The sequence below is a fragment of the Plantactinospora mayteni genome (assembly GCF_016862935.1).
Taxonomy (GTDB): Bacteria; Actinomycetota; Actinomycetes; order Mycobacteriales; family Micromonosporaceae; genus Plantactinospora; species Plantactinospora mayteni.
The window spans coordinates 173,014-229,633 of record NZ_BONX01000023.1 but is presented as its reverse complement, the minus strand read 5'-3'; the positions used below and the strand labels follow the sequence as shown (position 1 = coordinate 229,633).

Here is a 56,620-nt window from a genome sequence, read left to right as displayed (position 1 = left end):
CTGCTCGGCCCGGGCTCCTGACCGACCGGCACCTCCGGGCCACAGCCCTTCCGTCCGCGCGCCGGCCGGCACCAACCCTGATCCGCCGGCCGGCAACAAGGTGATCCGCTGGCCGGCACCGACGCCGATCCGCCGGCACCGACCGGCCGCCGACGGCGAGGCGACGGTGGCGGCGGATCGGCGGCGAGGCGACGGCGGCGGCGATGGCGACGTCCGGGCGTTCCCGTCCTGGTCGGGGCCTTGGCGACGCGCCGTCCCCGGGGCGATCACCGACCGGGTACGGGCCGCACCGCATCATTGGTTGAGCAGCAACCCGGTCCGACGGCCCATCATGTATGTCGACCGAAGCAACGACGGGAGTGAGGTACCGGTGGACCCGCTCGATCGCATAGACGAGATCATCGGCATTGTGGAGACGGCGCGGTCCGTCCCGATGTCCCGCAACAACGCCATGGTCGACCGTGCCGAGATGATCGGCGCCCTCGAGGAACTGCGCGTCGAGCTGCCTGTCGAACTGCGCCGGGCGGCGGCGCTGCTCGAAGAGCGCGACAAGATCATGGACGCCGGCAAGCGTGAGGCGGACCGGATCATCAGCGAGGGCGAGGCGGAGCATGCCCGGCTGGTCTCGGTCAACGAGATCACCGTCTCCGCCGAGCACGAGGGCGCCCGGATCATCGCGGAGGCCCGGGCCGAGGCCCAGCGGCTCCGCGAGGAGGTCGACGACTACGTCGACACCGCGCTGGCCAACTTCGAGCAGTTCCTGACCCGGGCACTCGCCTCCATCGAGCGCGGGCGGGACAAGATGCACGCGCTGCGGGAGATCGGCACGTTCGGCGGGGAGGAGAACGAGCGCCCGCTGCCGTTCTGACCCGTACTGTCCGGATCGGCGGGCGGGGCGGACGCACCCTTCCAGGCCCGGCCAGCTCGCCCCGGTTCGACGCTAAGCCCGCTGCTCAGGTAACCTGTTTCGTCGGCCTCGCACAGGCCGGAGTCTGACTATGCCCAAACATCTGCCGACCCATCTCAACCCCAGGTCGCCGCTGGTCCTCGACACGAGGGAACTGCCGCGCCGACCTGGAGTGTTGCGTACGGTCAGTCGGACGGTGGCGGCACCGGCGGACCTCGGCGTGGAGCTGATCGGCGTGCCGGAGGGCGCGGACCTGAACCTCGACCTGAGGCTCGAGTCGGTGTCCGAGGGCGTACTCGTCTCGGGGACCGTCACCGGTCCGATCCAGGGCGAGTGCGGCCGTTGCCTGTGCCCGATCACGGACTCGCTGGTCGTCCCGATCCAGGAGCTGTACGCCTACGCGCACAGCACCACGGACGAGACGACCGACGAGGACGAGGTGGGCCGGATGCAGGGCGACCTGATCGACCTGGAACCGGCGCTACGGGACGCGGTGGTGCTCGCACTGCCGACCAACCCGGTGTGCCGGGAGGACTGCCCAGGACTGTGCCCCGAGTGCGGGGTGCATTGGGACGAGCTGCCGGCTGAGCACAGCCACCAGCAGGTCGACCCGCGCTGGGCGGGCCTGTCGCAACTGACCCGTCAAGAGGAGTAGGAAGAACCGTGGCCGTCCCCAAGCGCAAGATGTCGCGCAGCAACACCCGGTCCCGCCGGGCGAACTGGAAGACCACCGCGGTCGCGACCGTCGCCTGCCCGCAGTGCAAGTCGCCGAAGCTGCCGCACGCGGCCTGCGGCGTCTGCGGCACCTACAACGGCCGCCAGGTCATCGAGGTCTGACCTCCTGGAGACCGAGTGACGCCACCGACCTCCGGTCGGACGGCGCACCCGCCCTGGCGACTGCCCGGTGCACCGGCTCCCGCCGACGCCGACCGACCCTGGACGGCCGGCGTTCCCGTGGAGCCGGGCACCGTGCGGATCGCCGTCGACCTCCTCGGCGGGGACGAAGCTCCCGCCGTCGTGGTTGACGGCGCTCTGCGGGCGTTCCGCGCTGATCCCGACCTGCGCCTACTGCTCGTCGGCCCCGCCGAGGTGGCCGACGAGCTGATCGCCGTGCTCGGCCCGGCCGACCGCGACCGGATCGCGGTGCTGCCGGTCCGCGACGTCGTCGCGACGAACGGGGATCCCGCCGCGATCGTCCGCTCCGAGAACACCATCCAGGCCGCGGTGGCGGCGGTGCTCGACGGTACGGCCGACGCGGTGGTCTCGGCCGGCGCGACCGGCGCGACCGTCACCGCCGCCGTACTCGGCTTCGGCCGCTGGCCCGGCGTACGCCGGCCCGCGCTGGTCGCCACCCTGCCCGCGCTGGACGGCCCGGTCGTGCTGCTCGACGTCGGCGGCTCCCTGGAGGCCCGGCCGGCCACCCTGGCCCGGCACGCCGTACTCGGTGCGGCATATGCGGCGGTCACCCACGGGGTGCCGGAGCCCCGGGTCGGGCTGCTGTCGATCGGTACCGAACCGGGCAAGGGCGACCGGATCCGCCGAGCCGCCGACCCGGTCCTGGCCGAGCAGGCGCTGCCGGCCGGTGCCCGCTACGTGGGCCTGGTCGAGGGGTACGACGTGGCGTTGGGCAACCGAGCCGACGTCGTCGTCACCGACGGGTTCACCGGAAACGTCCTGCTCAAGGGGATCGAGGGCGCGTATGCGATGGCCGGCGGCCCGCCCGCCAGCGGTGGTCCGCCCCGGGCCGCCACCCTGCTGGGGGTGGCCGGTGCCGTGGTGGTCTGCCACGGTGCGGCCGGGGACGACGACGTCGCGTCGGGCATCGCGCTCGCCGCACACCTGCACCGCCGCCGGACCATCCCGGCGGTGTCCGCGCTGCTCGCCGAGCCCACCACGACCGGTCGGACCACCGACACCGAGGTGCCGGCATGAGCGAGCGAATCAGCCTGCTCAGGGCCCGGCACGTCCACCCTGGGGCGGGGGAGACGGCATGAGCGGACAGCGGCTCACCACCCTCCCCGGGCGCGAGCGCAACGAGCGAATCAGCCAGCCGAGTCGCCCTGGTCGGGGCGGCGGCGGGCGAAGCGAGGAGACGGCATGACCAAGGACAAGCGGCGGCGACCGCCGATCACGCACCTGGAGGCGGCGTTCGGGATCGCCCTCGACCCGGAACTGCTGGAGCGGGCCCTCACCCACCGGTCCTTCGCGTACGAGAACGGTGGCCTGCCGACCAACGAGCGGCTGGAGTTCCTCGGCGACTCGGTACTGGGAGTGGTGATCACCACGGCGCTCTTCCACAACCATCCGGACCTGCCCGAGGGACAGTTGGCGAAGCTGCGGGCCAGCGTGGTCAACATGCGGGCGCTGGCCGACGTCGCCCGGCGGCTCGGCCCGGCCGGGCTCGGACCCTACCTGCTGCTGGGCAAGGGTGAGGAGAGTACCGGCGGGCGGGACAAGGCGAGCATCCTCGCCGACACCCTGGAGGCGCTGCTCGGCGCGATCTACCTCCAGTACGGCCTGGACACCGTCGCCATCGTCATCCACCGGCTCTTCGACCCGCTGATGGCGGAGTCGGCCGGTCGGGGGGCCGCGCTGGACTGGAAGACCAGCCTCCAGGAGCTGACCGCCGCGCTCGGGCTGGGCGTCCCGGAGTACCGGATCGACGAGGCCGGGCCCGACCACGCCAAGACCTTCACCGCCTGGGTGGTGGTGGCCGGCCGGAAGTACGGCGGTGCCGACGGCCGCAGCAAGAAGGAGGCCGAGCAGCGGGCCGCCGAGGCCGCCTGGCGGACCCTCTCCGAGCAGCAGAACGAGACCGTCGCCGTCGACCAGCCCGGTGACCAGCACGTCGACCAGCCCGTTGAGGCGGCCGTCGAGGCGGCACCCGACGGCGTCGGCCCCGTCGTCGAGACCGACCCGGGCCGGCCGGTCGTCGCGGCCTCCGGCGGGCCGGCCGACGCCGACCACCGCAATCCGGGTACGGCCGCCGACGCCGTGCCGAACTGAACGAAGGTGCCGCATGCCTGAGCTGCCAGAGGTGGAGACGGTCCGGGAGGGGCTGTCCCGCTGGGTGACGAGTCGGCGGATCGCGACCGTCGAGGTACGCCATCCGCGCGCCGTACGCCGGTACCTGCCCGGCGCCGAGCACTTCGCCGCGGTGCTCGCCGGACGGACGATCCTGGACGCCCGGCGGCGCGGCAAATACCTGTGGCTGCCGCTGGACAGCGGTGACGCGATCGTCGGACACCTCGGGATGTCCGGGCAGTTGCTGGTCCGGCCGACCGAGGCGGCCGACGAGACCCACCTGCGGATCCGGTTCACCTTCGACGACGGCGGCACCGACCTGCGCTTCGTCGACCAGCGCACCTTCGGCGGCCTGGCGGTCTCCGAGGGCGGCGCGACCCTGCCGGCCGAGATCGCGCACATCGCCCGGGACCCGATGGATCCGGACTTCTCCGACACCGACTTCGTGGCCGCGACCCGGCGGCGGCGTACCGAGGTGAAGCGGGCGCTGCTCGACCAGACCCTGATCTCCGGGGTCGGCAACATCTACGCCGACGAGGCGCTGTGGCGGGCCCGGCTGCACGGCGCCCGACCGACGGAGGCACTCACCGGTCCGGCGATCACCCGACTGCTCGGCCACGTCCGGGACGTGCTCGGCGAGGCGATCAAAGAGGGCGGCACCAGCTTCGACGCGCTCTACGTCAACGTCAACGGCGAGAGCGGCTACTTCGACCGCGAACTGAACGTGTACGGCCGGGAGGGCCTGCCCTGCCGCCGCTGCGGTACGCCGATCCGCCGCGAGGCGTTCATGAACCGGTCGTCGTTCAGCTGCCCCCGCTGCCAGCCCCGCCCCCGAACGGCGGCGCGGCCGACCCGCTGACGCGCCCGTCCGGCTCGACGTGGTGACCGGCTCGGTCAGGGCGGGCAGACGTCCCGGCGTACCCCGAGGTCGCGGTCCTTGCGGATCGAGGTGAGGCCGTAGCCGACCGAGGTGGTGCAGAATTCGGCGGTCGACCCCTGGTACTCGACGTGGAACACCGGCTTCCCCGCCTGGGTGAACGGCACCAGCCGGGCACACTCGGTACGCCGGACGCACTCCTCGTTGACCGCGAAGTCGAAGTACGGCTCCAGCGCCAGTACCTGGTCGATGTCGTTGGCGAGGCCCGGGGCGAGGTGTGCCTGCCGGGCCAACTCGGCGACGCGCCGGTTGAAGGTGAGCTGGTCGTCGAAGGTCAGCGGAAAGCCCGACCGCTGCTGGTAGCCGTCCATCCCGACCGGCAGTACGGCGACGAACCCCTTGCCCCGGCAGAGCCGGAACCGGTCGGCGATTATCGGTTCGAGGACCGACCACTGCCGGATGTCCAGCCACCGGCCGCGCGGCGTACCCGACGGTTGACCCGGCACCCGGGCCGGCGCACCGAGTACGACTGCCGGAAACCGTCCCGCGTCCTGCCGGGACTCCTGGTGGATCCCGACCTCGACGTGGCAGACCAGCCGTCGCCCGTCCGCCCGCAGCCGTCGGGCGGTCTCCAGCGACGTCCGGAAGCCGTCGAGTACGTACACCTGGGCGTCGACGGTGGGATCGAGCTGACCGCTGACCTGCCACTGCCAGCTCGGCGTCGAGCCACCCGGCCACGGTGGCACCGGAGTGGACCGGTCCGGCAGGAGGCGACACCCCTGGGCCGGCAGCAGCAGCGCGACCGCGAGGACCAGTCCGGCGGCCCGGCGTACCCCGGACACCTCAGCCAGCAGCGCTAAGCACGGCCGCGCACCCCCTCGTACCGGCCAACGAGCCAGCCGGTACGAGGGGCACGGCGGCCGGGGAGGTGCCGCCGGAGCCGCAGCACAGCCAATGGCGTCAGAGCAGGTCAGGCGACCGCGCCGAACATCTGGGTCCAGTAGAGCCGGCCGTCGGCCCCGGTGGCCACCCCGACCCCCATCGCCTTGGCGTCGCAGTTGAGGATGTTGGCCCGGTGTCCGGAGCTGTTCATCCAGCCGTCCATCACGGCGGCGGCGTTCTCGTAGCCCATGGCGACGTTCTCACCGATCGGCCGGTCGTAACCGGCCCGCCGGGCACGTTCCACGAAGTCGCTGCCGTCGCTGCCGGTGTGCGACATGTTGGTGTGCTCGCCCTGGTCCTGGCTGTGCAGCCGGGCCGCCTTGGCCAGGTCGGCGTTCACCACCACCGCACCGCAGCCGTTGGCGGCACGCTCCCGGTTGACGATCGCGAGTACCTGCGCCTCCTGGCTGCTTCCCGTCTCGCCCGCCCCGGACCCCGACCGGGCCGGCGTACGCGGCGCGGCCGGGCTGGTCGTCCGGGGCGGCTTCGGCGCGGTGGTGGTGACCTTGGGCTTGGCGGCCGGCCGGGTGGCGGTCGCGGTCGGCGTCGGGGTGGCGGTCGGCTCGGCGGTCCCGGTCGGCTCCGGGGTCGCCAGATCCGTGGACTCCTCCGGGCCGGCCGCCTCGACCGCCGGCTGGCCCTCGCGGTTGCCGGCCGGCGAGCCGGCGAGGCTCGGCGGCAGCAGGGCCGCACCGACGCCGAAGACGCCGAGCAGCGCGGTCACCGCGACACCCAGGCCGACCGGGCCACGCAACCTGGTCGGTCGACGGTGCCGGCCGGAGCCGCCCCGGTCGGCACGTGCGCCGTCGAGCTGGCGGTCGCCGGAGGGTACCCGACGACCCGAGCCGCCGTCGGCGTCCCGGCCCAGCTCGAACGCGCCGAGGTCCGCGGGCTCGTCCGCCCAGCGGGCCGCGGCATGCTCCCGCCGCTCGGTCGGCTCGTCCACCCGGTCGAGCCCGGCCCGTCGCCAGCGCTCGGCGACCTCGTCCACCCAGCCCTCCTCGTCGGGACCCGGGACCCGAGCCGGCTCGTCGGCCCAGCGGGCATCGCCGTGCTGGTCGGCCCGCTCGTCGGGCCAGCGGCCGTCGCCGTGCGGGTTGTCCGGCGCGTCGGGCCAGCCGGGGTGCCCGCCGGGACGGGAGGGATCATCCGGATGACCGGCGCGGGCGGCCGGGTAGGCAGCACCGTTGTCGGGAAGGCTGTCGCCGCCGTCCTCCCACTCGGTCTGCTCGCTCCACCCCTGCACGCTGCGCCTCCGTTGCTTCCGGATCCCGGTTTTGCCTGGTCGCTGACCGTGCGGACGCTACGCGGGCCCACCAGCCGGGGGCAACGTGGCTAAGGAAGATATAAGGGGGGACCCGCCGGCGGGATTGTGCTGCTGGCCAGGGGTGACGTCGATCCGGACATCGATGGGGGATAGACTTCCGTCGTCCGGACAGTGCCTTGGTTCGTGCCTGCGCGGCAAGCCCTCGGTCAGCGAGTGGTTGACGGCACAGGTGGCCTGTGCCCCGGTGAAACTTGACTCAGCCGGGACATCGGCACACTATGTAAGTGTCGCCAGTCGCGCCCGACCATGCCCGCGTTTGCCTGCGGGCGGGTAGTCGCGTACGAGTTGGGCGCGCGTTGGCCGGCTTTCCGGCAGCGCATTACAAGGAGACGATATGGCGAAGGCCCTCTACGGCCACGTTGGTGCGGCGCCTGACCGGCGCCTCCTCGACGAGGTCACCCGACTGCGTGCCAGGGTTCAGGCACTGGAGTTCGAGACGACGCGGTTGCGTGCCGAGAACGATCGGCTCGCGGCGGCGGCTGCCGAGGCAGACGATCTGCTGCGGCTGGCCGAGCCCGCGCTGACCTGAGCTCCGGGCGTCGGGCAACCGGCGCCCCGCCTGACAACTGAATCGCACCAGAAAAAGCGCGCCGACACATCTGTGGCGGCGCGCAGTTCTGTTTCCCCGGGTACGCCCGTTCCCCGGGTACGCCCGTTCCCCGGGTACGCCTCCCGCCGGTCCCGTCCCCGCCCGGTGGGAGTACGGCGCCCGGTGGGAGTACGGCGGCCGGTCGTGTCCTACCCGGGCTTCGGAGCACCGGATACGCTGGTCGCTGCGTGCCGCGTCGAGCAGGACGACCGCCCCCGGGTTACCCTGCGGGTTGACCAGGCTCCCGCCGCCGGGGGCACAATCTCCGCCGAGTTCGGGCGCGGCCGAGCGGCTGACGAGCGGTCGGGGCGGTACCGGACCGGGAGCGGGACGGACCGGGAAGCGTCGAGTCTGCCCGGCGGTCGCGCCGGACGAGGATCGGGAACGTGTATCTCAAGAGCCTGACGGTGAAGGGCTTCAAGTCCTTCGCCTCCAGCACGACCTTCAAGCTGGAGCCGGGGATCACCTGCGTGGTGGGTCCCAACGGCTCGGGCAAGTCGAACGTCGTCGACGCGATCGCCTGGGTACTCGGCGAGCACAGCGCGAAGGCGCTGCGTGGCGGCAAGATGGAGGACGTGATCTTCGCCGGTACCGCCGGCCGGGCACCGCTGGGTCGGGCCGAGGTCACCCTGACGATCGACAACACCGACGGCGCGCTGCCGATCGACTACACCGAGGTGTCGATCACCCGCCGGATGTTCCGGTCCGGCGAGAGCGAATACGAGATCAACGGCGACTCCTGCCGGCTCCTCGACATCCAGGAACTCCTCTCCGACTCCGGCATCGGCCGGGAGATGCACGTGATCGTCGGGCAGGGCCAGCTCGACGCCGTACTGCACGCGAAGCCGGAGGACCGGCGGGCCTTCATCGAGGAGGCGGCGGGGGTACTCAAGCATCGCAAGCGCAAGGAGAAGGCGCTGCGCAAGCTCGACGCGATGCAGGTCAACCTGAACCGGCTGACCGATCTGACCGCCGAGCTGCGCCGCCAGCTCAAGCCGCTGGGCCGGCAGGCCGAGGTGGCCCGACGGGCCCAGGGGATCCAGGCCGACCTGCGGGACGCCCGGCTGCGGCTGCTCGCCGACGACCTGGCCACGCTCCGCTCGACGCTGGACAAGGAGATCGCCGACGAGGCGGCCCTGCGGCAGCGCCGCGAGCAGGTCGAGGCGGAACACGCCGAGGTGCAGTCCCGGCTCGCCGAGTTGGAGGAGGCGCTCGCCGAGGACGCCCCGCTGCTGGCCCGGGCCCAGGACACCTGGTATCGGCTCTCCGCGCTCACCGAGCGGTTCCGCTCGACAGAGCAACTCGCGCGGGAGCGGCTGCGGCACCTGAGTACCACGCCGGACGACGAGCGGCCGGGACGGGACCCCGAGCGGTTGGAAGCCGAGGCCGAGGAGGTGCGGGCGCACGAGGAGGAGCTGCGCGCCGCGCTCACCGAGGACCAGATCCGGCTGGCCGAGGCGGTGGAGAGCCGCCAGCAGCTCGAACGGCAGCTCGCCGAGGCCGAACGCGCGCTGGTGGCGGCCGCGAAGGCGATTGCCGACCGGCGCGAGGGGCTGGCGAAGCTGACCGGGCAGGTCAACTCGGCGCGGGCGCGTACCGGGTCGGCGGCCGAGGAGATCGAACGGCTCGCCGCCGCGCACGCCGACGCGCAGGTGCGGGCGGAGCAGAGTCAGAACGAGCTGGACGCCGTCGCCGAGCAGTCCTCGGAGGCGGATCGGGACAACGCCGAGCTGGACGCCCGGCACGCCGAGGCGGTCGCCGCGCAGGAGGAGGCGGCGGCGCGGGTGCGTACCCTCTCCGATGCCGAACGGGCGGCGGAGAAGGACGCGGCGACCTGGAAGGCCCGGGAAGAGGCGCTGGCGATGGGGCTGCGCCGCAAGGACGGCGCCGGGGCGCTGCTGGCCCGCGCCGACCAGGTACCGGGACTGCTGGGCAGCCTGGCCGGGATGCTGACCGTCGCGCCCGGGCACGAGGCGGCGCTGGCCGCCGCGCTCGGCTCGCTGGCCGACGCCGTGGCGGTGGCCGGGGTGGACGAGGCGGCCGAGGCGATGCGGTGGCTGAAGATCCAGGACGCCGGCCGGGCCGAGCTGCTGGTCGGCGGCCACGCCGGACCGGGCATGATCGGCTCGCCGGACGCACTCCGCCCCGCCCTGCCGGCCGGGGCGCGCTGGGCGCCGGACCTGGTCGGCTGCCCCGACGAGGTACGCCCGGCGGTGCACCGGGCGCTCCGCGACGTCGTACTCGTCGACACGCTGGAGGCCGCGACCAAGCTGGTGGCCGGCAACCCCGAGCTGCGTGCGGTGACCGCCGACGGTGACGTGGTCGGCGGCTACGCGGCGGCCGGCGGCTCGGCCAAGGCACCGAGCTTCCTGGAGGTGCAGGCCGCCGTCGAGGAGGCCCGGACCAACCGGGTCGCCGCCGAGCAGACCATCGCCGAGCTGCGCGAACAGCTCGGCGAGGCCCGCGAGGAGGTGGCCGAGCGCAAGCAGGAGGTGGCCGCCGCCGCAGCCGTGAAGCGGGACGCGGAGGGGCAGCGCAACGCCGCCGCCCGCCGGCTCGCCGAGCTGGGCGCCGCCGCCCGGTCGGCCAAGGCCGAGATGGACCGGCTGGCCGAGTCGCGGGGCCGCGCCGAGCAGGCCCGGGAGCACGATCTCGCCGGCCTGGCCGAACTGGAGGAGCGGCTCAGCCTGGCCGAGGCGACCCCGATCGACGCCGACCCGTCCACCGAGGAGCGGGACGAGTTGGCCGCGTACCTGCCGCAGGCGCGGCAGAACGAGATGGAGGTCCGGCTCGCGGTGCGTACCGCCGAGGAGCGGGTCGCCTCGATCGCCGGCCGCGCCGACTCGCTGGCCCGGCAGGCCGCCGCCGAGCGGGCCGCCCGGGAGCGGGCCGCCGCCCGGCGGGCCGCCCGGGCCCGGGGCGCCGGTATCGCCCGGGCCGTCGAGTTCGGCGCCCGGGAGGCGCTGACCAGGCTCGCGGTGTCACTGGCCGCAGCCGAGCAGACCCGGGACGCCGTCGCGGCGGCCCGGTCCGCCCGGGAGGCCGAACTCCAGGAGGTACGCGGCGCGGCCAAGCGGCTCGGCGCCGACCTGGAGCGGCTGACCAGCGCGGTACACCGGGACGAGGTGGCCCGGGCCGAGCAGCGGCTGCGGATCGAGCAGTTGGAGGCGAAGGCGGCCGAGGACTTCGGGCTGGACGTGGAGACGCTGATCTCCGAGTACGGTCCGCAGCAGCCGGTCCCGCCCAGCCAGGCCGAGATCGCCGCCGCCGAGAAGGACGACCGGTCGGCCCCCGAACCGGTGCCGTTCGAGCGGCCGGTGCAGGAGAAGCGGGCCGCCAAGGCGGAACGCGAACTGGCCCTGCTCGGCAAGGTCAACCCGCTGGCCCTGGAGGAGTTCGCCGCCCTGGAGGAGCGCTACAAGTTCCTCTCCGAGCAGCTCGAAGACCTGAAGGCGACCCGCCGGGACCTGCTCACCGTGGTCAAGGACGTGGACGACCGGATCCTGGAGGTCTTCGCCAGCGCCTACCACGACACCGCCCGGGAGTTCGAGCAGGTCTTCACCGTGCTCTTCCCCGGCGGCGAGGGGCGGTTGGTGCTCACCGACCCGGAGGACCTGCTCACCACCGGCGTCGAGGTCGAGGCCCGCCCGCCGGGCAAGAAGATCAAGCGGCTGTCGCTGCTCTCCGGCGGCGAGCGGTCGCTGACCGCCGTCGCGATGCTGGTGGCGATCTTCCGGGCCCGACCCAGTCCGTTCTACATCATGGACGAGGTCGAGGCGGCGCTCGACGACGTCAACCTGGGCCGGCTGATCACCCTGATGGCCCAGTTGCGGGAGAAGAGCCAGCTCATCGTCGTCACCCACCAGAAGCGCACGATGGAGGTCGCCGACGCCCTGTACGGCGTGACCATGCGCAGCGGCGTGACCCAGGTGATCAGCCAACGGCTCAGCAACGAGGAGGACTGAATGGCCCGGCGGGAACGCCCGACCGCCCTGCTGGTGGATCTGGACGGGGTGTTGCGGCGGTGGGACCCGGAGAGCACCGCCGCCGTCGAGCGCCGGTACGGGCTGCCGGCCGGCGCGCTCTACGACACCGCGATGCAGTCGTCGCTGCTGCAACCGGCGGTCACCGGGCAACTCAGTCACGCCGACTGGCTGGCCGGGATCGCCGACGCGCTCGCCGAGCCGGCCGGTGGGCCGGACCGGGCCCGGGCGGCGGTGCAGGAGTGGCAGGCCGACCGGGGCACCGTGGACCCGGAGGTACTCGGCTTCGTCCGCGAGGTGCGGGCGGCCGGGATCCGGGTCGGACTGGCCACCAACGCCACCGACCTGCTCGACGCCGACCTGGCGCTGCTCGGGCTGACCGACGAGGTGGACGTGGTGGTCAACTCGTCCGAGCTGGGCGTCTCCAAGCCGTCGAAGGAATACTTCCAGCGGGCCTGTCTGGCCGTCGGCGTCCCGCCGGCCCAGGTGCTCTTCGTCGACGACTCGGACCGGTCGGTTCGGGGGGCCCGGGTGGCCGGGCTGTCGGCGTACCGGTGGAGCGGGGCGGAGGACCTGCGCTACCTGCGCGCCGCGCTGGCCCGGTGAGCGGCCCCGTTCGGCGGGTACCCAGGCGGTGGCGGCTGCCCGGTATCGTCGTCCGCTGTGGCCTCGCCTAAGCGTCTCGTGCTCGTCGGCGCCGCCCTCGCCCTGGTGCTGGTGGTCGGCCTGACCACGGTCGTCGGGCTGACGATCCGGCGCAACGCCCGGTACGGGACCGTCCTGGACCGGCAGGCGACTTCGGCCACAGTGGAGTCGGGAGACCGCTTCTCGGTCCGGGTCTCGGACCGGGGCGCCTCGGTCGGCGACAACTGGAGCGCCACCGCCGAGCCGGCTAACCTGGTGACGCTGGTCGAGGACGAGCTGATCTCCGACAGCCTGAGGGACCGGATTTTCGGGCCGGCGGCCGGGGGCGGCGGCGGCAACCGCTACTTCCTGTTCGACGCCCGGCGTTCCGGACAGGTCGCGATCACCCTGACGAACTGCTTCCAGGGCTGCGGGAACGAGGCGGCCAGGGCGGCGTCGGAGACGGTCACCTGGACGGTGACCGTCTCCTGAGCGCCCCGGCGATGACGGTCTGCTGAGCGCTTCGGCGGTGGCGGTCTGCTGAGCGCCTCGACGGTGACGGTTTCCTGAGCGCTTCGGCGGTGAGGGTCTGCTGAGCGCTTCGGCGGTGAGGGTCTGGTGAGCGCGCCGGCGCCTCAGTCTGCGGCGGCTGCGCCGGCTCGGCGGCGGGCCGCCACCAGCAGGGCCACGTTCTCCAGCCAGCGGGCCACCGTCTCGTCGTGATTGGGCCCACGGTCCGACACCTCGACGCTGTTCGCGGCGGCCAGCCAGGTCGCGGCGAGCGCCGCCTGCTCCGGGGTCGGCAGCGGCTCCGGCAGGGTACCGGCGAAACCGGTGCCACCCCGCCGGACCACCTCGGCGAGGAAGGTCAGCGACCGGGGCTGGGTGCCGAGCCGGTCCGCGGCCAGCGCGGCGGCGACGGTCGCGTCCCCGCCCGGCGGCCGGCCGACCCGCAGCCGGGCCACCAGCTCGGCCGGTACGTCGACGCGCCGCAGTTCGTCCTCGTCGGTCCTCGGGTAGGTCATCGCAGCACTCCTCACCCGGGCAGCCGGACGCTGGTGAACTCGGTCGGTACGCCGTTGCCGATGGAGCCGAGCCGACCGTTGACGAAGTCGTCCTCGTCGACCCAGACGGTGTAGCCCCACGGGTTGTAGACCTGGAGCCTGTCGCCCTCGTGGCCGATGATCAGCATCTGGTGCCCGCCGCTGTCGTCGTGGCTGGAGAAGGGCACGGCGTGCCCCTCGTCCACCGCCCGCTCGATCTCCGGCAGCACCGCGCGGCGCTCGTCGCTGTTGTCCACGTCCCGGTTCTCGTAGTCCGCGCCGGTGCGGGCGCCGATCTCCTGGTCGGCGACGGTCGCCGACTGGTCGTTGGTCATCCCGTCGCTGCCCAGCAGCGGTAGCTCCTGGAGCCAGGAGCGCTCGCCGTCGTACACCCGGACCTGCTCGTCGCGGAGCCGCTCGGCGAACGCGGCACCGTTGTCGTACGCCGGGTCGCCCGGGTGGCCGCCGGTGGTGAGCTGCAACGCGTAGAGCGGGTCCACCTGGGCCCGGGCGGTGACCGTGGAGGAGGCGACACAGGTCGGGTGTTGCCCCTGCGTCCACTCCGCGCCGTCGAACGTCGTGGGCTGCTGCCCGGCCGCCAGGCCGCCCGCGCCCAGCGGGTTGAGATGTTCCCGCAGCCAGGCCGGGTCGTCGCCGTACGGGCCGATCAGCCGGTTGAACTCGGTGATCCGGTCGATGTCGTGGCCGGCGGCCAGGGCGCGCATCAGGTAGGCCCGGTGCTCCGGGCTGCCCGCCGAGGCGAGCAGTTGCTCCATCCGGGCCCGGTCCGCCTCGCCCATCCCGGCGAGCCGGTCGGCCGCCCGGTCCGCCATCGCGGCGGAGAGGACGGCCGTGTCGACGCTGTCGCCGGTGCTGCCGGCGTCGGCCAGCAGCAGTTCGTCCAGTGCGGACAGCGGTGAGTCGGCCAACCGCTGCAACCGGGCCTGCGACGCGAGGTCGTGGAAGGTGCTGCTCGCCTCGCGGGACGCCTCCGCGACCGCGGTGTGCGCCCCGACCCGCTCCGCCATCCCGCTCTTGGCCAACTGGTGGGCCCGGTGCATCGTGTCGCCGTCGTAGTTGAGCGGGTCGATGAAGGGGCCGGCCGTGATCTCCTCGGTCAGCTCGTACGCCTCGCGCAGCGGAGCCAGGGCGGCGCTGTCCCGCGACTTTCCGCCCTCGAGGGCGGCGGACAGCCCGCGCAGGCCCTGCGCGACCTTGCCCAGCACCTCGACCCCGCGCTCCAGCCCGCGTTCGGCGGCGGCGAGGGCGTCTCCGGCCGCGACGTGGGTGTCTCCGGCCCAGATCGTTGGCAGCGTCGTGCGCCGCAGCCGGCCGACCGCCATCAGCGCGGCGTCGAGGCGCTGCTCCGCCCGGGTGTAGTCGCCGGCAAGGTTGTCCAGGGTGGACGGTGTACCGGTCGGTCCGGCGACCTGTAGGGCGTCCCGGAGGGAGTAGTGCAGGGCGCCGGCGTTCCAGATGCCGTTCTGCTCCCCGACGTCGCGCTGGAGCTCCTTCAGCCGGGGCAGCGGCGTGTTGTCGTCGGCCATCAGCCTGCCCCACCCATCCGGGTCTTGGCGTTCTCGTCGGACCGGTCGTAGTTGTCGGCCGCCTGCTCCATCGCCTCGGCGAGCTGGCGCAGCGCCTCGGCGAGGCAGCCCAGTTCGGTGCGCCACGCCTTGGCGACGCTCTGATAGCCGTCGTGGCTGCCGTACTGGTCGAAGGCGAAGCCCAGTACTGTCTGGCCCTCGGTGTTCCCGGTGGCCTGGACCGCCTCGCCGACCACCTCCGCCGCCTCGTCGCGGAGTTGTTTCGCCGCCGTCCGCAACGCGGCGGTGTCCACCCGCACCATCTGCCAGCCTTCCCTCGCTTCTGCCCGGCACCTTATTGGCTCAGGGCGAACTTCGGAGCCCGTGTGCCGTGGCTGTGGATAACTCCGGTCCACTCGAGCCACTCGGGCTGGTCGGACTACTCGGGTCTGGTCGGACTACTCGCCGGTCGTACCGTCGAGGCGCTCGCGGATCAGGTCGGCGTGGCCGTTGTGCCGGGCGTACTCCTCGATCATGTGCAGGTAGACCCAGCGCAGGCTGACGTCCTTGCCGCGCGGGCTGACGAAGGTGTCGTCAAGCTCGCGGCCGGCGACGGCCTGCCGGCCGAGTTCGACCTCCTCCCGGAAGATGGCGAAGTCGGCCACCGGATCGGCGTCGGCGACATCCTCCAGGTCGCGGTCCGGCTGCTCCGGGATGGCGTACAGCGACGGTACGTCGAGCCGGGCGAACTGCTGCCGGAACCAGTACCGCTCGTTGTCGGCGCAGTGCCGGACCAGGCCGAGCAGGGTCAGCCCGGAGGGTTCGACGCTGGCGGTGCGGAGCTGTTCGGCGGTCAGCCCGGCGCACTTGGTCAGCAGGGTCTGCCGGTGGAAGTCGAGCCAGCCGTCCAACATGGTGCGCTCGTCGGCGACCACTGGTGCGCGGTGCCGCTCGACATCGGGTGCGGTCCAGGTCATCGCCACATAATCGCATGATCACCCGCCCACCCCGCCCGCTGGCGCCCCCGGCGCAAGGGCGTCAAGATTCTTGGCGAATTGTGGCTCGCTGCGAACCACAATTCGCCAAGAATCTTGGGTCGCACTTTCAGCCGGGTACTGCCGCGACCACCTTGCGGAGGCTGCGTAGGCAGAGGTCCAGGGCGCGGTGCTTGGAGACGCCGTGCTCCCGGGTGTGCTGCCACGCGGCGTAGAGCGTCGACCAGAGCACCTGCTGGACCCAGATCGGGTCGAGGGCCGGGTCGAGGGTGCCCTCGGCGTGACCGCGCTCGACGAGCCGGATCAGCGCCTTGTCCGCCTCGCTGCACTCCTCCCAGGCCGTGGTGTTGACCAGTTCCGGCTGGGAGAAGACGCACATCAGGATGTCGCCGAGTTCGAAGAACTCCTGGCACATCCGCTCCAGGGCGTCCGGCGCCGGGCCCCGGTCGGGTTGGGCGCGCTCGGCGGCGGAGTCGATCCGGGCCAGTACGTCGGTGCTGAGCGCGGTCAGCAGGTCGGCGCGCTCCGGGAAGTAGCGGTGCAGGGTCGTCCGGCCCACCCCGGCCGCGTCCGCGACGTCGCCGAGGGATGCGGTGCTGTGCTGCGACAGGACCGTGATCGCGGCGTCGAGGATCGCCCGCCTGGTCCGGGCCCGGGCCCGGCTCTCGACGTCGATGGTCGACCTGTCCGCCATGACGCAGAGTTTAGACAACATACCTCCCATCTTGAATAGAGGTTGCCTCTAATGGAACAGTCATGCTCCACTAGAGGGCATGCCTGTAGCGGAAGAGACCGGTAGTGATCAACTTTCCTGGGGGAGACTGCGGATCCTCTGGTCGTTCACGCGGCCACACCTCGGCAAACTGCTCCTCGGTCTGCTGCTCGCCCTGATCGGCTCGGCGACCGGGCTGGCCTCGCCGATGGTCACCAAGTGGGTGCTCGACTCGCTCGGGGGCTCGGCGTCGCTGGCCGGGCCGGTGATCGCGCTCGGCGTACTGCTCGTGGTCGGCAGTCTGATCTGGCTGTGGCAGTGGATCCTGCTCGGCACGCTCGGCGAGCGGATCGTGCTGGACGCGCGTGCGTCGATCGTCCGGCGGCTGTTCCGGGCCACCGTGCCGGAGGTGACCCGCCGGCCGATCGGCGAACTGGTCGCCCGGGTCACCTCGGACACCCTACTGCTGCACCAGGCCGCCTCGGCGAGCCTGATCGGCCTGATCAACGGTACGGTCATGCTCGCCGGGACGTTGATCCTGATGGGCGTACTCGACCTGGTGCTGCTTGGCGCCACCGTCGGGGCGGTGATCGTGGTCGCGGTGTTGTTCGGTGCGCTCATGCCGGCGATCGCCAAGGCGCAGGAGCGGTCTCAGGAGCACCTCGGCCGGCTCGGCGGACTGCTGGAGGGCACCCTGCGGGCGATCCGGACCGTGAAGGTGAGCCGGGCCGAGGAGCGGCAGTCCGCGCGGGTACTGGCCGAGGCGGGCGAGGTGGCCCGGTTCAGCGTACGGGCGGCCCGCCGGGAGGCGACGGCCTGGACGGTCGTCTGGTCCGGCGTCCAACTGGCGATCATCCTGATCCTCGGCATCGGGGCGGCGCGGGTCAGCGCGGGCGAGTTGGAGGTCTCCAGCCTGATCGCCTTCCTGCTCTACGCGTTCGGCCTGATGGGGCCGATCACCGAGATCAGTCAGAACGTCACCGCGTTGCAGTCGGGGATCGCCGCGGCCGGTCGGATCCGTCAGATCGACGCGATCGAGCTGGAGAGCCCGGCCGCCGAGGCGGTCCGTCGGCACCCCGGCACCGCCCGGCCGGACGCCGACGGCCCGGTACTCGAACTGCGCGGCGTCTCGGCCCGGTACGGCCCGGACGCCGCCCCGGCGGTGCGCGGCATCGACCTGGCCGTCCCGCGACGCGGGCACACCGCGATCGTCGGGCCCTCCGGTGCCGGGAAGACCACCATCTTCTCGCTGGTACTGCGCTTCCTGGAGCCGCAGGAGGGTGAACTGTCGCTGGACGGCCGGCCGTACCGGGAGTACACGCACGCGGAGATCCGCCAGCGGCTCGCGTACGTCGAGCAGGAGGCGCCGGTGGTGCCGGGGAGCATCCGGGAGAACCTGCTCTTCACCTATCCGGACGCCAGCGAGGAGGAGATCCGCCGGGTACTGGCACAGGTACGGCTCACTGCCAAGATCGACTCACTGCCGGAGGGGCTGGAGACCTCGTTGACCTCGTCGTCGGTCTCCGGTGGCGAGCGGCAGCGGATCGCGCTGGCCCGGGCCATCCTGCGTACCCCTGAGGTGTTGTTGCTGGACGAGGCGACCGCGCAGATCGACGGGCTCACCGAGGTAGCCGTGCACGACGTGATCCAGGCCCGGGCCGCCGAGGCGGCGGTGGTCACCGTCGCGCACCGGCTCTCCACGGTGATCGACGCGGACACCATCGTGGTGATGGAGGAGGGCCGGATCCGGGCCCGGGGCAGCCACGCGGAGCTGTTGGCGAGCGACCAGCTCTATCGGGAACTCGTCGAGGCGCTGCGGATCGCCGCCGACGCGGACCAGACTCCCCGGCCGGCGGTGGCGGCGACGGTCAGCGGGTGAGGGTACGCCGGGCGACCGTGTGCAGGGTGCCGTCCGGCGTGGTGCCCTCGATGGTCACCTCGGCGGTGCGGCCCTGGTGCTGGAGCGTGCTGACCGCGTTGCCGAAGTATGGTCCGTCGAGCTTGCGCCAGCGCACCGGTGGCCGCTTGATCCCGGCCGTCCGGGCCAGCGCCCGGGCCGCCACGGACGGGCCGCGCCACCAGCCGAGCCGGAGCAGCGGGCGCATCGGCCCGGGGATCTGGTTGTGGATCGGCGAGCAGGTCAACTGGTGTACCGGAGTGCTGGTCGGCCCGCCGGGGAACCGGGCCCGGGCGACGTAGGAGTGGTGCACGTCGCCGGAGAGCACGCTGATCGACGCCGGTGTCGGGTACGCCGGCCCGGCCCCGACCCGGTCGCCCGGCTGCCCGGCCGGCCCGCTGCCGAGCCGGGCGAAGACCTGGGCGAGCGCGTCGAACGACCGGCGGAACGCGGCCCAGTGCTCCAGGTCGAGCGCCCGGCGCAGCCGTTCGGCGAACGCCGCCACCCGGGGGCGCTCCGAGTCGGCCAGCTTCTCGTTCCAGGACTCCAGGTGGTGGATGCCGGGGGGCAGCAGCCAGGGCAGCGACGAGCCGACCACCAGGTGGTCGTACTCGCCGTGCACCTGGTCGGTGAACCAGGACCACTCGGTCGGCGGCAGCATCGCCCGGTGCGCCCGGTCGAGTACCCGGCTGCACCGGTTGTCCAGCACGACCAGCCGGGTACGGCCGACGTCGAGGGAGTAGCTCCACTGGTAGCGGCCGGGCGAGGCGGCCTGGGCCGGTGACTCGCCCCGGCCCAGCGCGGCGTCGTAGCCGGTCGCCTCGGCGTCGACCCGCGCGCCGAACTCGCGCAGTACCGAGGTGGCGTCCTCGGCGGCGACCACCTTGGCGTACACCGGGTCGGCGGCGATCTCGTCCGGTTCGAGGTTGCCCAGGTGCTGGTAGACCCAGTACGACGCGAGCCCGCTGGAGATCCGCTCCGGCCACCAGGGCTGGCGGTGCGTCTCGGCCCGCCACGGCCTCGACGTGTTCCAGTCGTCGATGATCTCGTGGTCGTCGAAGATCATTACGCTCGGCACGGTGGAGAGCAGCCAGCGGATCTCCGGATCCCGCCACGACTCCAGATAGAGCTTGGTGTACTCGTCGAAGCTCACCACCTGGTCGGCCGGGGCGCCGGCACTCCGGTCGCGCCGCCGGTGCAGCAGCTTGCGTACCGTCGGAGAGGTCTGGTCGGCGTAGACCTGGTCGCCGAGCAGCACGATCAGGTCCGGCCACCCGTCGGCGCCGCCGCCGCTCCCGGCCGAGGCCATCAACCGCCGGGAGTACGCGTCGAGCGCGTCCGGCGGCAGCTTCCGCGCGGTGGCGTGCTGGGTGGTCTCCCGGCAGGAGCCGAAGATCAGCCGTGCCCCGTGGTCGCCGGCCGGGCGGGTCCGGATCACGCTCGGCGGGAAGGTCGCCCCGGGCTCCGGCCAGACCTGCTCGCCGTCCAGCAAGACCTGGTAGGGCGTGGCCCGGCCCGGCGCCAGCCCGTCCACCACGACCATCGCGTAGTGGTGCCCGAAGGCGCTGAAGGTGGCCGCCTCGCCGGCCGCGCCGTCCGGCGTGTCGACCCGGACCAGGGCCGGCCCGTCGGTCTCCACCCAGACGGTGGCCCTGGAGCCGACGACCCGGCGCAGGACCGGGCCGATCAGTAGCCGGGCGCTGGACATGGCGCGACCTCCGAGCGGACGAGGGGTGGCGAACCGAATCCTCCAACCCCGCCGATCGCGGGCGCCACCGGGGAGCTTCGCGGCGAGCCTACTCGGCTGTAACACCCCGGCACAGGTGCGGAACACCCGGCACGGGTGCGGGACATCCCGGATACAGGTGCGGGACATCCCGGCTACAGGTGCGGCGGCTGCGCCAAGCCGTCCGGCGTCTGACAGGATCGCCCATATGGACAACCTCGTCGTCATGCTGATCGTGGCCGGCGTGCTGGTACTCCTCGCGGTGGGCCTGACGATCGGTCTGGTGGTGAGCCGCCGGGGTGGCCGGGCCGCCCCGCCGTTGCCGCCGATCCCGCCCGCGCCGCCGGTACCGCCGGTGCCGCCGACCCCCACGGCGGTACCGCCGACGGACGTGCTGACCCCGCCCGCCGAGGCGCCGCCGGCACCGGCCGAGGTCGAGACGCCGGTGGTGGTCGAGCGGCCGGAGCCGACCGCCGGGCGGCTGGTCCGGCTGCGGGCCCGGCTCTCCCGGTCGCAGAACGTCTTCGGCAAGGGCCTGCTCAGCCTGCTCTCCCGGGACCATCTCGACGAGGAGGTCTGGGAGGAGATCGAGGACAGCCTGATCGGCGCCGACGTCGGGGTCGAGGCGACCCGGGAGATCGTCGACCGGCTGCGGGAGCGGACCGCCGTACTCGGCACCCGGAGCGCGACCGAGCTGCGGGCGCTGCTCGCCGACGAACTGGTGGGGGTACTCGACCCGACGCTGGACCGGTCGCTGCGGGCGACCCGGGACGGCGGCACCCCGGCGGTACTGCTGGTGGTCGGGGTGAACGGTGCCGGCAAGACGACCACCTGCGGCAAGGTGGCCCGGGTGCTGATCGCGGACGGCCGTACGGTGCTGCTCGGCGCCGCCGACACGTTCCGGGCCGCCGCCGCCGAGCAGCTCACCACCTGGGCCGGCCGGGTCGGCGCCGAGGTGGTCCGGGGCCCGGAGGGGGCGGACCCGGCCAGTGTCGCCTTCGACGCGGTGCAGCGCGGCATCGAGGCGTCCGTCGACACGGTGCTGGTCGACACCGCCGGCCGGTTGCAGAACAAGGTCGGCCTGATGGACGAGCTGGGCAAGATCAAGCGGGTGGTCTCCCGGCACGGTGCGGTGGACGAAACCCTGCTGGTGCTGGACGCCACCACCGGGCAGAACGGCCTGGAGCAGGCCCGGGTCTTCACCGAGGTGGTCGACGTCACCGGCGTGGTGCTGACCAAGCTCGACGGCACCGCCAAGGGCGGCATCGTGATCGCGGTGCAGCGCAAGCTCGGCATCCCGGTCAAGCTGGTGGGGCTGGGCGAGGGTCCGGACGATCTCGCGCCCTTCGATCCGGCGCAGTTCGTCGACGCGCTCCTCGGCACCGAGCCGCTTGGCGTCGACGCGTAATCTCGGGGGACTGTTTCGTAACACCCCGCCCCGTCCCGGGCGCGGGCCTGGTGCCGCTGTTCCAGCGCCGCTCCTTCAGGAGAGACGTACGTGACTTCGCAGGAGATCCCGCTACACGGCGGGAACGTCAGCACCGTCGTGCGGGTGGGCGACACGGTACGGCGCAACGCCGGCCCGTGGACCCCCTCGGTGCACGCCCTGCTCCGGCACCTGGAATACGTCGGCTTCACCGGCTCGCCCCGGGCCCTCGGGATGGACTCGCGCAACCGCGAGGTGCTGTCGTATCTGGAGGGGGAGTGCGGGGAATACCCGCTCGCCCCGCACTGGGTCACCGACGAGGCGCTGGCCACCGTCGCCACCATGCTGCGGATGTTCCACGACGCGCAATATGGTTTCCAGCCGCCGCCGAACGCGGTCTGGCGGTCGTTCGGGCCACCGCCGCCGGACACCGAGGTGATCTGTCACCACGACGCCGCCCCGCACAACGTGATCTGGCGGCCGGACGGCACCCTGGCCCTGATCGACTTCGACCTCGCCTCGCCGGGTGCCCGGATCTACGACGTGGCGTACGCGGCCTGGACCTGGGTGCCGCTCTTCTCCGACCGGGACTCCTACACCCTCGGCTGGCAACGGCCGAACCGGCCGCGCCGACTGCGGCTCTTCGCCGACGCGTACGGGCTGATCCCCCGGGACCGGCATCGGCTGGTCCGGACCATCCGGAAGCGGATCGTGGACCACGTCGAGGGGATCCGCCGGATGGCGGCGGCCGGTGACCCGGCGTTCGTCCGGATCGTGCACAAGGGTCACCTCCGGCGCCCAATGCGCGATCTGCGGCTGCTCGACTACGAACGGCACACCCTGGAGTACGCGCTCCGGTAACCGCCTTACATGCTCCGGTAGCCGCGTGTCGCTTTCCGTGCATCTGCGGTGGGCTATTCGGCTGATATGCCCCTGTCCGTTCCAGCGATAGTGCGGGCTTCTTCACACGTTGGAAACAACCCGTGACGCCACGGAAACCAAGTGGGCACCACGGGTGAAACCTCCAGCCAGGAAGCTTCCGCGCAACCGGCGTACGGGCGATGCTGCCTCGGTGGGCCGGGAAGGAGGGTAACCAAACTTTAGGAGGCCAGCGTGCCTGAAGCACCGACGATCGACTCCGGCAACACCGTATGGCTGCTGGTGTCGACGGCGCTCGTGTTGCTCATGACGCCCGGTCTGGCGCTGTTCTACGGCGGCCTGAACCGGTCCAAGGGCGTGCTCAACATGATGATGATGAGCTTCTCCGCCATCGGGCTCATCTCTGTTCTGTGGTGGTTCTACGGTTTCAGCATCGCGTTCGGCTCGGACGTGAACGGCTTCTGGGGTGACATCTCCCAGTACCTCGGCACCAAGACCTTCCTGGCCGAGACGGACCTGTGGGGCGCGACGGCCGAGAACCCCAGCGGCATCGGCATCCCGCTCTACGTCTTCATGGCGTTCCAGATGGTCTTCGCGGTGATCACCGTCGCGCTGATCAGCGGCGCCATCTCCGACCGGGCCAAGTTCGCCGGCTGGCTGCTCTTCGCCTTCGGCTGGGCGACCCTGGTCTACTTCCCGGTGGCGCACTGGGTCTGGGGCGGCGGCTTCATCGGCGCCGACATCCACGCGCTCGACTTCGCGGGTGGCACGGCGGTGCACATCAACGCCGGTGCCGCCGCGCTCGGTGTCGCGCTGGTACTCGGCAAGCGGCTCGGCTGGCCCAAGGAGGTCATGAAGCCGCACAACATCCCGCTGGTGGCGCTCGGCGCCGGCCTGCTCTGGTTCGGCTGGTTCGGCTTCAACGCCGGTTCGGAGCTGACCGTCGACTCGGTCGCCGGGCTCGCCTTCATCAACACCCAACTCGCCACCGCCGCTGCCGTACTCGGCTGGATCATCATCGAGTGGATCAAGGGCGGCAAACCGACCCTGGTCGGCGCCTCCTCCGGTGCCATCGCCGGCCTGGTCGCCATCACCCCGGCCTGTGGTTTCATCGCCCCGTGGGCGGCGGTGATCCTCGGCCTGGTCGCCGGCGCGGTCTGCGCGCTCGCGGTCAGCCTGAAGTACAAGCTCGGCTACGACGACTCGCTCGACGTGGTCGGCGTGCACTTCGTCGGCGGCTGGATCGGCTCGCTCTGGCTCGGCCTCTTCGCCACCAACAGCGTCAACGGCGCGATCAGCGACGTGGTCGGTGCCTCCGACGGCCTCTTCTACGGCGGCGGCGTGACCCAGCTCGGTCGGCAGGCCCTGGCCGGCCTGGTCGTCACGATCTGGTCCTTCGGCATCGCCTGGCTGCTGGCCTTCGCCATCGAGAAGACCATCGGCTTCCGGGTCTCCCAGGAGGCCGAGGTCGACAGCATCGACATCGCGGAGCACGCGGAGAGCGGGTACGACCTCTCCACGGCCTCCGGCAGCGGCGGCGCGTTCGCCATGGCCGGAATCGGTACGCCGAACAGCAGCACGCCGGCGGAGGAGCCCGCCGCCCCGGTCAGCGAAAAGGTCGCCGGCTAACGTTTCTGCGATGGAGGGGTTGGATATGAAGCTGGTGACTGCGGTCATCAAGCCGTACCAGCTGGACGCGGTCAAGGAGGCGCTGCACGCCCTGGGCGTGGCCGGCCTGACCGTCAGCGAGGTCCAGGGGTACGGACGGCAGAAGGGCCACACCGAGGTATACCGGGGTGCCGAGTACACGGTCGAGTTCCTGCCGAAGATCAGGGTCGAGGTACTCACCGACGAGATCGACGTCGACAAGGTGGTCGACGCGGTGGTCACGGCTGCCCGTACCGGCAAGATCGGTGACGGGAAGGTCTGGGTGACCGGCGTCGAGGACGTCATCCGGGTCCGTACCGGCGAGCGCGGCCTCGACGCGCTCTAGGGGGAGATCGCCACGATGACCAGGGGACCCGTGCCGCTGACCGCCGGTCAGGTCGACCCGAGGCCCCTGGTCATCCCCGGCATCGGCGCCGCCGCCCGCGAGCAGCGAGCGGCGGCGCTCGACGCGTGGCTGACCGGGCTGCTCACGGCCGGGCTGCGGGAGACCGCCGGCAAGCGGGGCGCCGCCGACCCGACCTCGGCCGACGGAGTCGCCCTGGTTGCGGTCGGCGGGCTCGGCCGGCGACAGTGCGCCCCCTGCGGCGACCTGGACCTGGTCCTGCTGCACGCCGGGGTGCCCGGGATGGACGAGCTGGCCGCCGCGCTCTGGTATCCGATCTGGGACGCCCGGCTCGGGCTGGACCACTCGGTACGGACCATCCCCGAGGCGCTCTCCGTCGCACACGACGACGTCAAGGTCGCGCTCGGCCTGCTGGACGCCCGGCACGTCGCCGGGGACCGGGAACTCTCGGCCCGGCTGGTCGGTGCCGCCGCCGACCAGTGGCGGCGGACGGCCGTACGCGCGCTGCCGGCGCTGCGCGAGATCACCGCGACCCGCTGGCAGGCGCACGGCGAGCTGGCGTTCCTGCTGGAAGGCGACCTGAAGGAGGCGGCCGGCGGCCTGCGGGACGTGGCGCTGCTTCGGGCCATCGCCTTCGCCGGGATCAGCGACACGCTCCGCCCGGCCGTCCGGGCCGCGCACCTGCGGATGCTGGACACCCGGGACGCCCTGCACACCTCGGTCGGCCGCCGGGTCGACCGGCTGCTCGCCCAGGAGCGGGCCACCGTCGCCGGCCTGCTCGGGCTGCGTCAACTCCGGCGCGGCACGGTCGACCCCGCCCCCCGACAGCTTCCACCCGACGACCCCGCCCCCCGACAACTCCCGCCGGACGGGGCCGGGCCGGCCAACGGGGTCGCCGAGCTGGGCGACGCACTGCTGCGCCAGGTCGCCGGGGACGCCCGGACGATCAGCCACGCCCTGGACGACGCCTGGCGGGCCGCCGACCGGCTCCGCTCGGGGCGGCGCCGGGGCGCCGACGGCCGGCCGCTGCGCCGTCCCGTCGCCCGGGACGTGGTCGAGCAGGACGGCGAACTGGTGCTCGCCCGGACCGCCATCGGGGCCCGCCCCGACCCGAGCCTGTCGCTGCGGGTCGCCGCCGCCGCGGCCAGCGCCCGGCTGCCGATCGCCCGGGCCACCTGCGAGTGGCTGGCCGCGTACTGTCCGCCGCTGCCGACGCCCTGGCCACCGGCCGCCCGGGCCGCGCTGATCACCCTGCTCGGCGCCGGTACGGGGCTGGTCGGCACCTGGGAGACCTGTGACCGGTACGGCCTGGTCGACGGCTGGCTGCCGGAGTGGCCCCGGATGCGCAGCCTGCCGCAGCACAACCCGGTACACCGCTACACCCTCGACCGGCACCTGGTGCAGGCCGCTGCCGAGGCGACCGGGTACGCCCGCGAGGTGGACCGGCCCGACCTGCTGCTGCTGGCCGCCTTCCTGCACGACGTCGGCAAGGGGTTGGGTGGGGATCACAGCCTGGTCGGGGCGCCGATCGCGGCCCGGATCGCGGCCCGGATCGGGTTGCGCCCGGTCGAGGTGGCGCTGATCGAGAAACTGGTCCGACTGCACCTGCTGCTGCCCGAGGTGGCGACCCGGCGGGACCTCGCCGACCCGGTCACCATCGCCGGGGTGGCCGAGGCGGTGCGGGACACCAGCACGCTGAGCCTGCTGCACGGGCTGGCCCGGGCCGACGCCAAGGCGACCGGGCCGGCCGCCTGGTCGGACTGGAAGGCCCGGCTGATCGCCGAACTGGTCCGCCGGGTGCACACCCGGCTCGACACCGGCCAGCTCCCCGAGCCGCCGACCCCGGATCCGGCGCTGGTGGCGGGGCCGCTGCCGGCCGTACACCTGGAGGGGGACCGGGTGGCGGTGGCCGCGGCGGACCGGCGGGGGCTGCTCGCCGCGGTCGCCGGATGCCTGGCCCTGCACCGGCTGGAGGTGCTGGCCGCCGACGCCAGCATGGTCGAGGAGACCGCCCTGGTCGAGTTCCTGGTGCAGCCCCGCTACGGCACCCCGCCGGATCCGGTCGCGCTCGCCGCCGACCTGCGCCGGGCGGTCACCGGCGACGTCTCGGTGACCCAGCGGCTGCGCGGCCGTGCGCTGGCGGCCCGGGGCGGCGGCTCGCCACCCCGGGTGGTCTGGCACCGGGCCGCCGCCACCGACGCCGTCGTGCTGGAGTTGCGGGCCGCCGACGCGGGCGGGTTGCTCTACCGGGTGACCAGCGCGCTGGACGAGGCCGGCGCCCAGGTGCGGGCAGCCCGGATCTCCACCCTCGGCGGCGACGTGGTCGACGCCTTCTACCTGGTCGGAAGCTGGCCCGACGAGGCCGAGCGGGACCGGGTCGAGGCCGCCGTGCTGGCCGCCGCCGGCTGAACTGGCGGGCCGGCCGGGCCGAGTCGTCGCGGGCTCTGACCGCCGCCGGCTGAACCGCCGCACCCGCCGGGCTGAATCGTCGCACGGGCGCGGGCCGCCGCCGGCTGAACCGGCGTCGCCAGGGTCCGGCCGACTACGTCAGCGGGCGTAGATCGGAGGTCGCTCGCGGGGCGACGCCGCCGGGCCCGGCGGGCGGGATCGTCTAGGGCATGACGGAAACACTTTCCCGCCCGATCGTTCCGGGCGCCGGGCCGCCGCACCCGGTCGAGACCAGCGGCCTGACCAAGCGGTACGGCGACCTCGTCGCCGTCGACTCGCTCGACCTCACCGTACGGACCGGCGAGGTGTACGGGTTCCTCGGCCCGAACGGCGCCGGCAAGACCAGTACGCTGCGGATGCTGCTCGGCCTCGTCCGGCCCAGCGCCGGCGCCGTCCGGCTGTTCGGCCGGCCACCCGGCGCCCCCGGCCAACTGGACCGGGTCGGCGCGCTGATCGAGGGGCCGGCCTGCTATCCCTACCTCTCCGGCTGGGACAACCTGCGGGTGCTGGCCCGGCTCACCGGCACCCCGCCGATCCGGATCCGGACCGTGCTGGAGATGGTCGACCTGGCCGACCGGGCCGGTGACAGGTACGCCAGCTACTCGCTCGGGATGAAGCAGCGGCTCGGCGTCGCCGCCGCCCTGCTGAAGGATCCCCGGCTGTTGATCCTGGACGAGCCGACCAACGGGCTCGACCCGGCCGGGATGGCCGACATGCGGGCCCTGATCCGCCGGCTCGCGGCGGCGGGCTGCACCGTACTGCTCTCCAGCCATCTGCTCGGCGAGGTGCAGCAGATCTGCGACCGGGTCGGGGTGGTCTCCCGGGGCCGGCTGGTCGCCGAGAGCACGGTCGCGGAGCTGCGCGGCACGGCCGGGGTGCGGGTACTGGCCGAACCGCTGGACGGCGCCGAGGAGCGGGTACGCGCACTGCTCGGCCCCGACCGGGTGCGGGTGGTCGACGGCGGGCTGGACCTGTCGGTCGATCCGGACCGGGCCGCCTGGCTCAACACCGAGCTGGTCGGCGCCGGAGTGGCGGTACGCGAACTGCGCCCGCTGGAGCGGGACCTGGAGCAGGTGTTCTTCGAACTCACCGGAGGAGGGGCCGGCCATGTGGGCTAGCTGGCAAGCGGAAGCGATCAAGATGGTCCGTCGACCGGGGACGTGGCTGCTGCTCACCGTCGCGGTCGTACTCAGCCTGGTCTTCACCTATCTGGCCCCGTACGCCGCCTACGCCGACGGCTCCGGCGGGGTGCTCAGCGACCGGGCACTCGACGCGCTGCTGCCGGACCGGCTGGTCGGCAACTCGATCGGCGGACTGCCGGTCTTCATCGGCGCGATCGCCCTGATCCTGGCGGTGCTCACCGTCGGCGCCGAGTACGCCTGGGGCACCTGGAAGACCCTGCTCACCCAGGGACCGTCCCGGCTGGCGGTCTATCTGGGCAAGCTGCTCGTGCTGGCCGCCGCGACCCTGGTGCTGGTGCTGACCCTCTTCGCGGTCGGCGCGCTGGCCAGCCTGCTGATCGCGGTCGCGGAGTCGCAGCCGGTGCACTGGCCGGCCGTCGGTGACCTCGCGCTCGGGATCGGCAGCGGCTGGCTGATCAGCATGGTCTGGGCCGGCTTCGGCGTACTGCTGGCGGTGCTGCTGCGCGGGGTGGCGCTGCCGATCGGGCTCGGCCTGGTCTGGCTGCTCGCCGTGCAGAACCTGCTGGCCGCCGTCGCCGCGCCGATCCTGGACTGGGTGGCGGAACTCCAGAAGGGGCTGCCGGGCCCGAACGCGGGGGCGCTGGCGGCGGCATTCGGCGCCGGGTCGGACACCCCGGGGGTGGCCGCGGTCGTCGGCGGCGGTCAGGCGGCGGTGGTCCTCGCCGGGTACCTGCTCGGCTTCGTCCTGCTGGCCGGGGCGTACCTGCACCGCCGGGACATCCTCTGAGTTCTGCGCGGACGCGGCCTGCTGGGAGGGGCGCCGACATGACATCCTCGGCACAGATGGCGATCCAGGGTCGGGAAGTGGACGGCGGGGTGCGACGGGCCGACAGGCGGTGGAGCAGTCTGCTGGCCGACGCCGTGCTCGCGTTCGTGCTGCTGGTCTTCGGCTACTTCGGCACCCGCGGCGCGGCGGAGAACTTCCCGGACGCCGCGCCGATCGGGACTCCGACGTACGTGCTGGTCGCGGTGGCGGCACTGGCGCTGGTCGTACGCCGGCGCTGGCCGCTGGTCACGTTGGCGCTCTCCACCGTGGCCGTCACGGCGTACCTGGTGGCCGGGTATCCGTACGGGCCGATCCTGGTCTCGTTCTTCGTCGCGGTCTACACGGTCGCCCGGCACCTGCCGATCCGTCGGGCGGTACTCGGCTGCGCCCCGGCCCTGGCGTTACTGCTGGTACACGTCTTCGTGTCCCTGCGCGAACCGGTCGGGTTTCCCGGCCTGCTCCCCGGGGCGGCGTGGGTCGTCGTACCGTTCGCGGTGGGTGCCACGGTGCGGAACAACCGGGAGGCCGCCGCCCGGGACCGGATCGAGCAGGCCCGCCGGTTGGCCGACGACGAGCGGCTCCGGATCGCCCAGGAGGTGCACGACGTGGTCGGGCACGGGCTGGCCGCGATCAACATGCAGGCCGAGATCGCCCTGCACCTGCTGGCGAAGCGTCCGGAGCAGGCGGAGACGGCGCTGACCGCGATCAGCCGGACCAGCCGGGAGGCACTGGACGAGCTGCGGGTCACCCTCTCGGTGGTCCGCCGGGACGCCGCCGTCGACCGCGCTCCGGTGCCCGGGTTGGACCAGGTGGCGGCGCTGACCGCCCGGCTGCGCCAGACCGGGCTGACGGTCACCCTGGAGGTCACCGGGGAGCGCCGGCCGCTGCCGGTGGCGGTCGACCTGGCCGCGTACCGGGTGGTGCAGGAGTCGTTGACCAACGTGCTGCGGCACGCCGGCACCGCCGCCGCGACCGTCCGGATCGGGTACCTGCCGGCCGACGTGACGGTCGAGGTGGTCGACACCGGGCACGGCGGGTCGGGACCGGCCGGTCCGGGGGACGGCCACGGGCTGACCGGGATGCGGGAGCGGATCGACGCGCTCGGCGGCACGCTGGAGGTCGGGCCGCGCCCCGGGGGCGGGTTCCGGGTCTTCGCCCGGCTGCCCGCCGAGGCGCGGGGCTGAGCTGAGGCATGGGGCTGAGCCGAGGCGCGGGGCTGACGGGAGGGGAGATGACCGGGGAGGAGAGCGGGGTGACCGAGCGGAGCACGCCGATCGGGGTACTGATCGCGGACGACCAGGACCTGGTCCGGCTGGGGCTGCGCGCACTGGTCGAGAGCGAGGCCGACCTGCGGGTGGTCGGGGAGGCGGCCGACGGGCTGGGCGCGCTCGCGGTGGCTCGGCGGGAGCGTCCCGACGTGGTGCTGATGGACGTCCGGATGCCCGGGATCGACGGCATCGAGGCGACCCGGCGGATCGTCGCCGACCCGGAGCTGGCCGGTACCCGGGTGGTGGTGCTGACCACCTTCGAACTCGACTCGTACGTCTTCGAGGCGCTCCGGCACGGTGCCAGCGGCTTCCTGACCAAGGACACCAAGCCGGTCGAACTGCTCCGGGCGATCCGGCTGGTGGCCAGCGGCGAGGCGCTGCTCTCCCCGTCGGTGACCCGGCGGGTGGTCAAGGAGTTCGCCACCCGGCCGTCCCGGGTGCTCCGCCCGCATCCTCGGCTGGACACCCTGACCGAGCGGGAGCGGCAGGTGGTGGGGCTGGTCGGCGAGGGGCTGAGCAACGACGAGATCGGCAGTCGCCTGCTGGTCAGTCCGGCCACGGCGCGTACCCACGTCAGCCGGGCCATGGTCAAACTGGGCGCCCGGGACCGCGCCCAGTTGGTGGTGTACGCCTACCAGTCCGGCCTGGTCGAGCCCTGACCGCCCGGGTATGCCCGTGGTCGCCGGTGGTCGCCCCACCTCACCGCCTGGCCCTGCCGGTGCGCCCACCCACCGGCCAGCCCATCGCCCGGGTCGGGCAGGGCGGAGGCGGCGGGGGATGTGGGCGGCTACCCTTGCGGTGGCCGGGCACCCGTGTCTCGGCCATGCCATGCTCGGGTAAATACGACAAACGGGATGCTGCGCCGTGTTTGACACTTTGAGTGACCGCCTGTCCGGGATCTTCACCAAGCTGCGTGGCAAGGGTCGCCTCACCGACGCCGACATCGACGCCACCGCCCGGGAGATCCGGCTGGCGCTGCTGGAGGCGGACGTCGCCCTGCCCGTGGTCAAGTCCTTCATCAACAGCGTGAAGGAGCGGGCCCGGGGCGCCGATGTGTCGCAGGCGCTCAACCCGGCCCAGCAGGTTATCAAGATCGTCCACGAGGAACTCGTCGCCGTACTCGGCGGTGAGGGTCGCCGGTTGCAGTTCGCCAAGCAGCCCCCGACGGTGATCATGCTCGCCGGCCTCCAGGGCTCGGGTAAGACGACCCTGGCCGGCAAGCTGGCCGGCTGGCTGAAGGGGCAGGGGCACCAGCCGCTGCTGGTCGCCGCCGACCTCCAGCGCCCCAACGCGGTCAACCAGTTGCAGGTGCTCGGCGGCAGGGCCGGGGTGGAGGTCTTCGCGCCGGAGCCGGGCAACGGGGTCGGCGACCCGGTCCAGGTCGCCAAGGCGTCGATCGAGCACGCCCGCCGGGCCGCCCGGGACATCGTCATCGTCGACACCGCCGGCCGGCTCGGTATCGACGCCGAGATGATGGCGCAGGCCGCCGCGATCCGGGACGCGGTCGACCCGGACGAGGTCATCTTCGTGATCGACGCGATGGTCGGTCAGGACGCGGTACGCACCGCCGAGGCGTTCCGGGACGGCGTCGGGATCACCGGCGTGGTGCTCTCGAAGCTCGACGGTGACGCGCGTGGCGGCGCCGCGCTCTCCGTACGGCAGGTCACCGGTCAGCCGATCCTCTTCGCCTCCACGGGCGAGAAGCTGACCGACTTCGACGTCTTCCATCCGGACCGGATGGCCAGCCGGATCCTCGGCATGGGTGACGTGCTCACGCTGATCGAGCAGGCCGAGCAGGCCTTCGACGCCGATCAGAAAGAGAAGATGACCGCCAAGCTGATGGGCGGCGAGCAGTTCACCCTGGAGGACTTCCTCGACCAGCTCATCGCGGTACGCCGGATGGGCCCGATCGCCAACGTCCTGGCCATGATGCCCGGGATGGGGCAGATGAAGGACCAGTTGGCCGAGGTCGACGACAAGCACTTCGACAAGGTCACCGCGATCATCCGGTCGATGACCCCCGGCGAGCGGACCAACCCGAAGATCATCAACGGCTCGCGGCGGGCCCGGATCGCGACCGGCTCCGGGGTCACCGTGATGGACGTCAACCAACTGCTCAACCGCTTCGCCGAGGCGCAGAAGATGATGAAGCAGATGGGCGGCATGATGGGCCTGCCCGGCGGCCGGCGCAAGGCGACCAAGTCGCCGAAGAACAAGCGCAAGGGCACCAAGGGCGGCGGTCGGCCCCGGGTCGGCGGTCCGGCCGGCGGCTTCCCGGCCGGCATGCCGCAGCTGCCGCCGGGGCTGGACCCGAACGCGCTCCAGGGCGGCCAGGGCCTGCCGCCCGGCTTCAAGCTGCCGAAGCTCGACTTCAACAAGCTCGGCAAGCGCCCGAACGAGAAGTGATAGTGGCAGAGAGCGTGCGCGTGGGCTGGCCTGCGGGGCCGCGCCGAGGCGTGACGTCGAGCGCGGCCGGGGCGTGACGTCGAGCGCGGCCGGGGCGGTGTCACCGGTGTCCGGGGCGTGATCCTCGGCGGGGCATGCCGGGGTGCGGCGGGCGGGCCGATCCCGATCGGGTAGGAATGTGCCCATGGCGCTGCACGTACGAGGGGTCGTGCTCCCGGACGACGAGGTCCGCGACCTGTGGCTGGTCGGTGACCGGGTCACCTTCACCCCGGTCCCGGGGGCGGTGACGGTGGTCGATCGCGGCTTCGTACTGCCCGGTCTGGTCGACGCGCACTGCCATCCGGGCATCGCCCCCGGGTCGGTGCCGATCACCTCCCTCGACCAGGCCCGCGAACTGGCCCGGATCGACCGGGACGCCGGGGTACTGGCGATCCGGGACGCCGGCTCGCCGTTCCCGTACCCGGAGTTGGAGGACGAGCCGGACCTGCCGCGACTGGCCCGCGCGGGCCGGCACGTCGCGCCGCCCAAGCGTTATCTGCGGGGCCTCGCGGTGGAGGTCGAGCCCGCCGACGTGCCGGCGGCGGTGACCGCGCAGGCCCGGGCCGGCAATGGCTGGGTCAAGCTGGTCGGCGACTGGATCGACCGGAACGTCGGCGACCTGGCGCCGTCCTGGGAGCCGGAGACCGTGGCCGCCGCGGTGGCCGCCGCGCACGCGGCCGGCGCCCGGGCGGCGGTGCACACCTTCTCCGAGGCCGCGGTCGAGGTGATGGTCCGGGCCGGGGTCGACTCGGTCGAGCACGGTACCGGCGTCAGCCTCGAACTCGTCGACGAGATGGCCCGGCGCGGCACCGCGCTGGTGCCGACGATGATCAACATCGCCACCTTCGGCGAGATCGCCGAGCGGGCCGCCGCGAAGTTCCCGGGGTACGCCAAGCACATGCTCGCGCTCCGCGACAACTTCCCGGCGGTGGTCGGCGCGGCGTACGAGGCCGGGGTGCCGATCTACGTCGGCACCGACGCGGGCGGCGGGATCGACCACGGGCTGGCCGCCGAGGAGATGCTGCTGCTGCACGAGCAGGCCGGGATGTCCCCGGTCGACGTGCTGGCCGCCGCCTCTTGGCGGGCCCGGGACTGGCTCGGCTTCCCCGGCCTGGTCGAGGGCGGCCTCGCCGACCTGGTGGTCTACCCCACCGACCCCCGCACCGACCTGCGGGTGGTACGCGCACCGGAGCGCATCGTGCTGCGCGGCCGGGTACTGCGCTGAACCCCGGGGCCGCCCGCGCCGCGTCTCGTCGAGCCCGTCCAGGCCGTGGGGCGTCGGGGACGGCGGGGACGGTGGGCGCGCGGCAGCGGGCCGGGCGCGTCGGCTCCGGTGTCGACGCCTAAGATGTGCCCTCATGGCACGCGTGCTCACTCCCCGTGCGGAGGACTTCCCCCGCTGGTACCAGGACCTGATCGCCAAGGCGCAGCTCGCCGACAACGGGCCGGTGCGGGGGACCATGGTCATCCGACCGGCCGGCTACGCCATCTGGGAGCGCATGCAGGCCGAGATGGACGCCCGGATCAAGCTCGCCGGCGCGGAGAACGCGTACTTCCCGCTCTTCATCCCGGAGAGCTACCTGCGCCGGGAGGCGCAGCACGTCGAGGGCTTCTCGCCCGAGCTGGCGGTGGTCACCCACGGTGGCGGCAAGCAGCTCGCCGAGCCGGTCGTGGTGCGGCCGACCAGCGAGACGGTGATCGGCGAGTTCATGGCGAAGTGGGTCGACTCCTACCGCGACCTGCCGCTGCTGCTCAACCAGTGGGCCAACGTGGTGCGCTGGGAGCTGCGGCCCCGGGTCTTCCTGCGGACCAGCGAGTTCCTCTGGCAGGAGGGGCACACCGCGCACGCCGACGAGGCCGACGCGCGGGCGTACGCCCGGAAGATCCTGCACGAGGTCTACGAGGACTTCATGGTCGGGGTGCTCGGCATCCCGGTGCTGGTCGGGCTGAAGACCGCCCGGGAGCGGTTCGCCGGTGCCACCCGCACCTACACCCTGGAAGGCATGATGGGTGACGGCAAGGCGCTCCAGATGGGCACCTCGCACGAGCTGGGGCAGAACTTCGCCCGCGCCTTCGACATCACCTACACGTCGGCCGAGCGCAGCGTCGAGCACGCCTGGACCACCTCCTGGGGCAGCTCGACCCGGATGCTCGGCGGGTTGATCATGTGTCACGGCGACGACAACGGGCTGCGGGTGCCGCCGAGGCTGGCGCCGGTGCAGGCGTACGTGATGGTGGTCAAGGCCGGCGACGGCGTCGCCGAGGCCGCCGCGAAGCTCTGCGACGCGCTGCGCGACGCCGGGGTCCGGGTCGCCCTCGACGACCGGGTGGACACCCCGTTCGGCCGCCGGGCCGTCGACGCCGAACTCAAGGGCTATCCGGTACGCGTCGAACTCGGTCCCCGCGACCTGGCCGCCGGTAACGCGGTGCTGGTCCGCCGGACCACCGGCGCCAAGACCCCGGTCCCGGTGCCGGACGTGGTCGCCGGGGTACTCGCCGCGCTCGACGCCGACCAGAAGACGCTCTACGACGAGGCGCTGGCCCGGCGCGAGTCGCACACCGTCTCGGTGGAGACGCTGGCCGAGGCGATCGAGGCGGCGGCCACCGGCTGGGCCCGGGTGCCGTGGTCGGCGGTCGGGGCCGAGGGTGAGGCCGAGGCGAACGCCAAGGCCGTGACCGTGCGCTGCCTGCGCCGGGCCGACGGCTCGGTGCCGGACTCGGAGGACGAGCCGGAGCTGACCGCCATCCTCGCACGCTCCTACTGACCGGCCGGACAGCCACATGGCGCAGCGGAGCAGGACGGCGTGACCGGGATGCGCTTCGCACCGGGCCGCGTCATCGTGCACCGCAACGTGCGGCGGGGCCGGATCGGCTGGGTCCGGCCGGCCCGGGTGGTCAGCGACGACGACCGTGGTCTGCTGCTCTGGGTCGCCCGGGGCACCCAGGTGGCCAGCGAGGTCACCGCGGACGGTCGCGGGATGCGGACGATGCCGTTCACCGAGTGGGTCGCCTCGACGTACCGGCTGCGGGTCGCCACCTGGGCCGGGCCGCCGGTGCTGAAGTTCCTGCCGACCGGTGCCAACCACTCGGTCTGGTTCTTCCGGGACGCGGCGGACCAGTTCGCCAACTGGTACGTCAACCTCGAGGAGCACGGCGTCCGCTGGGACGACGGCATACTCGCCGGCGTCGACGTGCTGGACCAGGACCTCGACGTGGTGGTCTGGCCGGACCACACCTGGCAGTGGAAGGACGAGGACGAGTTCGCCGAGCGGCTCGCCCTGCCGGAGCACTACTGGGTGCCGGACCCGGCCGCGGTACGGGCCGAGGGGGAGCGGGTGATCAAGATCGCCGAGGCGGCGCAGTTCCCGTTCGACGGCACCTGGTGCGACTTCGTCCCCGACCCGGCCTGGACCCCGCCGGACCTGCCGCCCGGCTGGGACCGCCCACCCGCACGCTGAACCGGCAGCCCCGGGATCGACCCGGATCGCGAGGTACGACGGCTGAACCGGGAGGTCCGGGATCGACCCGGATCGCGAGCTGCGCCGCGAGTTCAGCCGCCCGTCGGCGCGGCGTCGGCGGCGAGCGGGCCCGGTCGCAGGGGAGGGCCGTAGGTGCGGCAGGACGCCCGGACGACCAGCTCGGTGGGTAGCCGGATGTGCGTGTCGCGCTCCACGCCGCCGATCAGGTCGATGAGCAGGCGCAACGCCTCGGCACCCATCCGCTGCAACGGTTGCATGATCGTCGTCAGCGGCGGGTTGACCAGCGCCGACTCCGGTACGTTGTCGAAGCCGATCACGGAGAGGTCGTCGGGCACCCGGAGTCCCATGTTCCGGGCGACGTCGAGGGTGGAGATCGCGGAGAGGTCGTTTCCGGCGAAGACCGCGGTCGGCCGGTCCGGGAGCGCGAGCAGTTCGGCGGCGGTACCGGCGGCGCTCTCGATCCGGAACCCGCCGACCCGGACCAGTCGCTCGTCCACCGGTACGTCGGCGTCGGCCATCGCCTTGCGGAACCCGGCCTCGCGCAGGCGTGCCGACTCCAGGTCGGAGCGCCCGCTGATGTGCCCGATCCGACGGTGTCCGAGCGACAGCAGGTAGTTGGTCGCGAGTACGGCGCCGGCGAAGTTGTCGGAGTCGACGGTGGGCAGGCCGGACGGGCCCGTGTGCGGGTCGACGGCCACGACGTGGAAGCCCTGGTTGGTCTCGACCACGGTCGGCGTGACGATCACGGCTCCGTCGATGAGCGTTCCGGAGAGCCGGGCCAGCGACCGCCGCTCCCAGCCGATGGCCGTGTGGTCGCCGTCGCCGCCGGAGTACGCCAGCAGTTGGTAGCCGGTGCCGGCGACCTCCCTGGACGCACCCTTGAGCAGTTCGGTCGAGAACGGCTCGAACTCGGCGACCAGGATCCCCAGCACGTTGGTGCGGTGGCTGCGCAGGCTCTGTGCCCCGAGGCTGGCCTCGTACCCGAGCTGGTGGATGACCTGCTGGACGCGCTCCACGGTCGCCTGTGCCACGCCGTACCTGCCATTTACCACCTTGGATACGGTTGCCACCGAGACGCCGGCCGTACGGGCCACGTCCGACATCTTGACACGCTGCGGAAACGCCACGCCGACGATGATAAAGGGCCGGGAGCACCCCGTGACAGGGGAGTCGAAAACGTTATCGACAACGGTTGACACCGAGTTACGTGGCTGTAAAACTCGCCGTTCAGGTGAGTACCGCGACTGACTAGTCGAGGAGACAATCGATGGCGATGAAGGGCCGCGCGGGCACCGCCCTGGCGCTGCTTACGACCAGCGCACTCCTTGCTGCCGGATGTAGCGGCGGCGGCGACGAAGCGCCCGCTGAGGACGAGCTCTACAAGAACCCGGTGACCCTGACCTGGTGGCACAACGCCTCGCAGGACGGACCCGGCAAGACTTACTGGGAGAAGGTCGCCAAGGACTTCTCCGGACTCCACCCGACCGTCACGATCCAGATCGAGGCGATCGAGACCAACCAGCTCCAGCGCACCCGGCTCCCCGCCGCGCTGCTGACCAGCGACCCGCCGGACATCTTCCAGGCGTGGGGCGGCGGCGAGATGCGCGAGCAGGTGGAGGCCGACTACCTCAAGGACGTCACCGACCAGGTCAAGACGGAGGTCGGCAACATCGGCAGCGCGGCCGAGATCTGGGCGGTGGACGGCAAGCAGTACGGCCTGCCGTACCGGATGGGCATCGAAGGCATCTGGTACAACAAGGACATGTTCGCGCGGGCGGGCATCGCCGCCCCACCGACCACGTTCGACGAGCTCAACGACGCGGTCAACAAGCTCAAGGCGATCAACGTCGTCCCGATCGCCCTCGGTGCCGGCGACAAGTGGCCCGCCGCGCACTGGTGGTACAACTTCGCGCTGCGCGCCTGCTCGGTCGACACCCTGAAGAAGGCATCCACCGAGGCCGTCTTCGACGATCCGTGCTTCGTGAAGGCCGGTCAGGACCTGAAGACCTTCATCGGCACCAACCCGTTCCAGCCCAACTTCATCGCCACGCCCGGCCAGAACGACCCCACCAGCGCCAACGGTCTGCTCGCCAACGGCAAGGCCGCGATGGAGCTGATGGGCGACTGGAACAAGGGCACCCTGGATACCGTCGCCGAGGACAAGGCGGCGCTGGCCAAGTTCCTCGGCTGGTTCCCGGTACCGGCGATCACCGGTTCGGCGGGTGACCCGAAGGCGGCCCTCGGCGGTGGTGACGGGTTCGCCTGTGCCAAGAACGCCCCGGCCGAGTGCGTCGAGTTCCTCAAGTACCTCGTCAGCCCCGAGGTGCAGACGGGCTACGCCGCGACCGGCACCGGCCTGCCCGTCGCCAAGGGGGCGGAGAGCGGCGTCGCGGACCCGGCCCTGAAGTCCATCCTGGAGGCCACGTCGAGCGCGACCTACGTACAGCTCTGGTTGGACACGGCCTTCGGCAGCACGGTCGGCAACGCGATGAACGACGCGATCGTCGCCATCTTCGCCGGCAGCGGCAGCCCCGAGAAGGTCGTCGACGCGATGAAGGCAGCCGCACGCAAGTGACCGCCTCCAACCCCACCCTGAACCCCGCCGGTGGCGCATCCGCGCCGCCGGCGGGTGTCCGGCCCGCCCGGAGGCGGTCGTCCTCCCGCGCGGCCGAGACCCGCCGCAAGTGGTACGAGATCATCGGGCTCACCACGCCAGCGGTGATCGTCTACGTGATGTTCGTACTGGTGCCGATGGGCTTCGCGGTCTACTACAGCCTCTTCCGCTGGCGCGGGGTCGGACCGCCCACCGAGTTCGTCGGCCTCGACAACTACGTGCTCGCCTTCCAGGACCCGATCTTCCTCGACGCGCTGCGCAACAACGCCATCATCGTGGTCGGGTCGCTGCTGATCCAGGGTCCGATCGCGCTCGGGATCGCCCTGCTGCTCAACCGTCGCTTCCGCGGGCGCACCGTGTTCCGCCTGCTGGTGTTCGTGCCCTACGTGCTCGCCGAGGTCACCGTCGGCATCATGTGGAAGCTGATCCTGACCGACGGCGGGACGGTCGACGCGCTGCTGCGGTCGCTCGGACTGGGCAGCCTGGTGCAGGCGTGGCTCGCCGACCTCGACGTCGTCATCTGGACGCTGCTCATCGTCCTCACCTGGAAGTACGTCGGCTTCGCCATCATCCTGCTGCTCGCCGGCCTGTCGAACGTGCCGCACGAGCTGACCGAGGCCGCCGAGATCGACGGCGCGAGCTGGTGGCAGATCCAGCGCCACATCACGCTCCCGCTGCTCGGCCCGACGATCCGGATCTGGATGTTCCTGTCGATGATCGGTTCGTTGCAGGTCTTCGACGTGATCTGGGTGACCTCGGTACCCGCCGTGCGGTCGCTCGGCGCGTCGGCCACCATGGCGACGTACATGGTGGACAACGGCTTCTTCGCCCGGCTCTGGGGCTACGGCAACGCGGTGGCCGTGATCCTCTTCGTCATCTCCTTCGTCGCGGCGCTGCTGTTCCAGCGGTTCCTCCTTCGTCGCGACATCCAGGGCGCCATCACCGGAAGGGTGAACTGACCGTGGCCGCGAACGCTGTCCTGCCCCCACCGTCCAAGCGCCGCCCGGTGTCGTGGGGCAGCCCGCTCACCTATGCGCTGGCGCTCGCGGTCGCGGCGGTGTCGATCGCTCCGGTCGTCTACGTGATCGTCGGTGGTTTCCGTACCACCCCGCAGATCGTCGCCGACCCGGCCGGGCTGCCCGACCCCTGGGTCTGGGACAACTACGTCCGGGTGCTGACCCAGAGCGACTTCTGGGGGCAGGCGCTGAACAGCGCGGTGATCGCCCTGGGTACGACGCTCGGCGTCGTGGTGCTCGGGGTCTGCGCGGCGTTCGTGCTGGCCCGGTACACCTTCCGGGGGCGTGAGGCGCTCTACACCTTCTTCACGCTCGGCCTGCTCTTCCCGGCCGGGGCGGCGATCCTGCCGCTCTATCTCATGCTGCGCGACCTGAACCTGATCAACTCCTACTACGCGGTGATCCTCCCGCAGGTCGCCTTCGCGTTGCCGCTCACGATCGTGATCCTGCGTCCCTTCCTGGCAGCCATCCCCCGCGAGCTGGAGGACGCCGCCGCGATCGACGGTACGGGTCGGCTCGGCTTCCTCTGGCTCATCGTGCTGCCGCTGTCCCGGCCCGCGCTCGTCACGGTCGGCATCCTCGCGTTCGTGGCGAGCTGGAACGCGTTCCTCCTGCCGCTGCTCGTGCTCGGCGACGTCAATCTGCACACCCTGCCCCTCGGGGTGCAGAACTTCTCAAGTCAATACACCTCCGACACGGCGGGAATTCTCGCCTTCACCTCGCTGGCGATGCTGCCGGCACTACTTTTCTTCACCTTCGCCGAGAAGCAGATCGTCGGCGGCCTCCAGGGCGCCGTCAAGGGCTGAGCGGCAGCGGCGCTCGCACAGCCGTGATCGGCAGATCGTGGCGTCGTCATGATCACCGGGAGTGGGTCCGGTCGGCGAGTTTGCCGGCCGGTGTGAGGTACCCGGGCCGGATCTGGCACAATGGGTCGCTGGTATCCGGCGCGCGTCCGGCGCCCTCTAACCCGGGCGCGTCGCCAGTCCATCGAGCAGTCCCCGGCTCAACCCCACTGTGCCGGTCGGCTCTCACCCGCGCACCGCCCGTGTCCGGGACGGTGAGAATCGCAACAGGAGCGAACACACTGTGGCCGTAAAGATCCGGCTCCTGCGGATGGGTAAGATCCGCAACCCGCAATACCGCATCGTCGTCGCCGACTCGCGTACCAAGCGCGACGGTCGGGCGATCGAGTTCGTCGGGATCTACCAGCCGAAGGAGCACCCTTCGGTGATCGAGGTCAAGTCGGACCGGGTGCAGTACTGGCTCTCTGTCGGCGCCCAGCCGAGTGAGGCCGTCCAGCGCCTGCTGGAGAAGACCGGCGACTGGCAGAAGTTCAAGGGCCTGCCGGCCCCGCCGCCGCTGCTGGTGGCGCCGGAGCGGGTCGACCGCACGGCGGCCTACGAGGCCGAGGCGAAGGCGGCGGCCGGGCTGACCGAGGCGGCCAAGCCGGCGAGGAAGGCGGCCAAGGCGGCACCCGCTGAGACCCCGAAGACCGAGGCCCCGAAGACCGAGGAGCAGGCCGGTGCGGACTCCGGCGAGCAGGCCTGACGTGGCGCTCCGGCCGGCGCTCGAACACCTGGTCAAGGGCATCGTCGACCACCCGGACGACGTACGGGTCCGGATGGTCGACTCCCGGCGCGGCAAGCGCCTGGAGGTGCGGGTGCACCCCGAGGACCTGGGTACGGTGATCGGCCGCTCCGGCCGTACCGCGAAGGCGCTGCGCCAGGTGATCGGGTCGATCGGCGGCCGTGGGGTACGCGTCGACATCGTCGACTCGTACTGACCCGCGGATCCCGATGCTCCTGATCGTCGGCCGGATCGGCCGTCCGCACGGCATTCGCGGTGAGGTGACCGTGGAGGTGCGGACCGACGATCCCGAGACACGGTTCGCCGCCGGGGCGGTGTTGCGCACCGACCCGGCGGCATCCGGCACCGGCCCGACGGCGCCGCCCCCGGTCACCGGGCACGGCGAGCTGGTCCGGGTGCCCGACCGGCTCACCGTCGAGGCCACCCGGTGGCACCAGGGCAGGCTGCTGGTCACCTTCGACGGTGTCTACGACCGCGACGTGGCCGAGGCGCTCCGCGACACCCTGCTCTGGGTGGACAGCGCGGAGGTGCCGCCGCCGGCCGACCCGGACGAGTTCAACGACCACCAGTTGATCGGGCTCGCGGTGGTCACCCCGGCCGGCGAGTCGCTCGGCGAGGTGGCCCGGATCGACCACGCTCCCGCCTCCGACCTGCTGGTGCTGCGCCGCCCCGAGGGGCGTACCGCGCTGATCCCGTTCGTCAAGGCGATCGTCCCGGAGGTGGACCTGGCCACCGGTCGGGTGGTCGTGGACGCTCCGCCCGGCCTGCTGGACCTGTGAGCCGGGTCCGCATGTCTGTCGTCGTCTGACCTGCCCGGTAACCGGTAACCGGGAACCGTCGAGGGGGCCCTCCGCAGATGCGCGTCGACGTGGTGTCGATCTTCCCCGAGTACCTCGCTCCGCTGGGGCTCTCGCTGATCGGGCGGGCCCGGGCGGCCGGCGTACTCGACGTCGGCGTGCACGACCTGCGGGCCTGGACGCACGACGTGCACCGTACGGTCGACGACACCCCGTACGGTGGCGGGCCCGGCATGGTGATGCGGCCCGAGCCGTGGGGAGAGGCGCTGGACAGCCTGGTACCGCCCGGCGAGGAGTCCGGGGCGCGCCTGGTGGTGCCCACCCCGGCCGGGGTCCGGTTCGACCAGGCGATGGCGCACGAGCTGGCCGCCGAGTCGCACCTCGTCTTCGCCTGCGGCCGGTACGAGGGGATCGACCAGCGGGTCCTCGAGCACGCCGGCACCCGGATGCCGGTGACCGAGGTCTCGCTCGGCGACTACGTGCTCTTCGGCGGCGAGGTGGCGGTACTGGTGATCATGGAGGCGGTGACCCGCCTGCTGCCCGGGGTACTCGGCAACGCCGACTCGCTCGCCGAGGAGTCGCACGCGCACGGGCTGCTGGAGGCGCCGGTCTACACCAAACCGCCGAGCTGGCGCGGACTGGACGTACCCGAGATCCTGCGCTCGGGTGACCACGGCCGGATCGCCCGGTGGCGGCGCGACCAGGCGCTGGTCCGGACGGCCCGGCGCCGGCCCGACATGCTCGCCGTGCTGCCGGCCGAGCGGTTGGACAAACGGGACGTCGCCGCCCTGGCCGGGGCCGGATTTCAGCCTCCGGCCGACGATATGGCAAAGTAGGGGGGTTGCCGCAGTCGCCCGTGCCACGGTCGGCTGCGAGGATCTCCGCCGGGGTTGCCGTGCCGGACCCTGCCGTGGAGATCAGAATTACCCATCCGCGCGCCGACGCCCGGTGCGCCGTGAGCCTTCAAGGATGCAGCGATGAACACCCTGGACGCCCTCGACGCCCAGTCGCAGCGGACCGACGTGCCCGATTTCCGGGCCGGTGACACCGTCAAGGTGCACGCCCGAGTCATCGAGGGCAGCCGGTCCCGGGTCCAGGTCTTCGAGGGTGTCGTCATCCGACGCCACGGGGCGGGCCTGCGGGAGACCTTCACCGTACGGAAGATCAGCTTTGGGGTCGGGGTCGAGCGGACGTACCCGATCAACAGCCCGGGTATCGACCGGATCGAGGTCGTCGTCCGTGGTGACGTACGCCGGGCCAAGCTCTACTACCTCCGTGAGCTGCGCGGCAAGAAGGCCAAGATCAAGGAGAAGCGCGAGAAGCGGGTCGGCTGACCTCCCGGCTGACCGCACCGACGCCGATCGCGGGGTGCCGACCCGGCCAACGCCGACTACGCTGGCCACACGGGCAGACGCGAGACTCGGCGACCCCGGCGACTGCCGGGGTCGCCCGTCACCGCCGCGCTTCCGCTCGCGGTGCCCGTCGTCCAGGCAGTGGGTGATGGCGCTGTATCTCGGGACCGGGGAGTTGCGTGGTGCGTAGGGTGGACGACGAGGACGATGTCGAACCGTGGCGTCGTCGGGCCCGACGATCCCGCCGCACGCGCAAGCAGATGCCACTGTGGCAGGAGCTTCCGCTACTGCTGATCGTGGCGTTCTGCCTCGCGGTCCTGATCCGGACCTTCCTGCTCCAGGCGTTCTTCATCCCCTCGGGGTCCATGGAGGACACCCTGCTGATCGGCGACCGGGTTCTGGTCAACAAGATCGTCTACGACGTGCGCGACCCGACCCGTGGCGAGATCGTGGTGTTCCGCGGTACGGCGGCCTGGGCGCCCGAGGTCCGCGAGGAGGCCGATCCGGGGTTCGTGGCCAAGCTGGGCCGCACCATCGGCGACCTGGTCGGGGTGAGTCGGCCGGGTGAGAAGGACTTCATCAAGCGGGTGGTGGGACTCCCCGGCGACCGGGTGCAGTGCTGTGACGACCAGGGTCGGGTCACCGTCAACGGCGCCCCGATCGACGAGCCGTACGTGCTGGAGAACTCCCCACTGGACGTTCCGCCCAACCGCCAGGAATGCCGGTCGCGGCGGTTCGACGAGGTGGTGGTCCCGGCCGACCAGATCTTCGTGATGGGCGACCACCGGCTGGTGTCGCAGGACGCCCGCTGCCAGGGCCCGGTGCCGATCGAGAACGTCATCGGCCGGGCCTTCGTGGTCGTCTGGCCGTTCGGCCACTGGAGTTCACTGCCGGTGCCCGACACCTTCGACAAACTGCCGAGACCGGCGGCGGCGCCCGCCTCCGGGGAACCGCCCGCCGACAGTCCGCAGAACAGCGCGAACACGGGAGAAACAGCAATTGCGATGCCAATCTTGGGCTCTCTACTCGTTACCGCGCGTTCCCGGCGCTCTCGCGGGACTCGGCATCGTAGGCTCCACCCGTGATTGACGAGCAGACCGACAAGTCCAAGCCCCGCAATTCGTTCTGGCGGGAGCTGCCCATCCTGGTGGGCGTGGCCGTGCTGGTCGCGGTGCTGGTCCGGGCGTTCGTGCTACAGACCTTCTACATCCCGTCGCCGTCGATGGAGCACACCCTCGACATCTACGACCGGGTGCTCGTCAACAAGCTGGTCTACGACTTCCGGTCGCCGCACCGGGGCGAGATCATCGTCTTCAAGGCACCCACCCAGTGGACCGGCAACCCGGAGGGTGAGGACTTCATCAAGCGGGTGATCGGAGTGGGCGGGGACCGGGTGGTCTGCTGCGACCCGGAGGACCGACTGATGATCAACGGGCAGTCGCTGGACGAGCCGTACATCTTCACCGAGAACGGGGTGCGGGATCCGGCCGCCGACGAGGAGTTCGACATCACCGTACCGGCCGGGCGGCTCTGGGTGATGGGGGACCACCGCTCCGCCTCCGGTGACTCGCTGGAGCACTGGCAGCAGAGCCGCAAGGACATCCAGGTGGCCACGATTCCGGAGGGGTCGGTGGTGGGGCGGGCGTTCACCGTCTTCTGGCCGGTCGGCCGGGCCACCTGGCTCTCCGTACCCGATTCCTACGGCGCGATTCCCGATCCGCAGGGCTGACCGCGCCCGCGTCGGCCCGTGGCCGGCGGCGGGTCCGGCACCGGCGCGGCTAGGCTGACCGGGTGACCGTGTTCACCCCACGCCAGGCCGCCCGGGTGCTCCTGGTCGACGCCGACGGCCGGGTGCTGCTGTTCCGCGGCTGGGATCCGGCCCGCCCCGAACGCCGCTACTGGTTCACCCCGGGCGGCGGGCTGGATCCGGACGAGACACCGGCGGCCGGGGCCGCCCGCGAGCTGGCCGAGGAGACCGGGCTGCGGCTGCCCCCGGCCGAGTTCGGCGAGCCGATCCGGCAGGAGGTCACCGAGTTCAGTTTCGGCGGCCAGTGGTACCGGCAGGAACAGCAGTTCTTCCTCGTCCGGGTCACCGCCTTTGCGGTGGACACGGCCGGGTTCGACGCCGAGGAGCGGGACACGATCGACATCCACCACTGGTGGTCGATCGACGAGCTGGAGCGGACCACGGAACGGTTCTATCCGACCGACCTGCCCGAGCTGCTTCGCCGGGCGCTGGAGAGCGAGCAGCGGTGCTGACCCCACCCCGCACGGTGATCCGCCGCGAGGGCGGCATCTACGCCATGGAACGCGCCCTGCGGCGACGCGGCTTCCCGCACGTCGCCGGGGCCGACGAGGCCGGCCGGGGAGCCTGTGCCGGTCCGCTGGTGGCCGCCGCGGCGGTGCTGCCCGACGGCCGGCGCGGCGAGATCGAGGGGCTGACCGACTCGAAGCTGCTCACCCCGGCCGCCCGGGAGCGGATCTACGCCGAGGTGGTGGCCCGGGCGCTGGCGTACGCCGTGGTGGTCGTCCCGGCCGCGGAGGTGGACGCCCGAGGGCTGCACGTGTGCAACCTGGCGGCGATGCGCCGGGCGCTGGCCTCGCTCGCCCTGGTGCCGGACTACGTACTGACCGACGGGTTCGGGGTGGACGGGCTGGGCGTGCCGGGGCTGGCCGTCTGGAAGGGCGACCAGGTCGCCGCCTGCGTGGCGGCGGCGAGCGTGCTGGCCAAGGTCACCCGGGACCGGATCATGGTGGAGCTGGACGACCAGCATCCCGGGTACGGTTTCGCCGAGCACAAGGGATACATCACCGCCGAGCACAGCGCCGCGCTGGAGCGTCACGGCCCGTGCCCGGAACATCGCTTCTCGTACGTCAATGTCGCGACCGTCTCCGGCCGGGTCGGCCGGCCGCCGCGCTCCCGGCGCCCGGCGCACCTCGGTGGGATCGAGTCGATGGCGCACGGGGGCCGGGCAGGGGGTACCGTCGGCGTGGCGTTGGGCGAGCGGCTTCGGCCGTCGACGTTGGTGGGGGAAGATGTGGCCATGGAAGGCGGAGTGGGATGAGCGCGGAAGATCTCGAGAAGTACGAGACCGAGATGGAGCTCCAGCTCTATCGGGAGTACCGCGACATCGTTCGCCAGTTCTCCTACGTCGTGGAGACCGAGCGGCGGTTCTATCTGGCGAACCAGGTTGACCTGCACGTCCGCAACTCCGACGGTGAGGTCTACTTCGAGGTCGAAATGCACGACGCCTGGGTCTGGGATATGTACAGACCGGCGCGCTTCGTGAAAAATGTCCGAGTAATGACCTTCAAGGATGTCAACGTCGAAGAACTCGAAAAGCCGGACATCTCCCTTCCCGCTGATTCTGGATTCGGCGGTTGATCGTCGGCATTCCGGTGGTCCTCGGATCCGGCACCTGGCGGAACTGGCCTACCGCTCTGCGGTGACCACGACCGCCACCCGCTGGACCAGATTGTTCGCGAACCCACCCCGGTTCCACGGCTGCTCGATCGGCTGAGTACGCCCGGACGCGTCGGTGGCCCGCGCGCCGAGCGTGTACCGGCCCGGGGTCGCCGACCACTCGTACCGCCAGCGGCGCCACGCCCAGCGCTCGTCGACGACCGGCCCGTCCGGAGCCGACTCCGGCGACCGCCGCCCCACCGAACCCGCACCCGGACCCGAGTCGTTGCCTAGGTGCCCCGTTGGAGTGGCCGGGTCGAGGGTGGCGGGAGCCCAGCTGACACCCCCGTCCGTGGTCACCTCGACGGCGGTCAGCGGAGCGTACCCGGACCAGGCCCGGCCCTCCACGGTGCACGGTCCGGGGCGTACCACCCGGGTCCGGGACATGAAGTCCGGAAAGCCGGGCGGCTGGACCAGTGCCCGGGGCTCGATCCGGGTCACCGGAACACCCGGGTCGTCGGCGGAGGTACGGAGCCGGTAGGCCACGGCGTTCTGGTAGCCGTCGAACTCCCGGTCGAGCACGGTGATCCGGGTCAGCCACTTGACGTGTGCCATGCCGTACCAGCCGGGCACCACCAGGCGCAGCGGGGCGCCATGCTGGGGGAGCAGCGGGGCGCCGTTCATCTCGTACGCCAGCAGCACCTCCTCGCGCAGCGCCTCGGAGACCGGAAGCCCACGCTGGTAGTCCTGCTCGACGCCGCGCTCCACCCCGTGGTCGGCGCCGGTGAACACCACGTCGACGGCGTCCGCCGCGAGCCCCGCCTCGCGCAGCAGCGGCGCCAGTGGCGTGCCGGTCCATTCGGCGGTGCCGACCGCCTCGGAGAGCCACGGCTGGCTGACCGGCCGGGGCGTCAACAGGGCCCGACCGTTGCCGGCACACTCCAGGGTGACCCGCCGGGTGACCCGGGGCCGCTCCCGCAGGGCGGCGAGATCGAGGGTCAGCGGGCGCTCGACCCGTCCGTCGACGGTCAGCAGGTGCCGACCCGCGTCCAGGTCCGGGATGTCGTAATGGATGAGCAGATAGTGCAGGCCCACCGGGGTGACGTCATAGCGGAGCGCCTCCAGCGGCAGTGCGTGGTTGCGCGCGGCGAGCCCCAGTTCCTCGATGCTGATGCCCTCGTCGGGGTCGGCCAGCCGGGAAGGCCGACTCGCGTCCTCCACTGTGGTCATCGCCGCTCCTCCTCGATCCGGGGGATGTACGGGGTCCCGCCTCCGGCCGTCCAGCCTAGGCGAGCCGGGTGACCGGACCCGGAGCCGGCCCAGGTCACGGCCGGACGGTAAGCCTCGGCGGGTCGCTGGGACCTCAACCGGCGTCCGGGGTTTCGTGCTCTGGACGGAGTTCCCGCTCCAGCGGTGCTGCCGTCCCTGCCGCCACCGGCCCGGCCTGCGCGACGCGACGGCGGCGGCGGGGGTTGTGTCGTCTCCGGGGCGGTCGCCCGGGGCGGCATAGCAGATCATCGGGGTATCCGGGCGTTTTCCACAGCCGTGGTAGTTGTACACAGGGCGCGGTTCGGGGCGTTGCGGGGAGCACGCGGTGCCGCGACGCTGCACGACCATGACGAGGAGATGGCACGGCGGGGGACCGGCGATCCTGCTTTCGGTGTTACTACTGGCCCTGACACTGCCACCCGCCCGGTCCGACGCCGCCCCGACCGGCAGGGCGGTCCGGGATACCGCCACCCCGATCGGTGGGTCGGTCGGGGATACTGCGGCTCCGGGCTCGATCGCTGTTCGGGGCGGGGAGCCGGTGGCGGTGGTCTCGACCGCGAGCCCGGCGTGGGCGAGGTCGCAGCGACCGACCGCCAGGCTGCCGCACTGGTCGGCTCCGGTGCCCGGACGGTTCCGGTGGCCGCTCGACGGAGTGCCCCGGGTCGTCCGCCGGTTCGACCCGCCGCCGCAGCCCTGGGCGGCCGGGCACCGAGGCGTCGACCTGGCCGCCCCGCCCGGTGCCACGGTTCGGGCGGCCGGGCCCGGCGTGGTGTTCTTCGCTGGCATGGTGGCCGGCCGTCCGCTGGTCAGCGTCGCCCATGCCAACGGACTACGCACCACCTACGAACCGGTGCGGCCGGGACTGGCGGCCGGGGACGCGGTCAGGGCGGGCGATCCGCTCGGCGTGCTGCTGTCGGGGCACCCGGGCTGCGCGGCTGCCGGATCGGCCTGCCTGCACTGGGGCCTGCGCCGGGGCGACGAGTACCTCGATCCCCTGCTCCTGCTGGGCCTCGGCCGGGTCCGTCTGCTGCCGGTCGCGGCCGGCCGTCCAGCCCGGGCCGCCGGTCGGAATCGCCCCCGGGTGCCGTGACCGCGGGCGGCGGTCGATGACGCCCTCCGCGCGGCCGGTCAGGAGAGCGTGGCGAGCAGGGCGGGCAGGCGCTCAGCGAGGCGGTCATACTCGTCCGCCCGGTTGTAGATCTGGCCGGACAGCCGCAGCCAGCCTCGGTCGTGCCACGGATTGACGTTGACCTCCGCGCCGAGTTCGTCGCCGATCCGCTGCCGCAGCGCCACGGCGTCGGGAAAGGTGGTCGCGACGCCGGCCGGCAGGGGAAGGATCCGCATCGACACCGTCGGCCCGCCCGGGTCGATCAGGTCGGCCGGCGCGATCCCGAGAACCCGGCCGACCACCCGCTGCCCGTACGCGGCCAGTTCCGCGTTGTGCGTCCGCACCCGGTCCAGCCCGAGCGTACGGAGGGTGAACACGCCCACCGGTGCGGCGAGCCAGGCGGTGTAGTCGAGCGTCGCCTGCCATTCGACCCGGCTCGGAAAGCCAGCCTCCTCCTGCCATGAGACGGCCAACGGCTCGATCCGTGGTCGCCAACGGGGCGCCACCACCAGCACGGCGCTGCCCCGTGGGGCGTACCCCCACTTGTGCAGGTTGCCGACCCAGAAGTCGGCGCCGATGCTCTGCACCGGAGTCGCCAGCATTCCGGGCGCGTGCGCGCCGTCGACCAGTACCGGGACGTTGCGCTCCCGGGCCACCGCGGCGATCGCCGCCGCCGGAAAGAGCCGGGCGGTGGAGGAGGTGAGCTGGTCGACGATGAGCAGCTTGGTACGGCCCGGTCGGATCCCGGCCCGGACGATCTCGACGATCTCCTCGTCGGTGGCGGTCAGCGGCACGGTCAGGGTGCGCCGTACGGCCCCGGTCCGGCGCGCCTCCCGATCGACGGAGAGGGCGAACGAGCCGTACCCGTGGTCGGTGTCGACCACCTCGTCACCGGGCTGCAACCCGAGCGACTGGAGCACGATGGCGGCTCCGATGGAGACGTTGCCGACCAGCGCCGTCCCGTCCGGATCGGCGCCGAGGAAGCCGGCCAGGTGTCGGCGGGCGTGCGCGATCCGGTCGACGAGTCCCCGGTTGAAGAACCGCATCGGGTTGGCCTCGGTCTCGTCGCGCAGCCGCTGCTGAGCGCGCTGCACGCCGATCGGCACCGCCCCGTACGAGCCATGGTTGAGGTGGGCGACGCCGGGATCCAGCGAGAACAGCAGTCGGGCGCCGGGAATCGGCACGGGCGGCGGCGGCCCGGCAGTGCTCATTCGGCGATCGTAGCCCGGTGCCGATCGGGAACCGGCCGGGAACGTGTCATCCGGGTGAGGGGAGTCAGGCCCGAGGATGTGCCTGGCGGTACGCCGCCCGCAGCCGTTCCACCGATACGTGGGTGTAGATCTGTGTGCTCGACAGCGTGGCGTGCCCGAGAAGCTCCTGCACCGTACGCAGGTCGGCGCCGCCCTCCAGCAGATGGGTGGCGGCCGAGTGCCGTAGCCCGTGCGGGCTGATCCGGGGCAGTCCCGCCGCGCGGGCGTAGTCGGCGACGATCCGGCGTACCACGGTGGGCTGGAGCCGCCCGCCGCGTACCCCGAGCAGCAGTGCCGCGCCACTGCCCGGCCCGGCCAGGCGGGTCCGGCCGTTCCGGAGCCAGTCGTCGAGTGCCCGCTGCGCCGGCAGCCCGTAGGGCACCGTGCGTTCCTTGGCGCCCTTGCCCAGGACCCGGACCACTCGCCGGGCCGGGTCGACGTCGCCGAGGTCCAGACCGCACAGTTCGCCGACCCGGATGCCGGTGGCGTAGAGGAGTTCGAGGACCGCCCGGTCCCGCGACGATTCCGCAGACCCGGCCTCCCCGGGCGCCCCCACCAACTCGCTCGCCTGGTCGGCCCGGAGCACGGCCGGCAGTTCCCGGTGTGCCCGTGGACTGGCCAACTGGGTACCGACGTCGGCGTCCAGCAGCCCGGCCCGGTGCGCCCAGGCGGTGAAGGTACGGGCGGACGCGGCGCGGCGGGCCAGCGAGGCGCGGGCGGCCCCGAGAGTACGCAGCTTCGCCAGCCAGCTTCGCAACACGGTGATGTCGAGGTCTCGGGGCGCGGCGCAACCCATCCGGCCGGCATGGTCGAGCAGCGACACCACATCCGCGACGTACGCCCGGACGGTGTGCGTCGACCGGTTCTCGACCGAGGCGAGGTGCTGGGCGAAGTCGTCGACGCTTTCCCGGAAGGGCGGTGTCAGGGCCTCGTGCCGGGCGCGGGTACTGCGACTGGGCTGGCTCATCACCCGCGACGGTGTACCTCGGGCGTCGGCTACGTCAAGCCGGCTCGCCGTGACCCGACACCGCCCCGAGCCGTCCGGGGAGAGGGTCGGCGGGGTGTGCGAGAACCCCTGCGTCCCGGTGGTCGCCACCCGACCACGGCTCCGGTCACACGCCGCACCTCGGCGCCGCCAGGTGGCCCGGGAACCCCTGGCTGGGCACGTCTTGCCGCTCGGGCTCGCGCTCGCACACGCCCTCGGCCGGGCACGTCTCGCCGGTCCGGGGCTCGTGGTCGCACACGCCCTCGGCCGGTCACGCCTTGCCGGTCGGGCTCGTGGTCGCACACGCCCTTGGCCGGGCACGTCTCGCCGGTCGGGGCTGGTGGACGCACACGCCGGCAGCCCTGTTCACCGGACGGGCTGACCGGACGGAGCGCGGCCGGGTCGGGTAGCCGCCGGAGCGAGGGTGTATCCCCCGTCCCGGCGGAGCACCAGACCCAACTGCTCCAGCAGGGAGAGCTTGCGCAGAGCGGTACGCAGGTCGAGGCCGGTCCGCGCGGCGAGGACGTCCGGACCGAGCGGGCCGCGTCGGGGAACCGACTCCAGGATCAGCGCGGACTCGTCGTCGAGCGCATCCTGCGGGCGGTCGGGACCACGAACCGGCGGAGCGAGGTCGGCACCGATCCGTCCCACCTCCTCGAGGATGTGCGGCACGCCGGTGACCAGTCGTGCCTCGGGATATTCACGGAGCAGTTCGTGTGCCCCGACCGACATCGCGGAGGTGACCGGCCCGGGCACCACCATCGACGGTCGCTCCATCGCGATCGCCCGGCGCAGCGTCTGGGTGGCACCGCTGCGGGCCGCCGCCTCGACCACCAGGGTGCCGGCGGTCGCGGCGGCGATCACCCGGTTACGGATCAGGAACCGTGGCCGCAGCGGCTCGGCCCCGGGCGGCCACTCACTGACCAGCAGGCCGACATCGGCGATCCGGTCGAAGAGCGCGGTGTTGCCCATCGGATATGGCCGGTCGACACCGCAGGCGAGGACCGCCACGGTCAGGCCACCGGCGTTCAGGGCGCCCCGGTGCGCCGCCGCGTCGATGCCGAACGCGCCACCGGAGACGACGGCCCAGCCCCGCTCGGCCAGACCGAAGGCGATCTCGGTGGCGACGTGCAGCCCGTACGGCGTGGCGGCCCGGGACCCGACCACCGCCACCGACCGTTGCAGCGCCTCGCCGAGCGACCAGGCACCGCGTACCCAGAAGCAGAGCGGTGGTGCCGTCTCCTGGTCGACCCTGCGATCGGCACCGGGCAGGCTGAGCTTGTCGAGGCTCAGCAGCCGGGTCGGCCACTCCGGGTCGGCGGGAGTCACCAGGCGCGCGCCGAGCCGCTCGGTCTGCTCGGCGGCGGTGAGCGCGACCTGCCACGGGTCTCCGGCGGCCAGCCGGGACTCGACCGTTGCCCGCAGCCGCTGGTCCGGGACCTTCCCGGCGAGCAGTCGGCGCAGTGCCCCGACCGCTCCGACCTGCCGCACCAGGCGGAACACCGCCCGGGTACCGGGCTCGAAGAGCCAGGTCAGAGCGATACGTGCCAGCCGGTCCTCGTCCATCGCCACCGTCCCGTCCAGCTCCGGAATCGGATCGCTCGACGGCTCGGTCTCCGGATCCGAGCTGGGGTGCGGTGGTCGCACCGGATCGAGCGGTGGCTCGGGATCGCGGCTCGGCGCGGCCGGAGCGGGGCGTGCTGGTCTGGTCATGTGATGCTCCCGGTACGAAGTTGGGTCGCTTCGTGCACGTCACCGGCATCGGGACGTTGCCGACCGTCAAGGTCGGCGATGCTCCAGGCCAGCCGGATCACCCGGTCGAAGCCACGGGCGGAGAGCGCGCCGCTGTCCAGCAGCCGACGCAGCGCGTACGTGTCGTTTGCCGGCAATCGCCACCGGGGATGGCGCAGCTGCGGCCCCGGCACCTCGGCGTTGACCCGCCAACCGCCGACGGCCCACCGGGCAGCGGCGGCGGCCCGAGCTTTGCCGACCCGTTCGGCGACCACGGCGGACGACTCGATGGTCTGCTCGGCGGCCATCAGTTCCGCCGCACGTAGTGGGCTCACCGTCACCTGCACGTCCAGCCGGTCCAGCAGCGGGCCGGAGAGCCGACCGAGGTAGCGGCGGCGGGCTAGTGGCGTGCACTCGCACGAGATGTCGCCGGAGGGTTTCGCACAGGGGCACGGGTTGGCCGCCACCACCAGTTGGACCCGGGCGGGATATTCCGTGCCGCCCCGGGCTCGGGTCAGCACGATCCGGCCGCTCTCCAGCGGTTGGCGCAGCGCCTCCAGCGCGCCCCGGGCATATTCGGGAGCCTCGTCGAGAAATAGCACCCCACGATGGGCCAACGACACGGCGCCGGGCCGGGCCAGCCCCGATCCGCCGCCGACCAGCGAGGCGACCGTCGCCGTGTGGTGCGGGGCCTGGAACGGCGGTCGGCGCAGCAGTTGCCCGTCCGGCGGCAGCAGGCCGGCGATCGAGTGCAGCGCGGTCACTTCCAGGGCGGCCTCGTCGTCCAACTCGGGCAGGATCGAGGGCAGGCGCTCGGCCAGCATCGTCTTGCCAGCCCCGGGCGGGCCGAGCAGGGCCAGGTGGTGCCCACCGGCCGCGGCCACCTCCAGGGCACGTCGCCCGAGACCCTGCCCGGCGACGTCGGCGAGATCGGGCCCGGGGCGGGGTGGCACCGCCGGCGGGGACGGCGGATCGAGCAGCGGCGCACCGTCCCGGATGAAGGCCACCAGCCGGTGCAGGGTGTCGACCGCCCGGACCCGTACCCCTGGTACGACCGACGCCTCGGCAGCGTTGTCCAGTGGTACGACCACCCGGGTGATGCCGGCCAGGGCCGCCGCCGCGACCATCGGCAGTACGCCCCGGACCGGTCGGACCGTCCCGTCGAGCCCCAACTCGCCGAGGACGGCGACCTGGTCGAGCGGGGCGAGTGGCATCTCGCCCGAACCGCCGAGCAGCGCCGCCGCGATGGCGAGGTCGAACGCCGAACCGTGCTTCGGCAGCGTTGCCGGCAGCAGGTTGACGGTGATCCGGCGGTTCGGCCAGCGCTGGCCGGAGTTGACGATCGCGGCGCGTACCCGGTCTCGGGCCTCGTTGAGTGCGGTGTCGGGCAGTCCGGACAGCACGACGGTGGGCAGACCGGTGGCCAGGTCGGCCTCGACCTCGACGACGTGCCCGGTCACCCCGACCAGTCCCACGCAGAGCACTCTGGCGTAACTCATCGGTGGAGCCCGGTGGAGCTGTCTCGCGGTATCGGCATGGATTCGACGGTGCCCGGACCGGATTCGATGGGAGGTCCCGGCGGAGTGGCCTGTGGACAACCGAGGCCCCTGTGGATGTCCGGACGATCAAGCGGTGACTGTGCTATGCGCCCGTCGACCCTGCCCCGTCGACCTGCGCGTACGGTCAGTCCGGGAACCGTCGACAGGAAGTCCCGGGCCGGCGGACCGCCCAGCCAGGTGTCGGAGTCGACCAGGATGAACCGCCAGCATCCCCTGGCCCATCTCGGCCGAGGTCACGTCGACCGTGGTGCGGGGACCACCCCTCGTTCGCGGCGCTTGCGTGCCCGCTCGGGTACGGCGCCGGCCGACAGCCCCGGGGCGGGTCTTCGCCGTCGCCTGGGACGGAGTGCCCTGCGTCGACCCGGACGCGCACTCTCCCGGCCTGCGGCGCGATGCAGGAGAGGCCGGCGCCGAACCGGTCGACCGGTCCAGCCGGTCAGCTCCGGGGTTTGCCGGGCGTGGTTCGGGCTTTGCGACCTGGTGTCGACCATCGGTCCAGGGCTGGACCCGGTCGAGGAGTCCGTGCAGGAGCGCGACGACCTCGGCCGGGGAGGTACGCCACGGCCTGCTCGCCCACCGTGACCTCGAAGCCGCACCGTCGCGGGTCCAGCGCGGAGAACCCGGGGAAAGAGGCGGAGAACACCCGGGGAAAGAGTTTGACGCCAGGCTCGGCGAGCATCGCCTCGCCGGCCCGTTCGACGTCCCGCCGCGAGGCGGGGAGGTGGACGTGGAAGAGTGGCATCTGCGGCGGATCGGGCCGGACCAGCGCCACACCATCGGTGTTGATCGCATCGGCGATCGCGATCGCGTGCTCCCGGAACGCCGGCATCCGGGGCAGCAGGTTGTCCAGGCCGGCAGGTCCGGCCAGCGCCAGTGGCCAGGCATCGTGGATCGCTCCGCCCAGCCGGCTCCGGCACAGCGCCGCCTCCGCGCTGGTCGCGGCGTCGGCGGCGAGAACGGCGCCCCGGATGCCGAGCAGGGCCTTGCAGAGCGAGGTTAGACCGTGTCGAACAGGCCGGCGATCTCCGCGAACGGGCGGCGGTGGTAGGTCTGCGCCTCCCAGATCCGGGCGCCGTCCAGATGCGCCGCCGCGCCCCGGGACGGGACGGCCGCGACCTGCTCGCGTAGCTCGTCCCACCCGGGCAGTTGCCCGCCGATGTCGGGCGGGACCCGGGTGAGGGTATGCGGACGGGTCGCTTCTGGTTGCCATTTCTGGCAACAAGAGATCGTCGTACTCAGAACGCCGCTCGCAGGTGCTCGACCCGGGCAGGGCCGCTGCGCGCCGGGTACACCTCGACGACGTCGAACCGGATCTGCTCCGGATGTGCCCCGCTGGTCCGTAACCACTCGATGGCCAACTGGCGCAGCCGGCGCGCCTTGTCGCCCACCACCGCCTCGGCCGGGGTGCCGAACGTGTCGCCCCGCCGGGTCTTGACCTCGCAGAAGGCGAGGACGTCGCCCTCCCAGGCGATGATGTCGATCTCGCCGCCGGTACACCGCCAGTTGCGGGCCACCACCCGCAGCCCCGCTTCGGTCAGGTGCCGTACGGCACACCGCTCCCCGTACGCCCCGACCGCCTGTCTCGCCGCTGTCATGGCTGGACCCTGGCCCCGGCCGGCGCGCGGGACAACCCTCGACGTGCCCGGCTGTGGATATCGGGGGTGCTGTGGACGGTCGGACGATCAAGCACTTCGGCTGCTATAAGAGCCACTCCGGCCACAGGCCGCCCCGAGGCCGGATCACCCGCACCCAGCCGGATCACCCGTATCCAGGACGTGACGCCGCCCGTTCGGCCGGGACGTTGGTCGTCTGGACCGGGACGCTGGTCACCCGGGACGGGACGCCGGCCGTCC

Annotated in this window: 55 protein-coding genes (1 of these 55 cut by a window edge); 40 read left to right on the top strand and 15 right to left on the bottom strand. The window is 72.5% G+C overall.

Translation table 11 applies throughout. The features are described 5' to 3' along the window. The 7 genes from coaD to mutM all read left to right on the top strand — a co-directional run. Positions 1–21 carry the 3' end of a pantetheine-phosphate adenylyltransferase gene (coaD, locus tag Pma05_RS17210; RefSeq protein ID WP_203858420.1) on the top strand. It extends 465 nt beyond the left edge of the window, so only the last 21 of its 486 coding nucleotides appear in the window; its start codon lies off the left edge, out of view; its stop codon occupies positions 19–21. 349 nt (positions 22–370) lie between these two features. Beyond that, the gene (locus Pma05_RS17205) at positions 371–868 is read left to right on the top strand and encodes an ATP synthase subunit B family protein (protein ID WP_203858419.1); all 498 of its coding nucleotides are present in this window, start codon (positions 371–373) and stop codon (positions 866–868) included. Positions 869–998: 130 nt separating this feature from the next. Beyond that, entirely contained in the window at positions 999–1,562 is a 564-nt protein-coding gene (locus Pma05_RS17200; protein WP_203858418.1) for a YceD family protein, read from the top strand. Between the two features lie 8 nt (positions 1,563–1,570). Beyond that, entirely contained in the window at positions 1,571–1,744 is a 174-nt protein-coding gene (gene rpmF / locus Pma05_RS17195) for a 50S ribosomal protein L32 (protein WP_203858417.1), read from the top strand. Between the two features lie 117 nt (positions 1,745–1,861). Then, positions 1,862–2,839 (top strand): phosphate acyltransferase PlsX, encoded by a 978-nt coding sequence (locus tag Pma05_RS17190; protein WP_203858715.1) that lies wholly within the window; start codon positions 1,862–1,864, stop codon positions 2,837–2,839. Positions 2,840–3,004: 165 nt separating this feature from the next. Then, the gene (rnc, locus tag Pma05_RS17185) at positions 3,005–3,913 is read left to right on the top strand and encodes a ribonuclease III (RefSeq protein WP_239312513.1); all 909 of its coding nucleotides are present in this window, start codon (positions 3,005–3,007) and stop codon (positions 3,911–3,913) included. 13 nt (positions 3,914–3,926) lie between these two features. Next, a complete protein-coding gene (mutM, locus tag Pma05_RS17180) occupies positions 3,927–4,790 on the top strand; it encodes a bifunctional DNA-formamidopyrimidine glycosylase/DNA-(apurinic or apyrimidinic site) lyase (protein ID WP_203858416.1) in 864 nt (287 codons plus the stop codon). A gap of 35 nt (positions 4,791–4,825) precedes the next feature. Here the strand turns inward: mutM and Pma05_RS17175 are convergent, their stop codons facing one another. Then, complete coding sequence (locus Pma05_RS17175; RefSeq protein ID WP_239312511.1) at positions 4,826–5,650, bottom strand: endo alpha-1,4 polygalactosaminidase; 825 nt, start codon at positions 5,648–5,650, stop codon at positions 4,826–4,828. Between the two features lie 128 nt (positions 5,651–5,778). Next, on the bottom strand, positions 5,779–6,996 hold the full coding sequence (locus Pma05_RS17170; protein ID WP_203858415.1) for a CAP domain-containing protein: 1,218 nt from the start codon (positions 6,994–6,996) through the stop codon (positions 5,779–5,781). Between the two features lie 415 nt (positions 6,997–7,411). Here Pma05_RS17170 and Pma05_RS17165 point away from each other — a divergent pair, with 415 nt between their 5' ends. From Pma05_RS17165 to Pma05_RS17150, 4 genes are all read left to right on the top strand, one after another. Beyond that, entirely contained in the window at positions 7,412–7,606 is a 195-nt protein-coding gene (locus tag Pma05_RS17165; protein WP_203858414.1) for a hypothetical protein, read from the top strand. A 446-nt stretch (positions 7,607–8,052) separates the two neighbouring features. Beyond that, on the top strand, positions 8,053–11,631 hold the full coding sequence (gene smc / locus Pma05_RS17160) for a chromosome segregation protein SMC (protein ID WP_203858413.1): 3,579 nt from the start codon (positions 8,053–8,055) through the stop codon (positions 11,629–11,631). Next, positions 11,632–12,255: an HAD family hydrolase gene (locus Pma05_RS17155; protein ID WP_203858412.1), complete on the top strand. Its 624-nt coding sequence runs from the start codon at positions 11,632–11,634 to the stop codon at positions 12,253–12,255. Positions 12,256–12,312: 57 nt separating this feature from the next. Continuing rightward, positions 12,313–12,765, top strand: a complete 453-nt coding sequence (locus Pma05_RS17150; RefSeq protein WP_203858411.1) for a protease inhibitor I42 family protein — start codon at positions 12,313–12,315, stop codon at positions 12,763–12,765. 143 nt (positions 12,766–12,908) lie between these two features. On the opposite strand, the gene Pma05_RS17145 is transcribed toward Pma05_RS17150, so the two are convergent. The 5 genes from Pma05_RS17145 to Pma05_RS17125 all read right to left on the bottom strand — a co-directional run bounded on the left by Pma05_RS17145 (position 12,909) and on the right by Pma05_RS17125 (position 16,531). Next, entirely contained in the window at positions 12,909–13,298 is a 390-nt protein-coding gene (locus tag Pma05_RS17145) for a hypothetical protein (protein WP_203858410.1), read from the bottom strand. A gap of 11 nt (positions 13,299–13,309) precedes the next feature. After that, on the bottom strand, positions 13,310–14,863 hold the full coding sequence (locus Pma05_RS17140) for a hypothetical protein (protein WP_203858409.1): 1,554 nt from the start codon (positions 14,861–14,863) through the stop codon (positions 13,310–13,312). Next, complete coding sequence (locus tag Pma05_RS17135) at positions 14,863–15,165, bottom strand: WXG100 family type VII secretion target (RefSeq protein ID WP_203858408.1); 303 nt, start codon at positions 15,163–15,165, stop codon at positions 14,863–14,865. The genes Pma05_RS17140 and Pma05_RS17135 overlap by 1 nt, the downstream gene beginning before the upstream one ends. A gap of 135 nt (positions 15,166–15,300) precedes the next feature. Continuing rightward, positions 15,301–15,819, bottom strand: coding sequence for a DinB family protein (locus Pma05_RS17130; protein ID WP_203858407.1), 519 nt, complete (start codon positions 15,817–15,819; stop codon positions 15,301–15,303). Positions 15,820–15,946: 127 nt separating this feature from the next. After that, complete coding sequence (locus Pma05_RS17125; protein ID WP_239312508.1) at positions 15,947–16,531, bottom strand: TetR/AcrR family transcriptional regulator; 585 nt, start codon at positions 16,529–16,531, stop codon at positions 15,947–15,949. Positions 16,532–16,610: 79 nt separating this feature from the next. On the opposite strand from Pma05_RS17125, the gene Pma05_RS17120 reads away from it, so the two are divergent. Next, a complete protein-coding gene (locus tag Pma05_RS17120; RefSeq protein WP_203858406.1) occupies positions 16,611–18,428 on the top strand; it encodes an ABC transporter ATP-binding protein in 1,818 nt (605 codons plus the stop codon). Here Pma05_RS17120 and Pma05_RS17115 read toward each other — a convergent pair. Further along, positions 18,418–20,154 carry an alkaline phosphatase D family protein gene (locus Pma05_RS17115; RefSeq protein WP_203858405.1) on the bottom strand — a complete coding sequence of 579 codons (1,737 nt, stop codon included), beginning with the start codon at positions 20,152–20,154 and terminating at the stop codon, positions 18,418–18,420. The two genes, Pma05_RS17120 and Pma05_RS17115, sit on opposite strands and share 11 nt — an antisense overlap. A 226-nt stretch (positions 20,155–20,380) precedes the next feature. Between Pma05_RS17115 and ftsY the strand changes: the two genes are divergently transcribed. The 13 genes from ftsY to Pma05_RS17050 all read left to right on the top strand — a co-directional run bounded on the left by ftsY (position 20,381) and on the right by Pma05_RS17050 (position 36,075). Continuing rightward, positions 20,381–21,580, top strand: coding sequence for a signal recognition particle-docking protein FtsY (gene ftsY, locus Pma05_RS17110; protein WP_203858404.1), 1,200 nt, complete (start codon positions 20,381–20,383; stop codon positions 21,578–21,580). 90 nt (positions 21,581–21,670) lie between these two features. Beyond that, positions 21,671–22,459 carry a phosphotransferase gene (locus Pma05_RS17105; RefSeq protein ID WP_203858403.1) on the top strand — a complete coding sequence of 263 codons (789 nt, stop codon included), beginning with the start codon at positions 21,671–21,673 and terminating at the stop codon, positions 22,457–22,459. A 252-nt stretch (positions 22,460–22,711) separates the two neighbouring features. Further along, positions 22,712–24,106, top strand: a complete 1,395-nt coding sequence (locus Pma05_RS17100; protein WP_203858402.1) for an ammonium transporter — start codon at positions 22,712–22,714, stop codon at positions 24,104–24,106. A 25-nt stretch (positions 24,107–24,131) separates the two neighbouring features. Then, positions 24,132–24,470 (top strand): P-II family nitrogen regulator, encoded by a 339-nt coding sequence (locus Pma05_RS17095; RefSeq protein ID WP_196205300.1) that lies wholly within the window; start codon positions 24,132–24,134, stop codon positions 24,468–24,470. A gap of 15 nt (positions 24,471–24,485) precedes the next feature. After that, positions 24,486–26,897 (top strand): [protein-PII] uridylyltransferase, encoded by a 2,412-nt coding sequence (locus Pma05_RS17090; protein WP_203858401.1) that lies wholly within the window; start codon positions 24,486–24,488, stop codon positions 26,895–26,897. A 209-nt stretch (positions 26,898–27,106) separates the two neighbouring features. Continuing rightward, complete coding sequence (locus Pma05_RS17085; protein WP_203858400.1) at positions 27,107–28,054, top strand: ABC transporter ATP-binding protein; 948 nt, start codon at positions 27,107–27,109, stop codon at positions 28,052–28,054. Continuing rightward, on the top strand, positions 28,044–28,865 hold the full coding sequence (locus Pma05_RS17080) for an ABC transporter permease (protein WP_203858399.1): 822 nt from the start codon (positions 28,044–28,046) through the stop codon (positions 28,863–28,865). The genes Pma05_RS17085 and Pma05_RS17080 overlap by 11 nt, the downstream gene beginning before the upstream one ends. Positions 28,866–28,921: 56 nt before the next feature. Then, positions 28,922–30,088 (top strand): sensor histidine kinase, encoded by a 1,167-nt coding sequence (locus tag Pma05_RS17075; protein WP_203858398.1) that lies wholly within the window; start codon positions 28,922–28,924, stop codon positions 30,086–30,088. A 47-nt stretch (positions 30,089–30,135) separates the two neighbouring features. After that, positions 30,136–30,831, top strand: coding sequence for a response regulator transcription factor (locus Pma05_RS17070; protein ID WP_203858397.1), 696 nt, complete (start codon positions 30,136–30,138; stop codon positions 30,829–30,831). Positions 30,832–31,036: 205 nt separating this feature from the next. Then, positions 31,037–32,578: a signal recognition particle protein gene (gene ffh, locus Pma05_RS17065; RefSeq protein ID WP_203858396.1), complete on the top strand. Its 1,542-nt coding sequence runs from the start codon at positions 31,037–31,039 to the stop codon at positions 32,576–32,578. A 184-nt stretch (positions 32,579–32,762) separates the two neighbouring features. Continuing rightward, positions 32,763–33,842: an amidohydrolase family protein gene (locus tag Pma05_RS17060; RefSeq protein ID WP_203858395.1), complete on the top strand. Its 1,080-nt coding sequence runs from the start codon at positions 32,763–32,765 to the stop codon at positions 33,840–33,842. Positions 33,843–33,975: 133 nt separating this feature from the next. Continuing rightward, the gene (gene proS, locus Pma05_RS17055; protein WP_203858394.1) at positions 33,976–35,382 is read left to right on the top strand and encodes a proline--tRNA ligase; all 1,407 of its coding nucleotides are present in this window, start codon (positions 33,976–33,978) and stop codon (positions 35,380–35,382) included. Between the two features lie 48 nt (positions 35,383–35,430). Next, on the top strand, positions 35,431–36,075 hold the full coding sequence (locus tag Pma05_RS17050; RefSeq protein WP_203858712.1) for a ribonuclease FAU-1 family protein: 645 nt from the start codon (positions 35,431–35,433) through the stop codon (positions 36,073–36,075). Between the two features lie 92 nt (positions 36,076–36,167). Here the strand turns inward: Pma05_RS17050 and Pma05_RS17045 are convergent, their stop codons facing one another. After that, positions 36,168–37,223 (bottom strand): LacI family DNA-binding transcriptional regulator, encoded by a 1,056-nt coding sequence (locus tag Pma05_RS17045; protein WP_239312505.1) that lies wholly within the window; start codon positions 37,221–37,223, stop codon positions 36,168–36,170. 140 nt (positions 37,224–37,363) lie between these two features. On the opposite strand from Pma05_RS17045, the gene Pma05_RS17040 reads away from it, so the two are divergent. The 13 genes from Pma05_RS17040 to Pma05_RS16980 all read left to right on the top strand — a co-directional run bounded on the left by Pma05_RS17040 (position 37,364) and on the right by Pma05_RS16980 (position 46,847). Then, a complete protein-coding gene (locus tag Pma05_RS17040) occupies positions 37,364–38,671 on the top strand; it encodes an extracellular solute-binding protein (RefSeq protein ID WP_203858393.1) in 1,308 nt (435 codons plus the stop codon). Beyond that, on the top strand, positions 38,668–39,669 hold the full coding sequence (locus Pma05_RS17035) for a carbohydrate ABC transporter permease (RefSeq protein ID WP_203858392.1): 1,002 nt from the start codon (positions 38,668–38,670) through the stop codon (positions 39,667–39,669). Before Pma05_RS17040 ends, Pma05_RS17035 begins: the two co-directional genes overlap by 4 nt. Continuing rightward, positions 39,666–40,532, top strand: coding sequence for a carbohydrate ABC transporter permease (locus Pma05_RS17030; RefSeq protein ID WP_203858711.1), 867 nt, complete (start codon positions 39,666–39,668; stop codon positions 40,530–40,532). Before Pma05_RS17035 ends, Pma05_RS17030 begins: the two co-directional genes overlap by 4 nt. 280 nt (positions 40,533–40,812) lie before the next feature. Next, positions 40,813–41,274 carry a 30S ribosomal protein S16 gene (gene rpsP / locus Pma05_RS17025; RefSeq protein ID WP_203858391.1) on the top strand — a complete coding sequence of 154 codons (462 nt, stop codon included), beginning with the start codon at positions 40,813–40,815 and terminating at the stop codon, positions 41,272–41,274. Beyond that, positions 41,249–41,509: an RNA-binding protein gene (locus Pma05_RS17020; RefSeq protein ID WP_199853371.1), complete on the top strand. Its 261-nt coding sequence runs from the start codon at positions 41,249–41,251 to the stop codon at positions 41,507–41,509. The genes rpsP and Pma05_RS17020 overlap by 26 nt, the downstream gene beginning before the upstream one ends. Positions 41,510–41,522: 13 nt before the next feature. Then, complete coding sequence (gene rimM, locus Pma05_RS17015) at positions 41,523–42,092, top strand: ribosome maturation factor RimM (protein WP_203858390.1); 570 nt, start codon at positions 41,523–41,525, stop codon at positions 42,090–42,092. A gap of 77 nt (positions 42,093–42,169) precedes the next feature. After that, entirely contained in the window at positions 42,170–42,946 is a 777-nt protein-coding gene (gene trmD, locus Pma05_RS17010) for a tRNA (guanosine(37)-N1)-methyltransferase TrmD (RefSeq protein WP_203858389.1), read from the top strand. Positions 42,947–43,087: 141 nt separating this feature from the next. Next, entirely contained in the window at positions 43,088–43,444 is a 357-nt protein-coding gene (rplS, locus tag Pma05_RS17005; protein ID WP_203858388.1) for a 50S ribosomal protein L19, read from the top strand. 200 nt (positions 43,445–43,644) lie between these two features. Further along, positions 43,645–44,547, top strand: coding sequence for a signal peptidase I (lepB, locus tag Pma05_RS17000; protein WP_372441491.1), 903 nt, complete (start codon positions 43,645–43,647; stop codon positions 44,545–44,547). Further along, positions 44,544–45,191, top strand: coding sequence for a signal peptidase I (lepB, locus tag Pma05_RS16995; RefSeq protein WP_203858387.1), 648 nt, complete (start codon positions 44,544–44,546; stop codon positions 45,189–45,191). The genes lepB (Pma05_RS17000) and lepB (Pma05_RS16995) overlap by 4 nt, the downstream gene beginning before the upstream one ends. Positions 45,192–45,253: 62 nt before the next feature. Then, entirely contained in the window at positions 45,254–45,721 is a 468-nt protein-coding gene (locus Pma05_RS16990) for an NUDIX hydrolase (protein ID WP_203858386.1), read from the top strand. Further along, positions 45,715–46,527, top strand: coding sequence for a ribonuclease HII (locus Pma05_RS16985; RefSeq protein ID WP_203858385.1), 813 nt, complete (start codon positions 45,715–45,717; stop codon positions 46,525–46,527). The genes Pma05_RS16990 and Pma05_RS16985 overlap by 7 nt, the downstream gene beginning before the upstream one ends. After that, the gene (locus Pma05_RS16980) at positions 46,524–46,847 is read left to right on the top strand and encodes a DUF2469 domain-containing protein (protein WP_007075222.1); all 324 of its coding nucleotides are present in this window, start codon (positions 46,524–46,526) and stop codon (positions 46,845–46,847) included. Before Pma05_RS16985 ends, Pma05_RS16980 begins: the two co-directional genes overlap by 4 nt. 48 nt (positions 46,848–46,895) lie before the next feature. Here Pma05_RS16980 and Pma05_RS16975 read toward each other — a convergent pair whose 3' ends face one another. Continuing rightward, positions 46,896–48,095, bottom strand: a complete 1,200-nt coding sequence (locus Pma05_RS16975) for a sulfite oxidase (protein WP_203858384.1) — start codon at positions 48,093–48,095, stop codon at positions 46,896–46,898. 430 nt (positions 48,096–48,525) lie between these two features. On the opposite strand from Pma05_RS16975, the gene Pma05_RS16970 reads away from it, so the two are divergent. Continuing rightward, positions 48,526–49,224, top strand: coding sequence for a murein hydrolase activator EnvC family protein (locus Pma05_RS16970; protein WP_239312502.1), 699 nt, complete (start codon positions 48,526–48,528; stop codon positions 49,222–49,224). A gap of 38 nt (positions 49,225–49,262) precedes the next feature. Here Pma05_RS16970 and Pma05_RS16965 read toward each other — a convergent pair whose 3' ends face one another. From Pma05_RS16965 to Pma05_RS16950, 4 genes are all read right to left on the bottom strand, one after another. Next, the gene (locus Pma05_RS16965) at positions 49,263–50,453 is read right to left on the bottom strand and encodes an aminotransferase class V-fold PLP-dependent enzyme (protein ID WP_203858382.1); all 1,191 of its coding nucleotides are present in this window, start codon (positions 50,451–50,453) and stop codon (positions 49,263–49,265) included. Between the two features lie 64 nt (positions 50,454–50,517). Further along, a complete protein-coding gene (locus Pma05_RS16960) occupies positions 50,518–51,459 on the bottom strand; it encodes a tyrosine recombinase XerC (RefSeq protein ID WP_203858381.1) in 942 nt (313 codons plus the stop codon). Positions 51,460–51,843: 384 nt separating this feature from the next. Beyond that, on the bottom strand, positions 51,844–53,043 hold the full coding sequence (locus Pma05_RS16955) for a DNA-processing protein DprA (protein WP_239312591.1): 1,200 nt from the start codon (positions 53,041–53,043) through the stop codon (positions 51,844–51,846). A gap of 143 nt (positions 53,044–53,186) precedes the next feature. Then, positions 53,187–54,707 (bottom strand): YifB family Mg chelatase-like AAA ATPase, encoded by a 1,521-nt coding sequence (locus Pma05_RS16950; protein WP_203858379.1) that lies wholly within the window; start codon positions 54,705–54,707, stop codon positions 53,187–53,189. Positions 54,708–55,488: 781 nt separating this feature from the next. Between Pma05_RS16950 and Pma05_RS16945 the strand changes: the two genes are divergently transcribed. Next, positions 55,489–55,767 (top strand): hypothetical protein, encoded by a 279-nt coding sequence (locus Pma05_RS16945; RefSeq protein WP_203858378.1) that lies wholly within the window; start codon positions 55,489–55,491, stop codon positions 55,765–55,767. A gap of 235 nt (positions 55,768–56,002) precedes the next feature. On the opposite strand, the gene Pma05_RS16935 is transcribed toward Pma05_RS16945, so the two are convergent. Next, complete coding sequence (locus tag Pma05_RS16935; RefSeq protein ID WP_203858376.1) at positions 56,003–56,362, bottom strand: YraN family protein; 360 nt, start codon at positions 56,360–56,362, stop codon at positions 56,003–56,005. Positions 56,363–56,620: the final 258 nt, after the last annotated feature.

Excerpts from the sequence above, each read along its gene's own strand:
- Pma05_RS17200 (WP_203858418.1), top strand. The coding sequence starts at position 999 with ATGCCCAAACATCTGCCGACCCATCTCAACCCCAGGTCGCCGCTGGTC.
- rnc (WP_239312513.1), top strand. The coding sequence starts at position 3,005 with ATGACCAAGGACAAGCGGCGGCGACCGCCGATCACGCACCTGGAGGCG.
- mutM (WP_203858416.1), top strand. The coding sequence starts at position 3,927 with ATGCCTGAGCTGCCAGAGGTGGAGACGGTCCGGGAGGGGCTGTCCCGC.
- Pma05_RS17165 (WP_203858414.1), top strand. The coding sequence starts at position 7,412 with ATGGCGAAGGCCCTCTACGGCCACGTTGGTGCGGCGCCTGACCGGCGC.
- Pma05_RS17155 (WP_203858412.1), top strand. The coding sequence starts at position 11,632 with ATGGCCCGGCGGGAACGCCCGACCGCCCTGCTGGTGGATCTGGACGGG.
- Pma05_RS17145 (WP_203858410.1), bottom strand. The coding sequence starts at position 13,298 with ATGACCTACCCGAGGACCGACGAGGACGAACTGCGGCGCGTCGACGTA.
- Pma05_RS17140 (WP_203858409.1), bottom strand. The coding sequence starts at position 14,863 with ATGGCCGACGACAACACGCCGCTGCCCCGGCTGAAGGAGCTCCAGCGC.
- Pma05_RS17135 (WP_203858408.1), bottom strand. The coding sequence starts at position 15,165 with ATGGTGCGGGTGGACACCGCCGCGTTGCGGACGGCGGCGAAACAACTC.
- Pma05_RS17130 (WP_203858407.1), bottom strand. The coding sequence starts at position 15,819 with ATGACCTGGACCGCACCCGATGTCGAGCGGCACCGCGCACCAGTGGTC.
- Pma05_RS17125 (WP_239312508.1), bottom strand. The coding sequence starts at position 16,531 with ATGGCGGACAGGTCGACCATCGACGTCGAGAGCCGGGCCCGGGCCCGG.
- Pma05_RS17120 (WP_203858406.1), top strand. The coding sequence starts at position 16,611 with ATGCCTGTAGCGGAAGAGACCGGTAGTGATCAACTTTCCTGGGGGAGA.
- Pma05_RS17115 (WP_203858405.1), bottom strand. The coding sequence starts at position 20,154 with ATGTCCAGCGCCCGGCTACTGATCGGCCCGGTCCTGCGCCGGGTCGTC.
- ftsY (WP_203858404.1), top strand. The coding sequence starts at position 20,381 with ATGGACAACCTCGTCGTCATGCTGATCGTGGCCGGCGTGCTGGTACTC.
- Pma05_RS17095 (WP_196205300.1), top strand. The coding sequence starts at position 24,132 with ATGAAGCTGGTGACTGCGGTCATCAAGCCGTACCAGCTGGACGCGGTC.
- Pma05_RS17090 (WP_203858401.1), top strand. The coding sequence starts at position 24,486 with ATGACCAGGGGACCCGTGCCGCTGACCGCCGGTCAGGTCGACCCGAGG.
- Pma05_RS17085 (WP_203858400.1), top strand. The coding sequence starts at position 27,107 with ATGACGGAAACACTTTCCCGCCCGATCGTTCCGGGCGCCGGGCCGCCG.
- Pma05_RS17080 (WP_203858399.1), top strand. The coding sequence starts at position 28,044 with ATGTGGGCTAGCTGGCAAGCGGAAGCGATCAAGATGGTCCGTCGACCG.
- Pma05_RS17075 (WP_203858398.1), top strand. The coding sequence starts at position 28,922 with ATGGCGATCCAGGGTCGGGAAGTGGACGGCGGGGTGCGACGGGCCGAC.
- Pma05_RS17070 (WP_203858397.1), top strand. The coding sequence starts at position 30,136 with ATGACCGGGGAGGAGAGCGGGGTGACCGAGCGGAGCACGCCGATCGGG.
- Pma05_RS17060 (WP_203858395.1), top strand. The coding sequence starts at position 32,763 with ATGGCGCTGCACGTACGAGGGGTCGTGCTCCCGGACGACGAGGTCCGC.
- proS (WP_203858394.1), top strand. The coding sequence starts at position 33,976 with ATGGCACGCGTGCTCACTCCCCGTGCGGAGGACTTCCCCCGCTGGTAC.
- Pma05_RS17050 (WP_203858712.1), top strand. The coding sequence starts at position 35,431 with ATGCGCTTCGCACCGGGCCGCGTCATCGTGCACCGCAACGTGCGGCGG.
- Pma05_RS17040 (WP_203858393.1), top strand. The coding sequence starts at position 37,364 with ATGGCGATGAAGGGCCGCGCGGGCACCGCCCTGGCGCTGCTTACGACC.
- rimM (WP_203858390.1), top strand. The coding sequence starts at position 41,523 with ATGCTCCTGATCGTCGGCCGGATCGGCCGTCCGCACGGCATTCGCGGT.
- trmD (WP_203858389.1), top strand. The coding sequence starts at position 42,170 with ATGCGCGTCGACGTGGTGTCGATCTTCCCCGAGTACCTCGCTCCGCTG.
- rplS (WP_203858388.1), top strand. The coding sequence starts at position 43,088 with ATGAACACCCTGGACGCCCTCGACGCCCAGTCGCAGCGGACCGACGTG.
- Pma05_RS16980 (WP_007075222.1), top strand. The coding sequence starts at position 46,524 with ATGAGCGCGGAAGATCTCGAGAAGTACGAGACCGAGATGGAGCTCCAG.
- Pma05_RS16975 (WP_203858384.1), bottom strand. The coding sequence starts at position 48,095 with ATGACCACAGTGGAGGACGCGAGTCGGCCTTCCCGGCTGGCCGACCCC.
- Pma05_RS16965 (WP_203858382.1), bottom strand. The coding sequence starts at position 50,453 with ATGAGCACTGCCGGGCCGCCGCCGCCCGTGCCGATTCCCGGCGCCCGA.
- Pma05_RS16960 (WP_203858381.1), bottom strand. The coding sequence starts at position 51,459 with ATGAGCCAGCCCAGTCGCAGTACCCGCGCCCGGCACGAGGCCCTGACA.
- Pma05_RS16955 (WP_239312591.1), bottom strand. The coding sequence starts at position 53,043 with ATGGACGAGGACCGGCTGGCACGTATCGCTCTGACCTGGCTCTTCGAG.
- Pma05_RS16950 (WP_203858379.1), bottom strand. The coding sequence starts at position 54,707 with ATGAGTTACGCCAGAGTGCTCTGCGTGGGACTGGTCGGGGTGACCGGG.
- Pma05_RS16935 (WP_203858376.1), bottom strand. The coding sequence starts at position 56,362 with ATGACAGCGGCGAGACAGGCGGTCGGGGCGTACGGGGAGCGGTGTGCC.